Source organism: Demequina sp., assembly GCF_016278775.1.
GTDB lineage: Bacteria > Actinomycetota > Actinomycetes > Actinomycetales > Demequinaceae > Demequina.
In genome coordinates, this window is the sequence record NZ_JADQBF010000099.1 from 1 (window position 1) to 42,698 (window position 42,698).

41 protein-coding genes and 2 pseudogenes are annotated in these 42,698 nt (G+C 66.7%); 31 read left to right on the forward strand and 12 right to left on the reverse strand.

Annotation, left to right across the window (positions count from 1 at the left end):
• Positions 1–549 (forward strand): substrate-binding domain-containing protein (locus QZZ33_RS11050; RefSeq protein ID WP_291380072.1); only part of this gene is annotated, 549 nt, incomplete at its 5' end.
• Here QZZ33_RS11050 and QZZ33_RS11055 read toward each other — a convergent pair.
• The 5 genes from QZZ33_RS11055 to QZZ33_RS11075 form a co-directional block, all read right to left on the reverse strand.
• Positions 546–1,271: an anti-sigma factor gene (locus tag QZZ33_RS11055; protein WP_291380073.1), complete on the reverse strand. Its 726-nt coding sequence runs from the start codon at positions 1,269–1,271 to the stop codon at positions 546–548. The two genes, QZZ33_RS11050 and QZZ33_RS11055, sit on opposite strands and share 4 nt — an antisense overlap.
• On the reverse strand, positions 1,268–1,909 hold the full coding sequence (locus tag QZZ33_RS11060; protein WP_291380074.1) for a sigma-70 family RNA polymerase sigma factor: 642 nt from the start codon (positions 1,907–1,909) through the stop codon (positions 1,268–1,270). The genes QZZ33_RS11055 and QZZ33_RS11060 overlap by 4 nt, the downstream gene beginning before the upstream one ends.
• Positions 1,910–1,936: 27 nt before the next feature.
• Entirely contained in the window at positions 1,937–2,095 is a 159-nt protein-coding gene (locus QZZ33_RS11065; RefSeq protein ID WP_291380075.1) for a hypothetical protein, read from the reverse strand.
• A gap of 75 nt (positions 2,096–2,170) precedes the next feature.
• The gene (locus QZZ33_RS11070; RefSeq protein ID WP_291380076.1) at positions 2,171–3,865 is read right to left on the reverse strand and encodes a cytochrome c biogenesis protein DipZ; all 1,695 of its coding nucleotides are present in this window, start codon (positions 3,863–3,865) and stop codon (positions 2,171–2,173) included.
• A 39-nt stretch (positions 3,866–3,904) separates the two neighbouring features.
• A complete protein-coding gene (locus tag QZZ33_RS11075) occupies positions 3,905–4,570 on the reverse strand; it encodes a dienelactone hydrolase family protein (protein WP_291380077.1) in 666 nt (221 codons plus the stop codon).
• Here QZZ33_RS11075 and QZZ33_RS11080 point away from each other — a divergent pair.
• A complete protein-coding gene (locus tag QZZ33_RS11080; RefSeq protein ID WP_291380078.1) occupies positions 4,569–5,048 on the forward strand; it encodes an isoprenylcysteine carboxylmethyltransferase family protein in 480 nt (159 codons plus the stop codon). The genes QZZ33_RS11075 and QZZ33_RS11080 overlap by 2 nt on opposite strands.
• 113 nt (positions 5,049–5,161) lie before the next feature.
• Positions 5,162–5,716: a helix-turn-helix domain-containing protein gene (locus QZZ33_RS11085; protein WP_291380079.1), complete on the forward strand. Its 555-nt coding sequence runs from the start codon at positions 5,162–5,164 to the stop codon at positions 5,714–5,716.
• Between the two features lie 64 nt (positions 5,717–5,780).
• Here QZZ33_RS11085 and QZZ33_RS11090 read toward each other — a convergent pair whose 3' ends face one another.
• Together QZZ33_RS11090 and QZZ33_RS11095 are read right to left on the reverse strand one after the other, a co-directional pair.
• Entirely contained in the window at positions 5,781–7,340 is a 1,560-nt protein-coding gene (locus QZZ33_RS11090) for an MFS transporter (RefSeq protein ID WP_291380080.1), read from the reverse strand.
• 115 nt (positions 7,341–7,455) lie between these two features.
• The gene (locus QZZ33_RS11095; RefSeq protein WP_291380081.1) at positions 7,456–8,037 is read right to left on the reverse strand and encodes a CDP-alcohol phosphatidyltransferase family protein; all 582 of its coding nucleotides are present in this window, start codon (positions 8,035–8,037) and stop codon (positions 7,456–7,458) included.
• A gap of 99 nt (positions 8,038–8,136) precedes the next feature.
• Between QZZ33_RS11095 and QZZ33_RS11100 the strand changes: the two genes are divergently transcribed.
• On the forward strand, positions 8,137–8,655 hold the full coding sequence (locus QZZ33_RS11100) for a hypothetical protein (RefSeq protein WP_291380082.1): 519 nt from the start codon (positions 8,137–8,139) through the stop codon (positions 8,653–8,655).
• Between the two features lie 9 nt (positions 8,656–8,664).
• On the opposite strand, the gene QZZ33_RS11105 is transcribed toward QZZ33_RS11100, so the two are convergent.
• Together QZZ33_RS11105 and QZZ33_RS11110 are read right to left on the reverse strand one after the other, a co-directional pair.
• Positions 8,665–9,882, reverse strand: a complete 1,218-nt coding sequence (locus tag QZZ33_RS11105) for a PQQ-dependent sugar dehydrogenase (RefSeq protein ID WP_291380083.1) — start codon at positions 9,880–9,882, stop codon at positions 8,665–8,667.
• Positions 9,883–9,948: 66 nt separating this feature from the next.
• Entirely contained in the window at positions 9,949–10,335 is a 387-nt protein-coding gene (locus QZZ33_RS11110; protein WP_291380084.1) for a VOC family protein, read from the reverse strand.
• A 325-nt stretch (positions 10,336–10,660) separates the two neighbouring features.
• Here QZZ33_RS11110 and ileS point away from each other — a divergent pair, with 325 nt between their 5' ends.
• On the forward strand, positions 10,661–13,831 hold the full coding sequence (gene ileS, locus QZZ33_RS11115; protein WP_291380085.1) for an isoleucine--tRNA ligase: 3,171 nt from the start codon (positions 10,661–10,663) through the stop codon (positions 13,829–13,831).
• 26 nt (positions 13,832–13,857) lie between these two features.
• On the opposite strand, the gene QZZ33_RS11120 is transcribed toward ileS, so the two are convergent.
• A complete protein-coding gene (locus QZZ33_RS11120; RefSeq protein ID WP_291380111.1) occupies positions 13,858–16,875 on the reverse strand; it encodes a DEAD/DEAH box helicase family protein in 3,018 nt (1,005 codons plus the stop codon).
• Between the two features lie 56 nt (positions 16,876–16,931).
• A complete protein-coding gene (locus QZZ33_RS11125) occupies positions 16,932–18,128 on the reverse strand; it encodes a hypothetical protein (RefSeq protein WP_291380086.1) in 1,197 nt (398 codons plus the stop codon).
• Positions 18,129–18,210: 82 nt separating this feature from the next.
• Between QZZ33_RS11125 and QZZ33_RS11130 the strand changes: the two genes are divergently transcribed.
• Genes QZZ33_RS11130 through QZZ33_RS11140 form a run of 3 tightly spaced genes read left to right on the forward strand, consistent with a single transcriptional unit; the run spans position 18,211 to position 20,485 of the window.
• Complete coding sequence (locus QZZ33_RS11130) at positions 18,211–19,605, forward strand: folylpolyglutamate synthase/dihydrofolate synthase family protein (RefSeq protein ID WP_291380087.1); 1,395 nt, start codon at positions 18,211–18,213, stop codon at positions 19,603–19,605.
• A complete protein-coding gene (locus tag QZZ33_RS11135; protein ID WP_291380088.1) occupies positions 19,602–20,009 on the forward strand; it encodes a DUF4233 domain-containing protein in 408 nt (135 codons plus the stop codon). The genes QZZ33_RS11130 and QZZ33_RS11135 overlap by 4 nt, the downstream gene beginning before the upstream one ends.
• Complete coding sequence (locus QZZ33_RS11140) at positions 20,006–20,485, forward strand: hypothetical protein (RefSeq protein ID WP_291380089.1); 480 nt, start codon at positions 20,006–20,008, stop codon at positions 20,483–20,485. The genes QZZ33_RS11135 and QZZ33_RS11140 overlap by 4 nt, the downstream gene beginning before the upstream one ends.
• A gap of 19 nt (positions 20,486–20,504) precedes the next feature.
• Here the strand turns inward: QZZ33_RS11140 and QZZ33_RS11145 are convergent, their stop codons facing one another.
• Positions 20,505–21,011 (reverse strand): adenine phosphoribosyltransferase, encoded by a 507-nt coding sequence (locus QZZ33_RS11145; RefSeq protein WP_291380090.1) that lies wholly within the window; start codon positions 21,009–21,011, stop codon positions 20,505–20,507.
• A gap of 43 nt (positions 21,012–21,054) precedes the next feature.
• Between QZZ33_RS11145 and ndk the strand changes: the two genes are divergently transcribed.
• The 23 genes and pseudogenes from ndk to QZZ33_RS11260 form a co-directional block, all read left to right on the forward strand.
• Positions 21,055–21,474, forward strand: coding sequence for a nucleoside-diphosphate kinase (ndk, locus tag QZZ33_RS11150; protein WP_291380091.1), 420 nt, complete (start codon positions 21,055–21,057; stop codon positions 21,472–21,474).
• A gap of 68 nt (positions 21,475–21,542) precedes the next feature.
• The gene (smc, locus tag QZZ33_RS11155; protein ID WP_291380092.1) at positions 21,543–25,082 is read left to right on the forward strand and encodes a chromosome segregation protein SMC; all 3,540 of its coding nucleotides are present in this window, start codon (positions 21,543–21,545) and stop codon (positions 25,080–25,082) included.
• A gap of 126 nt (positions 25,083–25,208) precedes the next feature.
• Positions 25,209–25,493, forward strand: coding sequence for a hypothetical protein (locus QZZ33_RS11160; protein WP_291380093.1), 285 nt, complete (start codon positions 25,209–25,211; stop codon positions 25,491–25,493).
• A 33-nt stretch (positions 25,494–25,526) separates the two neighbouring features.
• Positions 25,527–26,660 (forward strand): signal recognition particle-docking protein FtsY, encoded by a 1,134-nt coding sequence (gene ftsY / locus QZZ33_RS11165; RefSeq protein ID WP_291380094.1) that lies wholly within the window; start codon positions 25,527–25,529, stop codon positions 26,658–26,660.
• Positions 26,661–26,805: 145 nt separating this feature from the next.
• On the forward strand, positions 26,806–28,050 hold the full coding sequence (locus QZZ33_RS11170; protein WP_291380112.1) for an ammonium transporter: 1,245 nt from the start codon (positions 26,806–26,808) through the stop codon (positions 28,048–28,050).
• Between the two features lie 119 nt (positions 28,051–28,169).
• A complete protein-coding gene (locus QZZ33_RS11175; RefSeq protein ID WP_291380095.1) occupies positions 28,170–28,811 on the forward strand; it encodes a DUF2510 domain-containing protein in 642 nt (213 codons plus the stop codon).
• A 164-nt stretch (positions 28,812–28,975) separates the two neighbouring features.
• Positions 28,976–30,253: an ammonium transporter gene (locus QZZ33_RS11180; protein ID WP_291380096.1), complete on the forward strand. Its 1,278-nt coding sequence runs from the start codon at positions 28,976–28,978 to the stop codon at positions 30,251–30,253.
• Complete coding sequence (locus QZZ33_RS11185; protein WP_291380097.1) at positions 30,250–30,588, forward strand: P-II family nitrogen regulator; 339 nt, start codon at positions 30,250–30,252, stop codon at positions 30,586–30,588. Before QZZ33_RS11180 ends, QZZ33_RS11185 begins: the two co-directional genes overlap by 4 nt.
• Positions 30,589–30,603: 15 nt before the next feature.
• Entirely contained in the window at positions 30,604–32,379 is a 1,776-nt protein-coding gene (locus QZZ33_RS11190; protein ID WP_291380098.1) for an HD domain-containing protein, read from the forward strand.
• A 29-nt stretch (positions 32,380–32,408) separates the two neighbouring features.
• Entirely contained in the window at positions 32,409–34,010 is a 1,602-nt protein-coding gene (gene ffh, locus QZZ33_RS11195) for a signal recognition particle protein (RefSeq protein WP_291380099.1), read from the forward strand.
• Complete coding sequence (locus QZZ33_RS11200; RefSeq protein WP_291380100.1) at positions 34,007–35,092, forward strand: amidohydrolase family protein; 1,086 nt, start codon at positions 34,007–34,009, stop codon at positions 35,090–35,092. Before ffh ends, QZZ33_RS11200 begins: the two co-directional genes overlap by 4 nt.
• Positions 35,093–35,240: 148 nt before the next feature.
• Positions 35,241–36,614 (forward strand): ferredoxin reductase family protein, encoded by a 1,374-nt coding sequence (locus QZZ33_RS11205; protein WP_291380101.1) that lies wholly within the window; start codon positions 35,241–35,243, stop codon positions 36,612–36,614.
• Positions 36,611–37,027: a hypothetical protein gene (locus QZZ33_RS11210; RefSeq protein ID WP_291380102.1), complete on the forward strand. Its 417-nt coding sequence runs from the start codon at positions 36,611–36,613 to the stop codon at positions 37,025–37,027. Before QZZ33_RS11205 ends, QZZ33_RS11210 begins: the two co-directional genes overlap by 4 nt.
• Positions 37,028–37,029: 2 nt before the next feature.
• Positions 37,030–37,176 carry a hypothetical protein gene (locus QZZ33_RS11215; RefSeq protein ID WP_291380103.1) on the forward strand — a complete coding sequence of 49 codons (147 nt, stop codon included), beginning with the start codon at positions 37,030–37,032 and terminating at the stop codon, positions 37,174–37,176.
• Positions 37,173–37,964, forward strand: a complete 792-nt coding sequence (locus QZZ33_RS11220; RefSeq protein ID WP_291380104.1) for an FAD:protein FMN transferase — start codon at positions 37,173–37,175, stop codon at positions 37,962–37,964. The genes QZZ33_RS11215 and QZZ33_RS11220 overlap by 4 nt, the downstream gene beginning before the upstream one ends.
• A 59-nt stretch (positions 37,965–38,023) precedes the next feature.
• Positions 38,024–38,644, forward strand: a complete 621-nt coding sequence (locus QZZ33_RS11225) for a hypothetical protein (protein WP_291380105.1) — start codon at positions 38,024–38,026, stop codon at positions 38,642–38,644.
• A gap of 155 nt (positions 38,645–38,799) precedes the next feature.
• Positions 38,800–39,243, forward strand: a pseudogene (gene rpsP / locus QZZ33_RS11230) (30S ribosomal protein S16); the annotation flags it as partial.
• A 165-nt stretch (positions 39,244–39,408) separates the two neighbouring features.
• Positions 39,409–39,639 (forward strand): KH domain-containing protein, encoded by a 231-nt coding sequence (locus QZZ33_RS11235; RefSeq protein WP_291380106.1) that lies wholly within the window; start codon positions 39,409–39,411, stop codon positions 39,637–39,639.
• A 302-nt stretch (positions 39,640–39,941) separates the two neighbouring features.
• The gene (gene rimM, locus QZZ33_RS11240; protein ID WP_291380107.1) at positions 39,942–40,472 is read left to right on the forward strand and encodes a ribosome maturation factor RimM; all 531 of its coding nucleotides are present in this window, start codon (positions 39,942–39,944) and stop codon (positions 40,470–40,472) included.
• Positions 40,472–41,197 carry a tRNA (guanosine(37)-N1)-methyltransferase TrmD gene (trmD, locus tag QZZ33_RS11245; protein WP_291380108.1) on the forward strand — a complete coding sequence of 242 codons (726 nt, stop codon included), beginning with the start codon at positions 40,472–40,474 and terminating at the stop codon, positions 41,195–41,197. Before rimM ends, trmD begins: the two co-directional genes overlap by 1 nt.
• Before the next feature lie 128 nt (positions 41,198–41,325).
• Complete coding sequence (rplS, locus tag QZZ33_RS11250; protein ID WP_291380109.1) at positions 41,326–41,673, forward strand: 50S ribosomal protein L19; 348 nt, start codon at positions 41,326–41,328, stop codon at positions 41,671–41,673.
• A gap of 59 nt (positions 41,674–41,732) precedes the next feature.
• Positions 41,733–42,374 (forward strand): signal peptidase I, encoded by a 642-nt coding sequence (gene lepB / locus QZZ33_RS11255; protein ID WP_291380110.1) that lies wholly within the window; start codon positions 41,733–41,735, stop codon positions 42,372–42,374.
• A gap of 22 nt (positions 42,375–42,396) precedes the next feature.
• Positions 42,397–42,698 (forward strand): annotated as a pseudogene (locus QZZ33_RS11260) (ribonuclease HII); the annotation flags it as partial.

Sequence of the window (42,698 nt, forward strand, 5' to 3'; positions counted from 1 at the left end):
CACCAACGCATCGCCACCGTGACCCTCCCTCCCTCCCTCGACCACTCGCAGTCCGACTTTCTGGATGGCGCGGCAGCCAAGGACCTCATGGCGGGCCTGCCCGCAAGCGTTCCGCAACGGGTGCCTCGCGCGAGGCTCGAGGCGTTCGCAAGCGTGGGCCTGACGCCCTCGCAGATTGCGGTGTGTCCGATCGTCACGCGAGAGCACGCCTACGAGGCGGGAAAGAAGCTGCTGTCACTCCCGCCAGCCGAACGCCCGACGGCGATCGTCTGTCAAGCAGACGTGTACGCGTGGGGCGTGTGGGACGCCGCGAGGGATCTGGGAATGCGCGTTCCGCAAGACGTCTCGATCACGGGCTTCGACGGGTTGACGGAGGGGGTGTTTGCCGCGCTGGACCTCACGAGCGTGGTCCAGGACGGCACCGAGAAGGGTCGCCTGATCGCGCGGTGGGTGACCCTCGCCTGCGAGGGCCCAGACGCGCCGCCGCCGTTTGACCTGCCGCTCAGCGTCCGCTGGGGCACTTCCGCTGGCCCCGCGCCGCAGTCCTAGAGGCTGACAGCAGCGACCATCTCGCCCGTGGGTACGGCCGAGCCGCCCCGCGGTTCCTCCGTGATCTCGAACTCAGTGACGTCCTTGAAGTCCGTGTGCATCATGGCCATGAACTTGCCATCGGCGTCCGGCATGAAGGTGGGGCCAGCCATCATCTGGCCGTCGTCAAGCACGAGCCACAGCTGATACTCCATGCCTTCTGCGGGCGCGGGCGCATCGAGCCCCATGAGCGCCACGCCGCCCATCCGCTCGCTCATCACCAGATGGGAGGAGCCCAGGCTGAGTTCCATGGTGTGTGCGTCGGGCGCCGATGACACCATCATGACCTCGCGCTCGAGTGCCGACGCGTCGGGAGCGTCGTCTGCGGTGGCGAGGACGGCGCCGATGCCCGTCACAGCAATCACCGCTGCGGCTGCAGCGCCGACGAGCGGCCAGCGGCGTCGCTTGCGCGGTCCGTGAGAGCCGGCGTCGCCAACGACGGTGGGTGGCAGCTGTGCCGTCTGGGCGGCCCTACCCATCACCGCGGCGCGTAGCGTCGCCGGGGGAGCGACCGCCTCTGCGTCGACCAAGGTGGCTACGGCGTCGGACATGCGCGCACACTCCTCGCGGCATTCGGTGCATCCGCGCAGGTGATTCTCGAACAACTGACGGTCAACCTCGTCGACAGCGCCAACGACGTAGGGGCCGAGCAGCGAATGCGGATCGTCAATGGTGTCGTTCATCGCTCCTCCTCCCAGGCGTCGCGAAGCTTGATGAGTCCGTCCCTGATGCGGGCCTTGGCCGTGCCCAGAGGAATGCCGAGCGAGGCGGCCACCTCGCGATGGGTGAAGCCTTTCGCAAATGCGAGGTCAAGGGCCTCTCGCTGCCGTTCCGTCAGGAGAGCAAGCCCTTCGCGGACGCGCCGTACCTCCCACTCCCGATGCGCCATGTCGACCACCGTGTCGGGTTCGTCGTGGCTGCCTGTGATCGTGGAGCCGTGGGCCCGAAGTCGGTCAGTGTGTGCCTGCTCGGATCGCACCCTGTCGATCGCGCGACGGTGCGCCATCGTGAGAATCCAGGTGCGCCCGCTGCCTGCCTCTGGGCGATACCTGGCTGCGCGCCGCCACACCTCGACCAACACGTCTTGGGCGACCTCCTCCGCGATAGCGCGGTCGCGGACTACCCGCAGCGCGACACCAAAGACGGAAGCCGCTGTCGCGGTATACAACTCGTCGAAGGCCGACTCGTCGCCCCGGCCGACGCGCACCAACAGTTGGCCGATGACGGCTGAACGGCTGAGCGCGCCCTCGGCGGGGGCCGTCGGCGACGCGGCGGGTGCCGCCGCGTCGCCGACCACCCTCAGGTGCCGTTGCGAGTTCACAGGGTCTCCTTGAGCGGAAGGCGGGGTCTACCCTTCGTCTTCCATCATGGCGTCTTCCGACATCATCGCGTCTTCCGACATGGCTGGCTCTTCAGACGAGTCGTCGTTGGGATCTCCGCAGCCAGCCAACAGGGCCGCCGTGAGCGCGATGGTGGCTGGGGCCGCGAGCATTCGTGATGTCTTCATGATTCCTCCAGGTGTGGGGGTGATGGGGTGTGTCCCCACGGGGGTGATTCGAGGCGACTGCTGTGCTGGATGGGATCAGCCAAAGGTGAAGGCGTAGGCCTCGACCCCTTCGGAGAACTCAAGCGTCATGACATCCTCCACTGGTACTCCCTCGTACAGGTCATACAGGTCGGACGTGCCGTCCACGCGCACGGTGCGGGTGACGTCTGGTTCGGATGAAAGGGTGACCGTGACCTCGCCGATGCCAGCGAGCACCAGGTGGACGTCCGCCGCGTAGAAGCGCAGGTTGAGGCGCGCGTCGGGGCCGGCGATGGCCCTCTCGCCTTCGATGGTCCAGGTGCCGTCGTAGGAGAAATGGTGGAGCTCTGGCGTGGGGGTACCGTCGTACGTCGCTCGCTCATCCGTGGCGACCCCATCGTTCTGGGCGTACGCCAGTCGCTGCCATCCCAGGTACAACTCGGGGGTTCGACCCTGAGTGTGATTGCCCGGATCCGCCTCGACGAGGTCCTGCGCCGGGGTGTCGAGCAACTCTTGAATGAGGCGCTCGGTGTCCTCGTAGCCACCCTCGCCGTAGTGCACCTGGCGCACCGTTCCCGTCTGGTCGATCAGGTAGTGGGCTGGCCAGAACCGCTGGTCCCAGGCCCGCCATGTCTCGAAGTTGTTGTCGATGGCGATCGGGTACTCGATGCCGTAGCGATCAGCGGCGTCGTCGACATTGGAGACCACCTTCTCGAAGGTGAACTCTGGGGAGTGCACGCCAATGATCGTCAGCCCGTCGTCGCGGTACCGCTCGTCCCAGGCGGTGAGATACGGGAAGGTGCGCTGGCAGTTGATGCACGAGTAGGTCCAGAAGTCGAGCAACACCACCTCACCCTCGAGGTCCTTGAGGCTGAGCGCCTCTCCTCCCTCCGTGTTGAGCCATTCCTCGATCCCTACGAACTCGCGGGCTGGGCCGCAATTGGCCAGACGGTCGGAGGTCTGCTCCTCGCAGTCGTCGAACGACAGCTGGCCGGCCGGGGCCGCGGGCTGGTCCTCCCTGCCCGTGAGGGTGTCCAATTCGCCGCGCACACCGTTGTTGTTCTCGATCCGCTCTTGGATCTCGGCGAGCGTGCCAGGCACGATGCGCTGCAGTGGCTCAGCGATGTTGGTGGCGATGACCACCGAAGTAAGGATGAGAACCACACCCGATGCGACGCGGATCGCCTGCAGGCGCTCGCGCACGGCTCTGATGCGTGAGCCGATGCTCTGGCCGGCCACGCCGAATGCGAGCAGCGGGATGGCGATGCCAACGGAGAAGGCCACGGTCAGCGCCACGAGTCCCCAGCTGAGCCCGTTGGTCGCGGCCAATACGGTGATCGAGGCCAGTATCGGCCCGGCGCAGGGAACGAAGACGAGGCCTAGAGCCAGGCCCATGACAAAGCCGTTGCCGTCCCTGTTCAGTTGAGGAAGCCTGGTGCCCTGGAACGGGCGCTCCAGGATGTGGCCCACCGCCGGCACGGCCAATCCCACGCCGACGATCGCGAGCGTCACGATCCCGGCCCACCTGAGGACGTCGGCAGGAAGCCCGAGGCTTGACAACAGGATGCCGCCGAGCAAGGTGAACACAGCGAAACTCGTGACGAGCCCTCCGACCACCACCAACGGTCGCCGACGGGATCGCGCCCCCTCTTGAATGGATGACGTCAGGATGGCGGGCAGCACGGGGAGCACGCACGGGCTGATGGCGGTGATGAGGCCGGACACGATGCCGACGACGGTCAGGGTGAGCATGACTGGTGTTCGGGGCGGTCGACCCCATGGATGGGGTTGCTACGGCTGGCGATGCGGAACGGCGTCGAGCCACTCCATCACGCGTTCCTCGAACAGGTCTGCCGCATCCGCGTCGTAGTCGGCGCTCGAGGGGTCAACAAACATGTGCCGCTTGCCGGCGTAGCGGTGCACGTGCGCCTCTGGCGCGTGCAGCAGCAAGGGCGCCAATTCGGAGGCGGGGACCCAGTCGTCGGGATCGGCGACATGGATGCTGAGTCTCACGTTGTGCCGCCATTCGCCCCCGATCTCTTCCGGCGGCATGGCCCCGCCCACCAAGACGCAGTGGCGGATGCGGCGCCACTCTTGGGCGAGCAACTGGGCAGGAAAGGTTCCGAGCGCGAACCCCATGACCGTGTCGGCGGAGGGATGGTGAAGGGCGGCTCGGCGGGCAATGTCTTCTATCGCATCGTGGCCGATACGGCCCGCGTGCGCGACGCCGTCGTCGAGGTGAGGGAAGACTTTGCCACCGAACATGTCGGGAGCGTGCACCGTATGACCGGCCGCGCGCAGGCGGTCGACGAGGAGGCACAGCCCCTCGGTCAGGCCCTGCGCGTGATGAAATAGCAAGATCTCGGCCACAACTCCAGTGTGCGCCTCGAAACTGTCGAGCGCGACCGTTGCCGTGGAGTGTTCACGCGTGTCGAGCGCTCGGTAGCCTGACCTCATGGCTGACTCAGCGCGGCGCTTCACGTCCAGGGCATGGGGATGGTTTCTGGTCGCCACCCAGGGGGTGTTGTTCCTCGCAGTGGCCCTCTGGCCGTCGTCGTGGGGACCACAGGTGCCCGCTGCGCGTGAGGTCGGCGCTGCATTGATCCTGCTGAGCGCCGTCGGTGCCGCGGCCTCCGCTCTCCACTTGGGTCGCGCGCTCACCCCGCTGCCTCACCCCAACGGCACAGGTATGACGGCCCGCGGGGTGTACCGCTGGGTACGGCACCCGATGTACACCTCGGTGCTGGTCGGATGCGCGGGGGTGGCGACTGCGCGAGGAAGCCTCGCCGTGTGGGTCGTGACCGGGATCCTGGCGGCCTTCTTCGACGCGAAGACGCGGCTTGAAGAGGGACTCCTCGTCAGCACATACGACGGTTACTCCTCCTACGCCGCGCGCACCGGCAAGTTCATTCCCGGCGTGGGACGGCGTCGCTAACGCGCGCCACTGGTGAGGGCGCGAACCGAAAACGCGCCGTTATCAGATGTGAGTATGAACGATAATCCACAATCGGCACCAGGGGTAGGTGTCACTTCCCTACAATACGAATTGTGGGGAGCCTCCAAGCGCAAGTGCTACTGCATCCGGTCAGGATGCGGGTTGTCCTTGCCATGGGCTCCGAAGATCTCACCACCAAGCAACTCTCCAAGAGCTTGCCAGACGTGGCACAGGCCTCGCTGTACAGGGCCATCGCCCGCCTTGTTGATGCCGGGATCATCGCCGTCGTGGAGCGTCGCCAACGCGGCGGTGCCATGGAGCGCGTGTATCGCGTGGTCGACGCACCCGACTCGGAGCACTCCACGGCCACCGCGCATGGCTTTGTCGCCGCCGCAGACACGCTCGCGCGATCGCTGTCGGTGGACGCGGCGCAATGGGCCGCCTGCCCCGACTGGGAACCCCATCAGGCTCACCTGCGACGCGAGGTCCTGCACCTGAACCGCGAGCAACTCGCAGAGTTCACCGCGCGCCTCGAGACGAGTTTCGACCGGGCGAGCGCCCAAGAGACGCACGACGAGGCGGTCACCATGGTCGTGACGTTCGCGACAATTCCTGCGCCGTCCGATGCGACCAGGGACCGCGGCGAGGACGAGCCCACGAGCTGGTGAATCGCGTCGGTGTCGCGGCCGCGGGACGGATCGTCGTGGCCCAGCGCGCCTTACGGACTGGCGCTCAGTGGCGGAGGCGTCCTTTGCGATGACGAAGCGCACTGCGAGCCTTCGCCGCACCCTGTGTGAAAGCGACGGCGCGGCCGCGCGGTCTGAGCGCCGTCGGCCTGGTGCGCCGCGCCCACGCCTGGCGTCGTTCCCGCAACGCGAAACGCGCCTGAACGGCCACGCGCAGTCGCCGTGGAACCCTGAGTCGCCGCAGCGTGTCGGCGTCCACGGTGGTGGTGATGGCCCCCGCAATCATGGTGATGGCAAGCGAGGCCACTGGCAACGCCCTTGTGCCCCACGTGGCCACGATGGTGGCGCCGACGACAGGCCCTCCCGCCACCCCGAAGTTCACCGCGGCGGTGTACATGCTCGCTCCTAGATCAGTGCGCCACGGCGTGTGCCGCATGGCCCAGTTCAGGAGTGCCGCAAGCAACGCCGCCCAACCGGCCGCCTGCAGCACTTGTGCCGCGATCGCCGACCATGGGGTCGCGAGCGCGAGGAGGCCCCAGGCCCCGACAAGCATCGCCAGACCCACCCTGACCGCATGGACGACATTGCGCGCAAGCAGCGGCGTCACGGCGAGCGTGGTCGCGACGGCAACAACGCCTCCCAAGGCAAAGAGCAGGGGAATGTACGCCGAGCTGATGCCCGCCTCGCGGGTGAAGAAGGGGACGATATAGGTCCAGCTGACGCTCATGCCAACAGTGGCGGTAAACGCCACGGCCAGGACCTTGACAAACATCCGACGAGACGGAATGTCGCCGCGCGTGTGAGGCGTGTGGTGGCCTCCCACGCGGCGCGTTTCGCGAGGCAGTGCCAGGCTCAGAGCGACGGTGAGCAGCACCCCGAGTATTGCCAGACCCCAGTACGGAGCCTGCCAACTGAACGTCGTGCCCGTGAGCGTCACAAGCGGCGTGCCTACGACTCCCGCCGCGGCAGAGCCCACCATGACGCGCGTCACGGTGCGAGCGCGCAGATGGGGCGCGAACAGACTGGCGGCGGCGGGAGCCACCACCGCCCAAAACAGCGCGTGCGCTGCGGCGGAGATGATGCGGCCGCCAGCCAACTGGATCAGGCTTTGCGAAGACGCGGCAACGATGACCCCCACGGTCCACACGCCCAGCGTGACGGAGAGCGTGACTCTCTTGCTGACCTTGGAGGCCAGCAACGTCAAGGGAGTAGCGGCCATCACCACAGTCAGCGCGAAGACTGTCACCAGCAGGCCGATCGACGCAATGGGTACAGCAAGCCCCGAAGCGATCGACTGACTCAACGCCACGATTGACGCTTCGTTGGCGCCCATTGCGAAGGCGCCGGTCGCAAGGGTTGCCAGCGCCACCTTGGCGTGGCGTGGCGACAACGCGATCGCCTCGATAGACCGAGTGCCAGCGTCGGCGTCGTCCACCACGACCGCGCTGGCGCTCGCGATGATCGGCATCGACGCCGTGGTGACGTCTTCCTGTGGCTCAATGTCATCGTTCATGGAGACGCCGAATGTGTCCGAGTCGGTCACCAGGGGCAACTCTCTCGTGGGGTCGGGATCGTCGTGGACGATCGGCCCAAGGGTGTCGGACAAGCGCGTACTTCCAAGCGTGGTGCAAGTGACAGATGTGGCGGTGGGGCCCGCTCGCGCGGACAGGCGCACTCGGGTGTTCCTAGCGCAGGGCCTCGATCATAAGGCCCTTGTTGGCTCAACGAATGGCACGCGCAATTGTTGCCCTGAGCAGGCCCCTGTTGTCCGGGTGGTAGGAGGGTGAGGTGCTCACGATCGTCAACTCCTCCGTGGCGGCGAGTTGGGCGATCACGATGACCGCCAGCAGCACTGGCAAGGACAACTGGCCCTGTGTGAGCCCGATGGCGGCAACGACCGCAAGGGCCGCGCCCGATGCCCGGTTGAGGTCGGTATGCATGACGGACCATCGGCGAAAACGACGCCTCGTGACCGCCAGGTTCGCCGCACGGGTGGCCGCGACGATCCCGGCACCTGCAGCCAGGGCGGGTACGAGCGGAAGCTCCACGGTGGTGAGGACCACAAACGCGGCGGCCGCGAAGAAGACAGTGTCGGCCACGGAGTCGAGGCGGGCGCCGCGTTCGCTCGCGGTGCCACTGCGCCGGGCCCACCACCCGTCGGCGACATCCGTCGCGCAGCCCGCCGTGAAGAGGGCGAGCGCGACACCGCGATGGGGCGCCATAGCGACGAGCGCGAAGGCGAGCGGAATGCGCGCCACGGTGAGGGCATCTGGCCCCGTGAGGCGGCTTCGCATTCCTTGCATGGCCGCGAGCCTAGGCACGCGCGGCCGAATCCGCTAGAGGGCGGGGCTCCGACCCGCGCGGGTGCTGTGACGCATCCCAAGAAATGATTGACTCTCCTCATGAAGATCGTGTCTGATCCGGAAGTGGTGGAGCGTCCGCAGGTGCCGTACGTGGCGTTCAAGGATCGTGTTCCCTTCAGGGGACTCGCCACGCACACGGCTGCGATGCGCACGGAGCTCCAACGGTGGCTGCAAGGTCACCCCGTCGACGTCGGCGGCCCGGCGTTCCTGCGCCTGCACGTGATCGACCTGTCCGACCGGGCCACCGTGTCTGCGGCGGTCCCCGTGGTGAGCGAGGAGGCGGCACTCGCGGCGGTAGAGGCGGCGGGGGAGCCGCGCATCGTTGCCGACACGGTGCCAGCCGGGCGTTACGCGACTCTCACCTACATGAACCACGGGATCAAGGCCAACAGGGTGTTGACGCAATGGTGTGCCGCCCAGGGGCTCGAGATCGAGCGGCTCAGGGACGACACCGGCAACACCTTCACGGCCCGACTCGAGACGTACCTGACGGACCCCGCTCAGGAGCGCCGCGTCTCCCACCGTCAGGTGAGGCTCGACTTCAAGCTCGCCGACTGACCCCAAACTCTATGGCGAGATCGTCACGCGAAGTAGGCGATCATCGCCGTCGCGAACGTCCCCCCGTCCGTCGGTGTTGCCGGTGAGGAGGTACAACTCGCCGTCTGCGCCGACCGCGACGTTGCGGATGCGCCCCAGCCCGTCGAGCAGGACGTGCGGGGTCGCGACACCCTCCCCAGTGAGCGGAACCCGCCACACGCGTTCGCCGCGCAACGCCCCCACATAGAGGCCCTCGACGGTCACGGCCATCCCAGAGGGTGACGCGTCGTCTGTCGCCCACTCGACCACTGGGTACGTCAGGCCGTCGACCGTCTCGCCCAGTTCCGTGCCTTCTGGCGCGCCGTCGCGCGCCTCGACTATGGGCCACCCGTAGTTGCGACCGGGTTCGATGAGGTTGATCTCGTCAGTAGAGTTCTGGCCGAACTCGGAGGCGTACATGCGCCCGTCCGCAACCCAACCCATTCCCTGAACGTTGCGGTGTCCGTACGTCCACACGAGGGTACCGAAGGGATTCCCCGGTGCGGCCAGCCCGTCCCCTGCGCCACCGTCGGCGACGATGCGCAGAATCTTGCCGGCGAGAGAGCCCTTGTCCTGTGCGAGGTCCGCGTTGCCCGCGTCGCCCGTCGAGACGTACAGGTAGCCGTCCGGGCCGAAGGCGAGCCTCCCTCCATCGTGATTGCGCGCCTTCGGGATGCCGTCGAGGATGACGGTGGGTGCGCTCAAAGAGTTGCCGTTGAGCGACATGCGTAGCACCGCATTGCCGTCCGGCCGAGTCTGGTAGGCATACAGCACGGAGGGATCGTCTGGGTGTAGCGCGAGGCCCAGCAGACCCGCCTCGCCTTGGGGGTCGTTCGCCGACGCGAGGTCTTGGGCGCCAGCTCCCGTGAGGGCGGAGGTGGCGCCGTCCTGTCCGATGCGCAGAATGCGGCCGGCGTCGCGCTCGCTCACCAGCGCGTCCCCGTCAGGTGTGAAGGCGATCGCCCAGGGCACGTCGAGCCCGGTGGCGACATCGCGCTGACTGGTCACAGTGACCTCTGCGACCCCGCCGATCACCTGAGGCGCGTCACTTGGTGGAGTTGGCACCGCCCCGTTTGCGGAGATGGGGGGCTGATCGGAAGCGTGTGGCGAGGAATCGTCGGGCGTGGTGGAGGTGCACGCCGACGTCAGCGCGAGGGCGGCCGCGCACGCAAGAGCGGGTCGCAATCGTTGAGCGGTGCTTCTCACCATGCCGATCACGCTAGATCGAACCCGCCCCGGTGACAACTGCGGCGGTCATGGTCCACCTTCGACGACTCAGACGTCAGAGGCGAGGAGGCTCAGCCAGTTGCCCGCCGGGTCCTTGAACCACGCGACATCTGGCATGGTGCCGGACGGGTCCCGCGCCACGCCGTCGTCTGCGGTGAAGGGCAGCCGCTCGAGCGGGACGCCCGCCTCGGCGAGACGCCGCGCGGTGGCACTCACATCCGCGACGGGGAACATCAGGACTGTGTGCGAAGCGGGGGTGTGATCCTCCTTCTCGTAGACCATGAACGTGGCACCGTGCGGAAAGGTGAGCTGGAGGAGCGGTGCGCCCGCATCGATGATTGACGTCTCAATGCCGAGCATGTCGCCGTAGAAAGCGGCCGCGCGTTCTACGGAGTCTGTCGAGAACGAGCCAATGGCCTTGCTGGATCCGAGCATGATGATCTCCTTTCGCCCCTAGTGTCGCTCGCGAGCGCTCTGAGCGCCCGGTAAGATGCGTGACAACAGCGTCGACCCGGCGATCACCGGTGAGCTTGCGGAAGAACGGGCGTCAGCCTCAGTAGAACCGCACGGGCAGCCCGTCACAGCGGCGTCCTTGTGAAAGCAGGGGCATGAGTGGTCGGCCGTCCCGCGAGGGGAGGCAGGCAAGCGAGGTGGTACCGCGCAAGGTTCCTTGAGGACATTGTCCCTCGGGTCGGAGCGTCCTCGCATGAGTTGACCTGATGCCCGTACCGCCAATGCCTGCTTCACCAAAGGAATCACCGTGAGCGACGCCCGCTACCCCCTGCATCGTCCCGCTGGAGAGGTCTCTTCTTCTCCCAGCTTCCCCTCCCTCGAGGAGGACGTGCTCGCGTACTGGAAGGCCGACGGCACGTTTCAGGCGTCAATTGACAATCGCGACGACGCTGAGGAATTTGTCTTCTACGACGGCCCGCCCTTCGCGAACGGTCTGCCGCACTACGGGCACCTGCTGACTGGCTACGCCAAGGACGTGGTGCCTCGCTTCGAGACGATGCGGGGCAAGAAGGTGGAACGCCGGTTTGGCTGGGACACGCACGGCCTTCCTGCAGAGCTCGAGGCCGAGCGCATCTTGGGCATCACCGACAAGTCCCAGATCGACGAGATGGGGATCGCCGCGTTCAACAAGGCGTGCCGCGACTCGGTGCTGAAGTACACCGACGAGTGGGAGGCGTACGTCACGCGCCAGGCCCGCTGGGTGGACTTCGACAACGACTACAAGACGCTCGACGTCACCTTCATGGAGTCAGTGATCTGGGGCTTCAAGCAGCTCTACGACAAGGGGCTCGCCTACGAGGGCTACCGAGTGTTGCCGTATTGCTGGCGCGATGAGACGCCCCTGAGCAACCACGAGTTGCGGATGGACGACGACGTGTACGCGGACCGCCAGGACCCCGCGCTGACGGTGCTGCTTCCATTGGTCGACGCGCCAGGCAGCCTCGCGGGCGCCTCCGTGCTCGTATGGACGACGACGCCGTGGACGCTGCCGTCCAACCTTGCTGCGGCGGTGGGTCCGGACATCGAGTATTCGGTGGTGGTTCCGGTGGAAGGCCCGTTCATCGGACAACGGATGGTGCTCGCGACCGGCCGCGTGGGCGCGTACGCGCGCGAATTGGGGGACGACGTCAGGGTGGTGGCGACGGTCAAGGGTTCCGACCTCGCCGGGCTGCGGTACGAGCCGCCCTTCGACTACTTTGCTGGGCGGGAGAACGCGCACCGCATCCTTGAGGCCGACTTCGTGTCGACGGAGGACGGCACCGGCATCGTTCACCTTGCACCCGCCTTTGGTGAGGACGACATGGCGGTGTGTGCCCAGGCGGACATCGAGCCAGTCATCCCTATCGACTCCAAGGGGCGCTTCACCAGTGAGGTGCCTGACTATGAAGACCAGCAGGTGTTCGACGCCAACCCGAACATCATCCGCGACCTCAAGGCCGCAGGAACGGTGCTGCGCCACGAGACCTACAACCACAGCTACCCACACTGCTGGAGGTGCCGCAACCCGCTCATCTACCGCGCCATCGGCTCCTGGTTTGTGCGAGTCACCGAGTTCCGCGACCGGATGGTCGAGCTCAACCAGCAGATCACCTGGGTACCCGAGCACATCAAGGACGGCCAGTTCGGCAAGTGGCTCGAGGGTGCGCGCGACTGGTCCATCAGTCGCAACAGGTACTGGGGCACGCCCATCCCCGTCTGGGTGAGCGACGACCCTGAGCACCCCCGGGTGGACGTGTACGGCTCGCTTGAGGAGCTCCAACGCGACTTTGGCAGGCTGCCGCTGAACGAGGCAGGGGAGCCGGACCTTCACAGGCCGTACATCGACGATCTCACCAGGCCCAACCCCGACGACCCCTCCGGCGCGTCGACCATGCGCCGCATCTCCGACGTGCTGGACGTGTGGTTCGACTCCGGGTCGATGCCCTTCGCGCAGGTGCACTACCCGTTCGAGAACGAGGAGTGGTTCGAGTCTCACTACCCAGGCGACTTCATCGTGGAGTACATCGGGCAGACCCGCGGCTGGTTCTACACGCTGCACGTGCTCGCCACCGCGATCTTCGACCGGCCCAGCTTCTCCACGTGCGTCAGTCACGGCATCGTGCTGGGAAGCGATGGCCGCAAGATGTCCAAGTCGCTGCGCAACTACCCGGACGTCAACGACGTGTTCCACCGCGACGGTTCAGACGCGATGCGCTGGTTCCTCATGTCTTCGCCGATCCTGCGCGGCGGCAACCTCATGGTCACGGAGGAGGGCATCCGCGAGGGCGTCCGCGAGGTGATGCTGCCGCTGTGGTCCACGTACTACTTCTTCACGCTGTACGCGGGCGCGGCAAACGGCGGCGCTGGCGTGCTCGGCAAGGCCATTGACGACGCCAGGGTCGCCTCGCTGCCGGTCATGGATCGCTACGCGCTGGCCAAGACGGCCGAACTGGTGGAGACCGTGACGGCGCAGATGGAGGAGTTCGACGTCCCCGGCGCGTCCGACGCCCTAGCGCAATACATGGACCTGCTGACCAACTGGTACGTCCGGACCCAGCGCGACCGGTTCTGGGATGAGGACGCGGACGCGTTCGACACCCTCTACACCGTGCTGGAAACGGTCACCCGACTCGCCGCGCCGCTGCTCCCGCTCACCACTGAGGAGGTGTGGCGAGGGCTCACGTGCGGGCGCTCCGTGCACCTCACCGACTACCCCGTCGCCCCCACGGCGTGGGCGGACTCGACGCTTGGCGGCGCGATGGACCAGGTGCGCGAGGTCGTATCGGTGGCGCACGCGGTGCGCAAGAAGGCTCAGATTCGGGTGCGCCAGCCGCTTGGGGCCCTAGAGGTCGCGGTGCCGGAGCCTGAGACCCTGCGCCCCTACGTGGCGCTGATCGCGTCAGAACTCAACGTCAAGACGGTGGTGAGCGTGACCGTTGAGGCCTTCGAGAGGGCCAACCCTGTCGAGGTTCGCCTCACCGTCAACGCACGCGCGGCGGGACCGCGCATCGGCAAGGCCGTCCAGGATGCCATCAAGGGTTCCAAGACGGGCGACTGGTCAGAAGTGGATGGCGTGGTCACGTCAGGCGGCATCGCCCTGGAGGAGGGGGAGTACGAACTCGCCACCGTCATCGGCGGCGGGGGAGACGACGCCGTGGTCGCGGCCGTGTTGCCGTCTGGCGGCTTCGTGGCGCTCGACACCGCGCTCACCCCTGAGTTGGAGGCAGAGGGCTACGCGCGTGACCTCATCAGGTCGATCCAGGACACGCGCAAGGCGGAGGGCCTTAACGTTGGCGACCGGATCGCGCTGACGTTGACGGTGCCAGCCGAGCGAGTGGCGGCTGTCGAGACTCACCGCGAGCTCATCGCTGGCGAAGTGCTGGCGACGTCGCTCGAGGTGACCGCCGGGGACGAGTCGGTCACCGTAGCGAAGGCCTAGGGGAGGCGCAGTCTGGCGCGCGGGCGTCATCGCCAGATGTCGTACACCGTCGCCGCAGACTCGGGGGCCTGCCGTTGCCTGATGTCCAGGAGCGCCTCGAAGCCTGCAGGCGTCTTCGTGTAGATCAGTTCGCCAGCACCCACGTTGCGGTTCCAGTGATGCGCGTACACGACCGCGCGCTCCTTGCGCGCCCCGAAAACCTCAGGCAAGGCATGGAAGGTGACCCCGGCGTCGGCGCCCGCAATGCGACGCAGCACCGTCCAGGCCGGACGCAACCACACCGCGGGCAGTTTGGACACGTCGCGGCCAATGACGTAGCGCTGGCGGTCGATGGGGGCGAGGGCCTCGGCCATGCACCGCGCGAACAGGGTCGCGTCGTCGAACGACGCCCGCGCCAGCCTCACCTCGAAGCTGAGCGACGGCGTCTCCACCACCATGACGTCTTCCGGTTGGGTCTGCACGCTCACGAGCCTCAGCTCGATGAGCGCCAGCGTGATGGTCCTGCCGATGTCCTTGAGCACCAAGTCGGGATGGTCGCCGCGCATGAGCGTTCGGTAGATCTTGACGCCGCGTACCACCGCATACGCGGTCCACCCGACAACGCCAGCGGCGATCACGGCAGTGACGATTCGCGCGTCCTGGACTCGGAGCAGTTGCGGCGAGAACACGGCGGTCGCGATGAGCGCGGCCATGCCCACCAGCGAGCCCCTGAACTCCGCCAGCAACTTGCGCAGGGTCGCGGACACGCTGTGGACCGAGCGCATCGGCAGGCTGGGCCTCGTGAGGGTGGTGGCCACGCTCGCGTCGTTGTCGTAGGGGTCGCCGATGCGCCACATGGTGCGGCTTTCTGGTCGCCGGGCGATTTGCGCGAAACTCGCGGCGGTGATGTCCCGGATCGCCTGACGAGCACGGTGTGCGTTGGTGAGGACGCGCGCCATCCCATCGTTGGGCGAGAGCCGCGCGAGCGCGTTGTCCAATCGGGGATCGACGTGGACGAGTCCCCTGGTGATCCTGCCAACGTGCTCAGGCGCCACCCCATAGTCGGGAGTGATCCCCCATACGGAGCGGTGGCGCCTGGCAAGGCGACGGACGTCCGCAAACGACGATTGTGGCGGGTTCTTCGTGGGCGGCAGGCACACGACGTCCCAGTTGTGGGCCACCTTGTCCGGCCATGTGGGATCGAGGCGGATCGCCCGCCCACGGAGCTGTTGAGTGGAAGTGGAGGTCGCCGCAGTGGTGAGATCGATCATGACGGCAAGGGACAGGGCGTCCCATCCCTCCGCGAAGAGCCCCCTGGTGCCCACCAAGACCTTGATGACTCCTTGTTCAAACGCGGCCGTCACCATGCGCACGTAGGTTCCGCTCGACCACCCCCTGCCGTCCGCCTGAACCTCGAGGGCCGTTGCCAAGGGGTGCCGCACTGTCCGGCATCGCGCCTCGAGAACTTGGCCCTCAAGCCAGGTGTTGAACCAGTCGATGAGCGGTTGACCGTGGTCTGCGTCCATCCATAGCGTCGTGCCCGTCACCAAGACGGGGTCAAGGTCGTGACTGCGAGGGTCTTGAGTGAGTTCGGTGAACACGCGCCGAGCGCTACCGCGTTGGGGTCCCTTCGCGTCGCCAGCGAACATCGATCCCGTCTTCTCGAAATCCGTGACCACCACCGCGCGGAAGCGATCGCCGAGCGCCGACGCCTCGGCATCGAGGATCGCCGCGGCCTGACGCGTCTTGGCGAGCGAGTACGACATCACCGATTCTGCGATGGGTCGACGCTGCCGCAGTCCCGCTTCCGTGAGGCCCAAGCCGAAAGGGGCGAGCGATTGCTTGAGCTCGGTGAGGCGCTTGTGATCGCTGCGGTCCGCACTGATCTTGAGGTAGTCGAGCGCGTAGCGCTCGAGGACGGCGAGCGAATCCTCGAAAGTGGGCTCTTGGCGCGCGCTGTACGGGATAGGGAGGCCGGCGGGGAGGCTTGCGGGGAGTCCCGCTTGGTGGGCGTGCCGCAGGGCGCTTACTGCGAGCGGCGTGTCCTCCCGCAGAAGCGAGTTCCACCGCGACGGCGCATCCGGCCCCTTTGCCATGCGCCCCTCGACAAGCCACGATCTGAAGGAGGGCAGCGAGCCGATGTCAGTCACAACGTCGGCAAACTGAGACCTCGCCGTTTCGAGAAATTCTGCCTCATCGTCAGTGGGATCGACGAAGGCAACGAGGTCTCTGTACGGCGCGAGGTCGCCCTCCTTGACCACGGCAGGAGTCGGCACTTCGTACGTGACGTCTCCGAGGAGTCCGTGGTAGTTCTCGTACTCCGTGCCGTCCTCAAGGCTGGGGAGGGTCGCGGTCAGTCCGATGATGCGTGGTGTGTCGATGCGCGAGATGAGATAGGCGAGCACGATCGCCCAGTAGTCGAGCAGGTGGTGGCACTCATCGAGCACCACGGTGCGCACCCCGGAGTTCACCAGAGCGTCGACCAGGGCTCTCGCGTTGGGGTGCAGCAGCGCACCGATGTCCGAGTCCGGTTCCGTCAAGGCCCTTCGGCGCACGATGCCGATGCGGCGCCTGATCTCCTTGGCGTAGGCACTCGGGTTGTTCGCTCGCATCGTGTCGAGCCGTTCCCGCACCGCCCCGACGGGAGCGCCGTCATGGGCGCTCAGTTCGAACTCCCACTGGGCCCTGGCGGCGTCACGGAGGGAGTCAGATGCCGTGTCGACCGTCGAGATGATCTGGTAGGTCAGCGCGGAAATCGACGCGCTCGCGTCGGGCGTGGTGGTGACGAGTTCGGCGTGCTCGGCGTCGTCGGCGCAGAACATCCTGGCCTTGTCCGCCCACTGACGCTGGATCGTGGTGGTGGGGGCGAAGATCACCGCCCGCTCGCCGAGGCGATGAATCATCTCGAGGCCAAGAATGGTCTTGCCAGAGCCGGGCGGAGAGACGATGTGGAAGACCTCGCGCGCCTCGGGAGCGTCGAGGCGGTGCCCAATGCGATCGAGGATCAGGCTCTGGTAGGTGCGGAACGGGTGGGCGAACCGCATGTGCGCTACGTCCCCTGGCATCCCCACGCGACGACTCTAGGGGATCGCGCTCACTCACCGGTGAGCAAGTGCTTCCGCTATTCGACGACGGACCCGGTGATCGACATCGACGCACCCAAGAAGAAGATGTCGCGGTAGGGCGCCGTGTAGAAATCCTCGCCCGTGTTGTCGACGAGCTGCGAGTTGCGGATGGTGAGGGTGCCGGTGCGGTTGTTGGAGACGTAGAAGATCCCTGGACCGCCCTCGTCGGCGTAGTTCCCAGAGATGACCGTGCCGTCGATGAGGTAGTGGAAGGCATTGCCGTCGCCGTAGATGCCGCCGCCGTTGCCGCCAAGGCCGGACGACGCGCCAGTGCCCGTCGCTTGATTGTCGAGCAGCAACGAGTTGAGCACCTGGATCGACGCGTGAAGCCCTGAGATGGCGCCGCCGTTGGCGCAAGCGTTGCCCTCGAATGTGGAGTTCACGATGTAGTGGGTGCTCGCACTCAGCGTGAGCCGCACCGCGCCGCCTCCGGCATCGGAGTGCTGCGCAATGCATCGGTTGTCGGTGAAGGCCACATTGACCGCCTTGAACTGCCCGCCCCTCATCGCGATGGCGCCCCCGCCTCCTCCGCCGCCGACGCCGTCGAACCCGGCAGGGCCGTTCGTGGCGTTTCCTTCGGTCAGGGTGATGTTTTGGAAGACGATCAGCGGCGTGGTCTCGTTGTTGCAGTTCGAGCTGAGCCAGCCGAACTCCTCCTCGCACGCGTTTGCGTAGAAGATTCCGCGTTCGTCGTTTCCGCTGAGCGTGATCTGGCCCCCACCGTCGAGCACCATCTTCTGGACCGGCACGCCGCCTTGCCACGGGTGCGCGCAGTTGTGGGTATTGCACGTGTAGAGCGTGCGATCCAGCGTGATCGTCACTGGCGAGGGGCCGCAATCGAACACGACGACCCCGCCGCCTCGTACGGCGGACGCGAGCGCCGCTGGGGTACAGGACGCTGGCGTTCCGTTGCCCACGACGTGGTCCGGATCGGAGACGTCCTCTTCCCCAGCCGCCGCGGGGATGGTGGCCGTCCCGTCCGGGTTGCCCGTTCGCGTGTACACGATCGACGACGCGAGAGCGATGGGCGCGTCAAAGGGGTAGGCGGCCCCAGCGTCGGCCAGCACCATCGCCTGATCCGCATCGGGCGAGATGGTGGCATCGTTTTCCACCACCGCGGTGGCGCACGCGACCGTCGTCACCGCCGCGGCGCATGCAAGCGCCACGAATCGGACATTCCGGTATCGGCGCACGGGCCCACTGTATCCGTCAGTCCACAGGCTTGCTCGGTGAGGAAGTCCGCGTCGAGTCCCGCCGCGTGGGAGAGTAGTGCCCATGAGCGAAGCCGACCTCGGCCGCCTCAGCCTTGAGCAGGCCGAGCGCGAGATCTACGCCCACATCCTGTCCCGCAATCCGGAACACGACTTCGAGCCCAAGCTCGATCGCGTCCTCGAAGCGTGCACGCTGCTGGGCGATCCCCAGCGCGCCTACAAGGTGATTCACCTGACCGGCACCAACGGCAAGACGTCGACGGCCAGGATGGCGGAGTCGCTGGTGCGCGCCCACGGGCTGCGCACAGGGCTCTTCACGTCGCCGCACCTTACGTCCGTGCGCGAGCGCATCGCCATCGACGGCGAGCCGATCAGCCAAGAGGCGTTCGTGCGCTTGTGGTCAGAGGTGGCCCCCTTCATCAGGATCGTGGACGCGCGCTCTGCGGACGCAGGCGGGCCGCGCATGAGCTTCTTCGAGGTGCTCACGGTGCTCGCCTTCGCCGCCTTCGCCGACGCCCCAGTGGACGTCGCCGTGATCGAGGTGGGCATGGGAGGGGTCTGGGACGCCACCAACGTTGCCGACGCCGACGTTGCGGTGATCGGGCCGATCGCGCTCGACCATGAGCGGTGGTTGGGCTCCTCGCTGGCCCAGATTGCCGCGGAGAAGGCCGGCATCGTGAAGCCCGACTGCGCGGCGATCGTCGCGGAGCAGGCGGACGTGGTGACGGAGACCATCGCTCCCGCGCTGGAGCAGGCTCGCGTCGTGATCCGCGAGGGCGAGGATCTTGAGGTGGTGGACCGCGCCGCCGCCGTCGGCGGGCAATTGCTGACCCTGCGCACGCCTTCCGCGACGTACGAGGGCGTGTACGTGCCGCTGCTCGGGGCGCACCAGGCGCGCAACGCCAGCATGGCGCTCACTGCGGTCGAGGCGCTGTTGGCTGATGGCGGAGACTTGCGGTCGCTCGCAGGCGACACGGTGGAGGCAGGGTTCGCGGCCGTCACCTCTCCTGGCAGGCTCGAGATTGTGCGCACCTCGCCCACGATCGTGGTGGACGCCGCCCACAACCCGCACGGCATCGGCGCGCTGGCCGAGGCGATGGAGGAGTCCTTCGCCTTCTCTACGCTGGTAGGTGTGGTAGCAGTGCTTGACGACAAGGACGCGGACGGCATTCTCGCGGGACTCGAATCGCTCCTGGACAGCGTGGTGGTGACGCGGTCGAGTTCTCCGCGAGCGATCGATCCGGAGCAGCTTGCGCGCGTGGCCGTGGCCCACTTTGGCGAGGACCGCGTGGTGACGGCCGCCGACGTTCCGAGCGCGCTCGACGCCGCCGTGCAGCGTGCTGAGCGCGACGACGATATGGGCGGCGGGGTGCTCGTCGTCGGCTCGATCACGGTGGTCGCAGACGCCAGAACGCTGCTGGGCGTCGACAAGCCGCAGCGCCACGGGGCACGGTCATGACTCGGGAAGAGATGGCTCGCGAGCAGCGACCGGCGCTCGTGGTCTTCACGCAGAGCACGCTGCTGCTCGAGTCGCTCGCGACGTTCTTCGCCACCCTCGTGACGTGGGGACTGAGCCGCGCCGACGTCGTGGATGTGTCGGGCGGGGCTGTGTGGGTGGCCGGATCCGCGCTCGCTGCCGCGTTCGCCTTCGCCTCTGGTCGCGCCAACACGAGGTGGGGCCGAATCCTGGGCTGGATTCTTCATGCCCCGCTCATCGCTGGTGGGCTGTGGGTGGGAGCGATCGCCTTTGTGGGCATCATGTTCTTAGGTGTCTACGCGCTCGGGGTCAGACTCGGCGCGCGGATCGACAGGGAACGGGCGGAGCACGCTGGCCACGGCGCCACGCAGGAAGGAACCTCGTGAACGGCCTTCTCACTCGCATGGGCCTGGCTTTCGCCGTCGCCGCCGTGGGCCTCGGCATGCTGTTCTACTCTTTCGAGCGGCTGTCTCTCGTCGAACTGGCTCGCACCCTCGATCAGGGCGAAGGTGGGGCTCCAGGTACGGTTCAGGCGTCGCTCTTCTTCGGCCTGGTGTTGTTCAATTTTGCCGCGCTCTTCGCCTTGGTGCGATGGGCCAACTACTTGCGCGAGTTCCCCAGGACTCCGCAAGCGCCCGTGTGGTTCTTGGTGGCGCTGCTGGTGATTGGGGGCGGCGCAATGGTGTGGGCCTTGGCCACGCACACTGGCTGGCTGCGCACGCTCGACGAGGTGCCACTGACCGTCTCGTGGGGCTACATCATGTTCCAAGTAGTGGCCGCCATGCTGGTGCTGATGGCGCTCGTGCTGTTGGGAGCTCGATGGTCGCCCGGCTACAAGCGCCAGTCGAACTACACGTCGTAGAAGCGGGCCCGTCGCCAGGTCAGACGGTGAGTGCCGCGTGCACCTCGTAGGCCGCCAGCACCTCGCGACCGCGCAAGGCGGCGATCTCCATGAGGAACGCGAAGGCAACAGAAGCGGCACCCGCCCGGGTCAGCAGATCCGCCACCGCTCCAGCGGTGCCTCCCGTCGCCAGGACGTCGTCAATGACGAGCACGCGCTTGCCCTCTATCCCGTCGGGGCTGAGGCAAAGCTCTGAAGCGCCGTACTCAATTGTCGCGTCTGCCTCCAGCAACTCGCCTGGTAGTTTGCCCTTCTTGCGCACCATCGTCAGCCCCACGCCCAGATCTTGCGCGATCACTGGAGCAAAGATGAACCCCCGCGCGTCGACTCCCGCGATGAGGTCAATGCCCTCGCCTACGGGAGGTGTCAGGGCGTCGCATGCCGCACGGAACCGCTGCGGGCTCGCCAGGATGGGCGCGATGTCGTAGAAGAGAACGCCTTCCACTGGAAAGTCGGGATAGGTGGCGAAGTCATCGAGCGTGATCATGTGGCCATCCTGGCAGAGCCTCGAACCCGTTAGGCTCGCTTGCATGACAGAACGCACCCTGATTCTTGTGAAGCCCGACGGCGTCAAGCGCGGACTGGCAGGAGAGATCCTGCGCCGTATCGAGGCAAAGGGCTACACCCTCGTTGCCATCGATCTACGGACGGCCACCGCGGAGTTGCTGGCCAAGCACTACGAGGAGCACGTGGGCAAGCCGTTCTACGAGCCGCTCGTGGAGTTCATGACGTCCGGCCCCTCACTCGCGATCGTGGCCGAGGGGGAGCGCGTCATCGAAGGCTTCCGCTCGCTCGCTGGCACCACGGACCCCACCGCGGCGCCGCCAGGAACCATTCGCGGTGACCTGGGCCGCCAGTGGTCCACCGCGGTGCTGCAGAACCTCGTTCACGGCTCGGACAGTCCCGAGAGCGCTGACCGTGAGATCGGCATCTGGTTTCCCGCGCTGTAGGGACGACGCCTGGACGCCTGGCTGTGGCGGTCGTCCGTAGTGCGTTCACCGTTCACTAGGCTGAGCCCGTGCATCTGAAGACGCTGACGCTACGAGGATTCAAGTCCTTCGCGTCGGCGACCACCCTGGAGTTCGAGACCGGCATCACGTGTGTGGTGGGTCCCAACGGCTCAGGAAAGTCCAATGTGGTGGACGCGCTCGCCTGGGTGATGGGCGAGCAGGGCGCCAAGACGTTGCGCGGCGGCAACATGGCTGACGTCATCTTTGCGGGCACGTCCGGCCGCCCACCCTTGGGCCGCGCCGAGGTGTCGCTGACCATTGACAACGCTGACGGCGCGTTGCCCATCGAATACTCAGAGGTGACGATTACGCGCACCCTGTTCCGCTCCGGCGGCTCCGAGTACGCGATCAATGGATCGCCGTGCAGGCTGCTCGACATTCAGGACCTGCTGTCAGATACCGGCCTTGGCCGCGAGATGCACGTGATAGTGGGCCAGGGCCAACTCGACGCCGTGTTGCGCGCCACGCCAGAGGAGCGCAGGCACTTCATCGAAGAGGCCGCCGGCATCCTCAAGCATCGGCGCCGCAAGGACAAGGCGCTGCGCAAGCTGGACGCGATGCAGGCAAACCTGACCCGCGTTCAAGACCTCACGGCCGAGATTCGCCGCCAGTTGGGGCCGCTCGGCAGGCAGGCAGAGGTGGCGCGCCAGGCGCAATCCATTCAGTCGCAGGTGCGCGACGCCGCTGCGCGGTTGCTCGCCGACGACATCGCGACGCTCGCCTCCGCTATTGCCGAGGAACGTGCCGACGAGTCGGCACTGTTGGAGCGGAGGGCCCAGGTCGAGAAGGCGCTCGCGGAATCGCGTCACTCCCTCACGGAACTGGAGCGCGCGTCGGCAGAAGCCACGCCTGCACTCACCCGCGCAAACGACACCTTCTACCGCCTGTCGTCGATCAGGGAGCGGCTTCGCAACCTGGGGGCGCTCGCCGAGGAGCGGGTCCGGATGCTCGGCTCGTCCGTCGACTCGATGCCGCCCACTGACTTGGTGGACCTGGCCGAGCAACTGGAACGCGCGCATGCCGCGAGGCAGGAGCTTGATGCAGAGGTGCGCGACGCGGCCGAGGCACTCGAGCAGGCGGAGAGCGCTCGCGGCGAGGCGGAGCGCGCCGCCGAAGCATCGGAAAGGCACCTTGCCAACCTGTTGCGATCGGTGGCCGATCGCCGCGAGGGCGTCGCACGACTCGCTGGCGACGTCGCTGCTAGACGGTCGCGCATTGAGGCCATGGAGGCGGAGATCGGCCGCCTGCGCGAGGCTCAGGCGCAAGCCGACAAGCGTGCGCACGAGGCGAATACCGAGTTCCAGCGACTCGAAACCACGGTGGCCGATGTCGAACGCGGCGAGGAGGACCTCGACTCGGCCCACGAGGCCGCCGTCGAGGCGTGGGACGCGGCCAAGGAGCGGCTGGAAGAAGTACGGCAGCGGCTACGCGAGGCGGAGCGTCAACGGGACACCTGGTCGGCGAAGGTCGAGGCGCTCTCACTGTCGCTCGAGCGCAAGGACGGCGTGGGCGAGTTGCTTGCCGCTGGCGTGCGTTCTGTGCGCGGCACCGTCGCGTCGCTGATCGAAGTCAACGACGGGGCTGAAGACGCGATCGCGGCGGCCTTGGGGCCGCTCGCAGAGGCAGCGGCCGTCGATTCGGTAGGCGACGCCGTCGACGCGATCCGTTGGCTGCGCGACGAGGATGCCGGCCGCGCCCGCTTTGTAGTGGCCGACCAGGGCGCGAAGGTTGCCAATCCTTCGATCGACTTGCCGGCTGGCGCACGCTGGGCCTCGGAACTCATTGCGGGTTCGGATGGATTCGCGGCAACAGTCCGGTCCTTCATGTCTTCAGTCGTGGTCGTCGACGATCTCGCGGCCGCGCGTTCACTGGTCGCGGCGCACGCTGACGTTGTCGCCGTCACCAGGAGGGGCGACCTGCTCGGCGCGAGGAACGCGTCTGGCGGGGCGGGCGATGCCCCCAGCATCATGCACTTGCAGGCCGCGTACGACGACGCGTGCGAAGGGCGGGATCAGGCGGTCCGCCTCATCGAGTCGGCGTTGTTCGAGCAGCGTGCGGCCGAAGAGGCCGAGGCGCAGGCGCACGAGGACCACGACGCCACGCTGGCAAGGCTGAATGAGTCGGACGCGCGCATGTCAGCTGTCGCGGAACAACTCGGCCACCTGTCCGCCTCCGCACGCTCAGCACGAGCAGATGCCGAGAGGCTCGCCAGCCAAGTGGAGCAGGCCAGCGCGCGCATCGCGAGCGACGAAGAGGACTTGGCCGGGCTGGTGCAACGGTTGGGCGCCGCGCAGGCGGAGCCGGAGCAGACGGAGGCGGACACGGCGGACGCGCAGCGCCAACGCGACGCCGATGCCGCGGCCTCCCAGCAGGCGCGCGCCAAAGAAACAGAGGCGCGACTCGCGCTACGCACTGCAGAGGAGCGTGCGCGAGCCCTGGCCGCCAGAGCAGAGAGCCTCGAGCGCACCGTGACCGCGGAGCGAGACGCCCGCGCGAGGGCTGAGGAGGCCGCTCAGCGCCGTGAACGTCAGGCCATGGCGGCTCGCGAGGTCATTGCAGGCGTCCAAGCCACGATGCCGCACATCGACACAGCGGTGGCGAAGGCGGACGACGCCCGCGCCCAGGTGGAGGCCACGCGCGCCGAACGCACGTCCTCGCTATCCGAGCTGCGCGTTCATGTCGATCAACTCGCCGGCGAGTACGCGAGGCTCACGGACGAGTCGCATCGTGACGAGGTGGCGCGTGCGCAGCAGCAGGTGCGGCTGGAGCAGTTGCAGATGCGCGCCGTCGATGAACTGGGCCTTGACCCTGAACAGTTGGTCGCCGAGTTTGGCCCCCAACACGACGTTCCCGTGGTCTCCGAGGCGGGCGAAGAGGACCACGAGCCCTTCGTGCGGGAGGTCGTGGAGAAGCGGCTCCGCACCGCTCAGCGCGCGATGGGTCAACTGGGCCGCGTGAACCCGCTCGCGCTTGAGGAGTTTGCGGCGCTGGAGGAGCGTCACAAGTTCCTTCAGGATCAATTGGCGGATATCAAGTCGTCTCGCGAAGACCTCCTGGACATCGTGACCGAGATCGATCAGCGCGTCGAGAAGATCTTCACGGAGGCGTTCGTGGACACGGCCGCGCAGTTCGAGCGCATCTTCCCGAGGCTGTTCCCTGGCGGCGAGGGCAAGCTCGTGCTCACTGACCCCAAGAACATGCTGGAGACAGGCATCGATGTCGAGGCTAGGCCCGCAGGCAAGAAGGTCAAGCGGTTGTCGCTCCTGTCGGGTGGCGAGCGCTCGCTGACGGCGGTGGCACTGCTGGTGTCGATCTTCAAGGCGCGGCCCAGCCCCTTCTATGTCATGGACGAGGTAGAGGCCGCCCTGGACGACACCAACCTTGGGCGCCTGTTGGAGATCTTGCGAGAGCTTCGCGACGATTCCCAGCTGATTGTCATCACCCATCAGAAGCGCACGATGGAAGTCGCGGACGCGCTGTACGGCATCACCATGCGCGGAGACGGAGTCACCACCGTGGTGAGCCAGCGCATGGGGGACCACGCGTAGCGGTCGGCGGGAACGCGCGCGACCGCCCTGCGTTGAAGTCAATGGACGCGCGCATCGGTCGCGCTTGCCAGATCCTCTCAACGGCGAGAGTATTATGTCCTTAATGTCCGTTATGAAGGGTCACTCGTGTTTAGCTACATGATCGACGTCATTGCCTGGGCGGTCGCGTTCTCGTTCCTGGCCATCATCTTCGCGTTCGCCGCGGAGGGTCGTGGTGCGCACCTCATGCGCGTCTTGCTGGGCCTCGCCCCGCGCAAGGAGGGGCTCGAAGCCTTCGAGTCGGTGCCGCGTGACGACGGCGACTGGCGCCTCATTGGCGCCCTCGAGGAGCCTCAGCGCCGTTCCAGGCCGGCTTCCATTCCGCCGACGGTGGAACGGGATCCCTCGCGACGCACCGGCGCGCCAGCGTAGGCTTCGCCGCCCGATCTTTGGGACACTGACACCGTGGATGTCTCCTGGATTCCTGGAAACGCCGACGGCATCGTCGTGGGCCTTGCTGGCCTACTCGCCCTCACGGGAGCCTGGTGGGGATGGCGCTCGCGCCGTCACAGCCCCCCGCAGGACCGGGCTCGTGGTGGTGCCAGCACCACGACCCCGCCGACCGACACATCCGCGCCGGCAAACGCTGCTCCAGACACCGTCCGTGGTGCCCCGCCTGCCGAAGTTCCGGAGGACCCCTCCGCGAGGTTCGCGCGCCGGACTTCGCGGGTAGGTGGAGCCTTCGGCTCCCGCCTCGCGTCGTTCTTTGGCCGCAGTGACTACGACGATTCGGCCTGGGATGAACTCGAAGAGGCACTTCTCACCGCCGATGTCGGCTCGACGATGACGGAGAAGATCCTGCTGGCCGTGCGCGCTCGCGTCCAAGGGGGAGAGTCCACACCTCACGACGCCGTGCGCGAAGCACTGATCGAGGCCATGGATCCCGATGCAGACAGGCGTCTCAATGTCGGATCTGCCGGGGCAGGCGACCTTGCGCCAGTCCTGATGGTCGGTGTCAACGGGGTGGGCAAGACCACCACCGTAGGCAAGCTCGCACGGGTGCTGGTGGCGGAAGGCTACTCGGTGCTACTCGGTGCAGCGGACACGTTCCGCGCTGCCGCAGCCGACCAACTTGAGACGTGGGGAACCCGTGTGGGCGTCGTGACGGTGCGCGCCGACAAGGAAGGCGCCGACCCCGCATCGGTCGCATTTGAAGCCGCGCACGCGGCGCAAGAGCAGGGCGTGGACGTGGTGCTGGTCGACACTGCCGGCCGACTGCAGAACAAGGCCGGCCTCATGGACCAGCTCGGCAAGGTCGCGCGCGTGGTCGAGAAGGTGGCGCCCGTGCGCGAGACGCTGCTCGTCCTCGATGCGACCACCGGCCAAAACGGCTTGGTGCAGGCCCGCGTGTTCGCGGAGGCCGTGCCCTTGACGGGGGTGGTGCTTACCAAGATGGACGGCACGGCCAAGGGTGGCATCGTGCTCGCCGTCCAGAACTCGCTCGGAGTGCCGGTCAAGTTTGTCGGCCTCGGCGAAGGCGTAGACGATCTAGCACCGTTTGATGTCGAAGCGTTTGTTGACGGACTCCTCGAGGGCTGACAAAAGTTTCCACCCCCTACACACGCTGGACTCAGCGCCGTAACGCGCGCGCGCCACGCTAGGCGCAGCCGACACCTGCGTCGGCGCTGAGGAAGCTCTTGATGGGGAGGACACCGTGGTGATTGATGCGGGCAACACGGCTTGGATGATCATGGCGACGGCGCTCGTGCTGCTCATGACGCCTGGCCTTGCGCTGTTCTATGGAGGCATGGTGAGCGCCAAGTCGGTGCTCAACATGATGATGCTCAACTTCGGGGCGATCGGCGTGGTGGCCGTCGCGTGGAGCCTGTGGGGGTACAGCCTCACGTTCGGCCCCACGTGGGCAGGAGGGATCTTCGGGGACCCCTCCACCTACTTCGGGCTCAACGGCGTGTCAGATGCCGAGAGCCTGGGGGCGGCAACCGGCGTGCCGTTCTTGGTGATGGTCGCCTTCCAAGCCACCTTCGCGATCATCACGGTGGCGCTGGTCTCTGGCGCGGTCGCCGATCGCACCAGGTTTGGCCCCTGGCTGGTGTTCGTCGTCCTCTGGCTCACCTTCGTGTACGCGGCCGTCGCGCACGCGGTCTGGGGCGGGGGCTTCGCGTCCGCTGACGGAGCGATCGCAGACGCGCTATCGACCCCGATCGACTTTGCAGGGGGAACCGTAGTGCACATCAACGCGGGGGCCGCGGCATTGGCACTCGCACTCGTTCTTGGCCCGCGCCTCGGCTTCGGCCGGGTTGCGTTCAAGCCTCACAACATGCCGTTCGTGCTCATGGGCTCTGCCTTGCTGTGGTTCGGGTGGTTTGGGTTCAACGCTGGCTCCGAGTTCGCTGCAGACGCCACCGCAGGCCGCGCGTTCCTCAACACGCTCATCGCGCCAGCGGCGGCGATGCTCGCGTGGTGCCTCGTGGAACGCATCCGCGACGGAAAGCCCACGTCGCTGGGAGCGGCCTCCGGCATCGTCGGCGGCCTCGTGGCGATCACCCCAGCCGCGGCCGCGGTGGACACGTTTGGCGCGCTCGCCACCGGGGTTGTCGCCGGGACGCTGTGCGCGCTTGCCGTGACCCTGAAGTACCGCTGGCGCTACGACGACTCCCTGGACGTCGTGGGCGTCCACCTCGTCGGCGGCATGGTCGGCACGCTCATGATCGGATTCTTCGCCCATCTTGACGAGGGCACCACTTGGGCACCAGACGGGGCGCTGAACGGGCTGCTCTACGGGGGAGACCTCACGCAATTGGTCTCCCAAGCCGTCGTGGCGTTCCTTGCCCTCGCGGTGTCCTTCACAGGGACCGCCATCATCGCGCAACTCCTCAAGGTGACGATCGGCTTCCGCGTCAGTTCAGAGGTGGAGAGGAACAGCATCGACATCGCCGAGCATGGGGAGGCGGCGTACGAGGAGGCCTGACCTCGGCCCCTGGCCACGCCTCACCCGCACGGGATTCTGCCTGCGACATTGCCGACCCGGTTGTTGACACCGCCCCCGCCTAGTGCCACGGTCTCAGTACAACAATGGGGAGGCGTGAGATGACGACACCGGCAGGCTGGTACGACGACGGCAGCGGGAGGCAACGCTACTGGGACGGAGCCCAGTGGACCGAGCACTTTGCGCCGGCGGCGCCCGTTCCTTCGGCCCCGTTATCGGGGCCAGCCGTACCCAGCGCGACCACGGCGGGGTACGGGGCCGAACACTATGGCGCGCTTGGCTCGCAAGCCCCAGCAACGTCGGCGCCGCGCAAGAAGTCGCGAGTCGGCCTCTACATCGGGCTGGGAGTCGGCGCACTGCTCCTCGTTGGAGTCGGCGTGGTGCTTGCCTTCGTGCTACTGGTCAACAACTTGACCAGTGGACCGCGGGAGGCGTTCGACTCGCTCGCCGAGGCGTGGCAATCGAAGGACTGCCCAGCCGAGTACAGCGTGTCCATGGGCAGCACCGAGACGACGCTTGACGACTTCTGCAGTAACGCGGACTACTCGTGGGTCGATGATTACCAAGATTGGGACATCTCGGTGACCGGCGTGGAGCGAGTGAACAACACCGGCACGGTGACCACTCGTGAGCGATACACCGATGCAGACACGGGCGCTCGTGAGACTGAAACGTGGGAGTACGGCTTCGAAGAGGTCGACGGGGAGTGGTTGTACACAGGAGCTGAACAGATCCTCGACTAGCGGCTTCTGCGCCGCAACGGGCCAGTTCACCTCGTGCGCAACATGACTTTTACCTGGCTCGCCATTTCGTAACGGTGCGGAAACGTTCGCGCCGTTCAGGGGAAACCATTGTGCGGAAGGGTGACTCCTGACTAGCCGAGTGGCTAGCGAAAAGGAGAAGCAGAATGGATAGCGGCAACATTGCCTGGCTCCTGATTTCCGCTTCGCTCGTGCTCCTGATGACGCCCGCACTGGCGTTCTTCTACGGTGGCATGTCGCGGAGCAAGTCAGTGCTGAACATGATGATGATGAGCTTCGGCGCGATCGGTGTGGGGACGCTCGCGTGGGTGCTGGTCGGCTACTCGATCTCGGCCGGACCGTCACAGAGCAACTTCCTGGGCGACCCGACCTCCAACTTCGGTCTCATTGACGTTCTCGAGGGCGCAGATGCGAACTCGATCATCTCGGCTGGCTTCGGCGCCACCTTCGCGATCATCACGGTCGCGCTGATTTCCGGCTCCGTCGCGGATCGCATGAAGTTCAGCGCGTGGCTGCTCTTCGCCTTCGTGTGGGTCATCCTTGTCTACGCACCCGTGTCGCACTGGGTGTGGGGCACCGGTACAGAGGCGCAGGACCCGGGTGGCGAGAACGGCTTCAGCGCCCTCCTCGGTCCGGCCGGTCCGTGGTTCGAGAATGTGCCTGGGCCATACGACTTCGCTGGCGGCACCGTGGTGCACATCAACGCCGGTGTGGCAGGCCTCGTGCTCGCGCTGATCCTCGGGATCCGCAAGGGCTTCGGCAAGGAGGCCATGCGCCCCCACAACCTGCCGTTCGTCATGCTCGGCGCAGCGCTCCTGTGGTTCGGCTGGTTCGGCTTCAACGCCGGTTCGGCATTCGCCGCGGATAACTACGCCGCGCTCGCATGGGTCAACACGACCGTGGCCACGTCGATCGCCATGCTGGGTTGGTTGCTCACGGAGAAGCTCCGTGATGGCAAGCCCACCTCGCTCGGCGCAGCTTCCGGTGTGGTTGCCGGTCTGGTGGCGATTACCCCTTCGTGTGCTTCCGTCGACACGTGGGGCGCCATGATCATCGGTCTGTTTGCCGGTGTGCTCTCGGCCTTGGCAGTGGGCCTCAAGTACAAGTTCGGCTACGACGACTCGCTCGATGTCGTGGGCGTTCACCTCGTCTCCGGCCTCTGGGGCACGTTGGCCATCGGCCTCGTGGCGTCTGGGACCATCAACGGCGACGCTGGCCTGATCTACGGCGGCGGGCTGCAGTTGCTCGGTGTCCAGGCCCTGGCTGCTCTCGTGGTGATCGTCTACTCGGCGATCGCGACGGCCATCATCGCCTACGCGATTAAGTACACAATGGGTCTGCGCGTGAGCGAAGATGTAGAAGTGGCGGGAATTGACTTCGCCGAGCACGGTGAAAGCGCATACGAGGAGGCGAACCAACGATGAAACTGGTCACTGCAATCATTCAGCCGCACCGCGTTGACGAGGTCCGCGCCGCTGTCGAGGCGGTCGGAGTCAAGGGTGTGACCGTGTCGGAGGCTGCCGGCTACGGCCGCCAGAAGGGCCACACCGAGGTCTACCGTGGCGCCGAGTACACCGTTGACCTGGTTCCCAAGACTCGTCTTGAGATCCTCGTGGACGACGCCGACGCCGCTGCCGTGACGGACGCCATCGTGTCCGCCGCGCAGACCGGCAAGATCGGTGACGGCAAGGTCTGGGTTGTTCCGGTGGACGACGTCGCTCGAGTTCGCACTGGCGAGCACGGCGCCGACGCCCTGTAAAGCACCCATCTCACGATGGGCCGTTCGGGAACAGTCCGCGACGGCTCGCACGCTGAGGTCCCGCACCCCCACGGGGTGCGGGACCTCAAGCGTGAGCGGCAAGAGCTCGCGATCCGTCTGGCCGACCAGCCGGGGCGCCAGCGTAGGCAGGCGCTTGCCGACCTGGTCTTCGCACGACTCACAGAACACTTTGTCGCTGCTGCTGACGGAGCGGAAGGGCTGACGCTCGCCGCAGTGGGCAGCGTCGGCCGGGCAGAGGCCGGTCCCCATTCGGACCTTGACTTGGTGCTGCTCCACGATGGCACCTCTGCTGGCAAGGCTGCGGCGGGCGACGTGGCGCAGCGCCTCTGGTATCCCATTTGGGACGCAGGGCTCCAGTTGGATCACTCCACCCGGTCGCTCACCGAGTGCCGTCAGGTGGCGTCCAAGGACCTGGCGGCCGCAGCTGGCTTGCTCGACTTGCGTCCGATCGCAGGGGACGAGTCGCTCGCGCAACGGGCGCGTTCAGCGATCCTCGCCGACTGGCGCTCGGCAGCACGCAAACGCCTCCCAGAACTTCTCGCAGCGTCACGCGCGAGGGCCGAGCGCTGTGGCGAACTCGCGTATCTCATCGAGCCCAATATCAAGGAGTCGCGCGGCGGTTTGCGCGACTACGCGAGCCTCACGGCGCTCGCGGCAACCTGGCTCACCGACCGCCCGCACGGTGCCGTCGACGACGCCGCACAACACCTCCTCGATGTGCGCGACGCGGTTCACACGGTGTCCGGCAGGGCCTCCACCATCGTTGGTAGGCACGTGGCGCAGGACGTTGCCGACGCTCTTGGCATGGGGGATACGGACGAGTTGTTGGCTTCCGTAGCGGACGCGGGTCGCACGATCGCCTTCGCGGTTGACACCACGGAGCGGGGAGCCCGCCGTGCGTTGGAGAAGTCCGGCGTGGGTTCGCGTGCCTTCTTAGCGAAGCGACGCGGCACCGCCCCGCGCCACGTTCACGTCTCGCAAGGGCTCATCGATGTGGATGGGGATTTGGCGCTCGCACCCGGCTATTCGGCAGAGGACGATGCGGTGCTCCCATTGCGGGCCGCCGCAGCGGCCGCGTCAACCGGGCTGTCGTTCACTCCAAGCCTTCTCGAGTCGCTCATGCGCTGTCCAGAATTGGCCAACCCGTGGCCGAGCGAGGCTCTCGACCGCTTCGCGGAGTTGCTCCGCAACTCACACCACCTGTTGAGTGTGTGGGAGGCGCTCGACGTGGCGGGACAGGTGGTGAGGTGGTTGCCGGAGTGGGCGCCAGTGAGGAACCGTCCGCAACGCAACCCCTTTCACCTGTACACGGTGGATCGACACCAGATCGAGGCGGTGGTACTCGCTGGCAAACTGCGCAAGCACCTGGCCGACCCCGACCTGCTTCTCTATGCGGCCCTGTTTCACGACATCGGCAAGCAGGCGGGCGTGGCGGATCACTCGGAGTACGGGGCAGAACTCGTCCCCGGCATCGTGTCGCGACTGGGCCTGCCCGAGGCCCAAGGAAGAGACCTGCAGACCCTGGTGCGCGAGCACCTCACGCTCGCTGACTTCGCCACCACCCGCGACGCTGAGGACCCAGCGGTGGCGGCGGAACTCATCGAGCGACTTGGCGGTCGCGCCGACCTGTTCGAGGTGCTGCGGGCGCTCACGGAGGCGGATGCCAAGGCGGCCAGTCCCAAGGCGTGGACTGCGTGGCGCGAGCAACTCATTGACGTCCTGACGACTCGGGTGCGCGCCACCTTGGCCGCTGGGCCGCGGGTAGGCTAGTCGACACCGCCCACGCCGAAGGGAGAGCCGTGTTCGCCAGCCTGTCCGACCGACTGACAGCCACCTTCCGCAACCTCCGTGGCAAGGGAAGGCTCACAGAAGCAGACATCGACGGCACCGTCCGCGAAATCAGGCGCGCCCTGCTTGACGCAGACGTCGCCCTGGCGGCGGTGACCGCGTTCACCGACCGGATCCGCGCTCGCGCAGTGGGCGTCGAGGTCTCCGGCGCCCTCAACCCGGGCCAGCAGGTCGTCAAGATTGTCCACGAGGAGCTCATCGAGATCCTCGGCGGGAGCGCGCGGCCGCTGCGCATCGCAAAGACCGGGCCGACCGTCATCATGCTGGCGGGGCTGCAGGGCGCGGGCAAGACCACCTTCGCTGGCAAGCTGGCTCATCATCTGAAGTCTCAGGGGCACACGCCGCTGTTGGTGGCCGCCGACCTTCAGCGCCCCAACGCGGTCACCCAACTCGAGGTGGTGGGCGGGCGTGCAGGCGTGCCCGTGTTTGCACCCGAGCGGGGAGTGACGCGCGAGGACGAGAAGGTGCGCGGAAACCCAGTGAAGGTGGCTGGCAACGCCATCAAGGAGGCGAATAGGCGCCAGCACTCCGTCGTGATCGTCGACACCGCCGGTCGCCTCGGCGTCGACCAAGAGCTGATGAAGCAGGCTGGCGACATCCGCAAGGCGATCGACCCTGACGAAGTCCTCTTTGTCATCGACTCCATGATCGGCCAAGACGCGGTGGCGACCGCCCAGGCGTTCCAGGCGGGCGTCGCCATGACGGGCGTGGTGCTCACCAAGCTTGATGGCGATGCGCGCGGAGGCGCTGCTCTGTCGGTGCGCGAGGTCACAGGCGTCCCCATCCTGTACGCGTCTACTGGCGAAAAGCTCGACGAGTTCGAGGTCTTCCATCCAGAGCGCATGGCTGGACGCATCCTCGACATGGGCGATGTCCTGTCGCTCATCGAGAAGGCGGAGGCCACGTTCGATCAGGCCGAGGCGCAGCGCATGGCCGACAAGATGTCGAAGGGCGAGGACTTCACGCTCACCGACTTCTTGAGCCAGATGCAGCAGCTGAAGAACATGGGCTCGATGAAGAAGATGCTGACCATGCTTCCCGGCATGGGGCAGATGCGCGACCAGATCGACAACCTCGACGATCGCGAACTCGCACGCACCGAGGCCATCATCCAGTCGATGACGCCGCTCGAGCGCGACAACCCCAAGGTGCTCAACGGTTCGCGTCGATCCCGCATCGCGGCGGGGTCCGGCACGTCCGTTGCGCAGATCAACTCGCTCGTGAAGCGCTTTGATGACGCGCAACGGATGATGAAGGCGATGGCGGGCGGCGGCGGGATGCCGGGGATGCCGGGGATGGGCGGCATGCCAGCCATGGGGCCAGGCGGGTTGCCGGGAGGCAAGAAGTCCAAGGGCAAGCAGGCGCCGCAACGCAAGGTGAAGGGTAAGTCTGGAAACCCCGCCAAGCGGGCCGCCCAGGAGCGCGCGGCGCGCGAGCAAGGTACGGGCTCGCCTGCGTCGGGAAGCGCGTTTGGCCTGGGGCAACCCGCGCAAGAGGAACCGGCGTTCGATCCGTCGCAGCTTCCTAGCCTGGACAAGTACCTGCGCGGATGATGGCGTACGAGCTGACGGGCCCCATCCTCGCCGACGAGGAGCCGACCGTTGGCAAGGCCTGGGTGGTGGGTGGACGCGTCACCTATGAACGGCCCCGGCACACGGACATCACGCGCATCGACGGCTGGGTCATCCCAGGGCTCGTGGACATGCACTGCCACCTCTCCGTGGGCCCCTCCGGACCCGTGGACGGTGACCTAGTGGTGAAGCAGGCGTTCACGGAGCGTGACGCTGGCGTGTTGATGGTGAGAGACACTGGCTCGGCGTCGTCGCTCGACGTGCTCGACGGCCGGAGCGATGTTCCGAAGGTGTACCGCTCTGGCCGGTTCATCGCCCGCCCCAAGCGGTATCTGAAGGGCTACGCCGTCGAGATCGAGCCGGACGAGCTACCCGCAGAGGCGGCCCGCCAGGCCAGGGCATCGGGGTCCTGGGTCAAGATCATCGCCGACTGGATTGACCGCGACCTCGGCGCACAGGCGGACCTGGCCCCCTTGTGGTCCGCACAGCAGCTCGCCGATGCCGTGAAGGCCGCTCAGGCCGAGGGCGGCAGGGTGACAGCCCACACGTTTGCGACGGAGTCGCTCGACGCCTTGCTTGACGCACGGCTTGACTGCATCGAGCACGGCACTGGCATGACGGACAGTCATATGGAGCGCGCCGCAGCGTCGGGAACGCCAGTGGTGCCCACGCTGCTCCAGATTGCCAACTTTGCGTCGTTTGCGGCACAGGCAAGCGAGCGCTTCCCCGTGTTCGCGGAACGCATGCAGCGCATGTACGAGCGCAGGCATGAGCACGTCACCAGGATGTGGGAGGCGGGTGTCACTCTTCTCACCGGCACCGATGCTGGCACCTCCATCGCCCACGGCGACCTCGCGAGAGAGGCATCCGAGATGGCGCGGTGCATGCCAGCGGCCGACGTGGTGGCCGGCGCCACCTGGAAGGCCCGGCGTTTCTTGGGTGGCCCCGTGCTGGACGAGGGCGACCCCGCGGACCTGGTGGTGCTGTCGGGCGATCCGCGTGAGCTGATCGGCGTACTCATGGCGCCCACTCTCGTCATGCTCGACGGACTCCCCGTCGTCTGACTTCCGTCCGAACACCACGAGAGCACGGTCACCACCATCCGATTCTCTGGCGGTGGCTCATGGAGGGAATGCGCGGGCGACATCGTGCGTTGCGTTCGTCAACCGGACGCTTCTTTGCGGGCGCCGCTGGCACGAGGGAGGAACGCGCATGACGCCAAGCGCCGCGCTCAATACACGTCAGGTCGCCGCCCGCTCCTGGTGGGCTGACCTGGTTCAGGGCGCGACGTACGTGGTCGCCGCCACCGGCGTCGCCTTCTTTCTCGCCGACGGAGGGCTTCACACTTTCGCGACGATCGACTACGTGTACTCGGCCGGTCGTGCGCTGGGCATCGTCGCGGCCGTCTTCATGCTCTTCCAGGTGCTCCTCATCTCGCGCGCGCCGTTCATCGAACGAGGCATCGGTCATGACCGCGCGGCCGCTCTGCACACCCGGACCGGCAAGGTCGCGATCATCCTGATGGCCGCCCACGCGGGAATCATCAGCGTGATGAGCGCCTACTACGCAGACATCACTGTGATCGCGCAGTCCACGAGGTTCTTCACCAGCCAGTGGTACCTCGCCATGGCGCAAATCGCCCTGGGTGTGTTCGTGGTCATCTTTGTCACGTCGCTGCTCATGGTGCGTTCGCGGTGGCGCTACGAGAACTGGCACGCCGTTCACCTGCTGACCTACGTGGGTGTGGCGCTCGCCATCCCTCACCAGTTTCTTGAGGGCTCCACCTTCCGCGATGGCGGGGCCGCCTGGTGGTACTGGCTGACCCTGTACGTCATCGCGTGGGGCTCGCTGTTGACCTTCAGGGTCGTGGTGCCGCTCGTGAGGTTCGCAAGGCACGATGTCAGGGTGGCTACGGTGTCGACGCTCAGCGATGGCTCCGCCTCCATCGAGATGAGCGGCAGGCACCTGGATGGTCTGGGCGCCAAGCCTGGGCAGTTCATGTTGTGGCGCTTTCTTGACCGTGAGCGCTGGCGCGACCCTCACCCCTTCTCGCTGTCGCGGGCCGCGAGCCCCACCTCGCTGCGCATCACCGTGAAGCCCAGTGGCGACGGTTCGTCTGCAATCGCGGCAGTCGCGCCAGGTACGCGTGTGATGGTGGAGGGGCCGTTCGGTGTCTTCAGCCGGGTGTCGCGCACCCGCCGCGGCGTCGTGCTCATTGCTGCTGGCATCGGGATCACGCCCATCCGCGCCATGCTCGAGGAACTCGACCCTGCCCACGGGCCGGTCGACGTGATCGTGCGAGCCCGCAGCGCGGCGGAGGCGCCACTCCTGGACGAGGTCGAGGCGATCGCCGCAGCCAAGGGCGTCCCCGTGCACGTCGTACTTGGCGGTCGCGGTGACGGCTGGTCATCAACGGAGAGCCCCGCGACGCTCGAAGACCTAGTGCCCGATGTCGCCGAACGCGACGTCTACATCTGTGGTCCCGGCCCATGGGCCGCGACAGTCGAGAAGGAGGCCCGCGCCGCTGGTGTGGGTCGAGATAGTGTCCACCGGGAGGCATTTGCGTGGAGCGGAGACAAGACATGACGGCGATGAAGACACTGGTGTGGGCGGGCGCGTCGGCGTCGCTGTTGGCTGCCTGCTCTACGGGCGCAGCGGCCGACAGCACCTCGGACGCCGCCACCTCCGACCCGGTGGCCGCACCGGCGGATGTGACGTACGAGGACGGCGTCTACGTGGGGCCCCGCATCGAGAACATCAAGGGCGGCTACCAAGCGCAAGTCACGATCGAGAACGGCGTCATCACGGCGGTCGATCCCGTCGAGGCCGGTACGAGCGACCCGGAGTCTCTGAAGGTCAACGCCTTTGCCGTGCCGACGATCGTGGAGCGGGTGCTCGAGGCGCAAAGCGCCGACGTCGAGTTCGTGTCCGGATCGTCGTTCACCTCGCCAGCCTTCATCGAGTCCATCGCGGGCGCGCTGGACGACGCGACGGTGTAGTGATGCGCGCGTCTCGAGTGGTGGTGGTGGCGACGGCCTGTGCGGCCATCCTTGCCGTGGGCTATGTGCTCGCGCCAGAGCCGACTCCTGCCCTCGAACTCGTGACGCCAGCCTCGACGCCCGCGGACGACCAGGAAGCCTCTCCGTGACGGCGGTGCCTCCCTTCTCGTCAACCGTCACCGCCATGGGTATGCCGTTCGTGATTCAACTGCAGATGCCCGCGTCCGAGACAGTGGCGGCCGCCGCTGTCGAGCGCTTCCACGACCAACTCAAGTGGGCAGACGAGGTCTTCTCTCTCTTCATCGAAGACTCGTACCTGTCGCGCCTCAACCGCGGCGAGATCACCGTTGACGACTGCCCGCAAGAGATGTTCGAGATCCTCAACGCGTGCGAGTGGTACAGGGCCAAGACGCTGGGTGGTTTCGACGCGCGCCGCCCCGACCACCTCGACCCAAGCGGCATCGTCAAGGGCTGGGCGGTGGAACGCGGCGCTGCAGCGCTCGATGACATCGGCGCGGCCGCCTGGATGATCGGCGCGAGCGGGGACGTCCTCGTATCGGGGGAGGGGCGCGAATGGCGCATCGGCATCTCCGATCCTCGAGTGAGCGGCGACCCGGCAGGGAGGAATGTGGTCGACGTGGTGATGCTCGGCGGCAAACTCAGGGCGCTCGCGACGTCTGGCAGTGCCCAGAAGGGCCTGCACATTTGGGATCCCGCGACAGGGGAGGGCGCCGAGCACTATGTCCAGGTATCGGTGATGGCCGACAACATGGTCGACGCAGATGCCTGGGCCACCGCGATTGCAGCAGGAGGCGAGAGGGTCCTTTCCGCCGCGCTCGATGCGGGCATGCAGGCGATGGCGATCACCACCGAACGCGCGGACGGCACCTACGGGGCCTACGCGTCTGAGGGTTGGCCGTCGATACTGCCCGCTTAGAGTCGGTGCGGCGGTGCTAGCGTGGTGAGCAGACGCTCAGACGCCGGGAGATGAGCCGCATGGGAGTTCGACACCTGCTCTTCGCATCGCTGGTCATGCCGCTGGTGGCATGCGGCGCCTCGCCGGACGCCGCTGAGGGGTCTTCGACCGCCACCCCGACGGCCGTGACACTCCTCCCAGATGTGCCAGCGGACCCTACGCCCACGTCCACATCCACGGCAGGAACTGCGGCGGCGACGCCCGCATCGGATGAGTGGGGTTTTGGAGACGAATGGGACTACACCGGCGCGGACGGGGCCCAAGGCTCGGGGTGTGCACCGGGGTCGGCGACCTTGCCTGACGGTGTCTGGTTTGGACTCGCTGATTCTTGGAGCACGTCAAACATCAGCGTTGATCTGGCCTGCTGGTATTCGGGCGCGACGGCCGAGTCCGTTGCCGCCGCCCGCGGGGACGAAGTGAACAACGACTACTACCTCGTCAATGACGTCTCGACGTTGAGGTCAGTGCCCGTTGATGGAAACGTGCCCGCCAAGAAGGCGGGATGGGACGATGGCGTCTTCACCCTGTCTGAAGTGATGGCTGACCCGGGCGGATCGCTGCCGACGAACCATCCATACCCGGTGTGGGTCTACGTCAACGGTGGGGTCGTCACCGCGGTTGCGGTGCAGTACATCCCCTAGCGGGTTGGTGGTCAGGTCGCTTGTCTGGCAGAATTGGCCGCTGGCGCTCGCGGCCCTCTACCCGCGCGTGACTATTCGTCTTGTTAGGCGTCCCGGTTCATTTCCCGGACCGATGCCGCCCGACTCACACCGAATGCATAGGAGCAATACCAGAAATGGCAGCCAAGATCCGCCTGAAGCGCTTCGGCAAGAAGCGCGCCCCTTACTACCGCGTCGTCGTCATCGACTCGCGCGCCAAGCGCGACGGCCGTGCGATCGAAGAGATCGGCAAGTACCACCCCACCGAGGAGCCCTCGGTCATCGTGATCGACTCCGAGCGCGTCCAGTACTGGCTTTCGGTGGGCGCACAGCCCTCCGACCAGGTGCGGGCGCTCCTGAAGCTCACCGGAGACTGGGGCAAGTTCAAGGGCGACAAGGACGCGAAGTCCACCGTCAAGATTGCCGAGGGCAAGGCCAACGCGGAGGACGCCATCAAGGCGCACGCCGACCAGGCCGAGAAGCTCAAGGCTGAGAAGTCAGCCGCCAAGGAGAAGGCCGCCAAGGAGGCCGAAGAGGCCGCCAAAGCCGCCGAGGCCGCAGCCAAGGCGGAGGCAGAGGCGAAGCCGGAAGCCGACGCCAAGCCTGACGCCGACGTCGTCGCAGACGAGTCGTCCGAGACTCCCACCGACGAAGGCAACGACGTTGACGTGGAGATCGCAGAGGGCAACCCCAGCGACGCAGACGACAAGGTCGAGGGCACCCTCGACGAGGGGGCGAAGTAACGCATGGTCCTCGAGGCCCTGGAGTTCCTGGTGCGTTCGATCGTCCGCAACCCGGAAGACGTGCGTGTCACCGAGCGTTCTGGGCGTCGCGGAGTGACCCTCAATGTGGTGGTCCACCCGGACGACCTCCCTCGGGTCATCGGCCGTCACGGCCGCACGGCGAATTCGTTGCGCACCGTCATCGACGCCGTGGCGCGTGATGACGTCCGCGTCAACATCGTCGACGTCGCCTAGCCCTTTTCACGTACGCGAGGCCCGGCCCCCTGAGGGGACCGGGCCTTTCGCGTTGCCGAACCTTGGGTCGCAATCGCGAGTCGCCCCTATCCCGGCTGTCGCTTGCCTCGGTTGGTCACTTCTGACCGTGGAGGACGGCAACACGCGTCATTCGGACTGCCTCCATGGCGTGTCGGGATCGTTCGCGGTCACAAATCTCCACACCGCGGCGTGGCGAGGCGCAGACGCAGGTGGGGCGGCAGATGGGCGCACGCGACTCCTCGGCGTCCTCACGGCGCTGGCGGCGGCCTAGTCTTGACTCCATGAAGGTGACTGTTGCGCGCATCGGCCGTGCCCACGGACTCAAGGGCGAGGTGACGGTCGAACTGAGGACGGACATCCCGGAGCAGCGGCTCAAGCCAGGAGCGACGTTGGAGACGGAGCCCGCGGTCGCGGGACCGCTCACCATTGTGTCTACCCGCACTCAGTCGGACCGCTGGTACGTGCGCATCGAAGACATCGAGACTCGCGAGGCGGCAGACTCCCTGCGCGGAGTCGAACTCGTGGTCGAGGCGGACGAGGACGAGGAGGACGGCGCCTGGTACGTCCACGAGCTCGTGGGGCTGCGGGCAGAGCGCCCAGACGGCACGCTGGTGGGCGAGGTGGTTGACCTCATGGACATGCCCGCCCAGGATCTGCTGATCGTCCGCGAGCCTTCCGGACACCGAGCCATGATCCCGTTCGTCGAGGAGTTTGTTCCCGAGGTGGACGTCGAGGGTGGCCGCGTCATCGTGACCCCGCCGTATGGGCTGCTTGCAGGCGAGGAGCAGGTGGACACGGGAGAGACGCACTAGTGCGTATCGACGTCGTCAGCATCTTCCCCGAGTTCTTCTCCGTGCTCGATGTGTCCCTGCTGGGCAAGGCCCGCCAGTCGGAGCTGGTGAACGTCCACGTGCACGACCTGCGCGAGTGGGCGGCGGTCAAGACAGACGGCACGCCCGATGCGCATCGCACCGTGGACGACGCCCCGTTTGGAGGGGGAGCGGGCATGGTGATGAAGGCCGACGTGTGGGGGCGAGCGCTCGACGACGTGCTCCAGCGAGGCGGCGTCTTGGTCATCCCCAGCCCTGCGGGCATCCCGTTCACCCAGGCGCTCGCTGCCGACCTTGCTGAGGCCGAGCAGATTGCGTTTGCTTGCGGACGCTACGAGGGCATCGACGCCAGGGTGGCGGAGCACTACGAGGCTAAGGGCTTCCGCGTGCTGGAGGTGTCGCTTGGTGACTACGTGCTCAACGGGGGAGAGGTCGCCGCTGCCGCCATGATCGAGGCCATCACGAGGCTGATCCCTGGCTTCATGGGCAACGCGCAGAGCATCGTCGAAGAGAGCCACGCCGACGGTCTGCTGGAGTACCCGTCGTACACCCGGCCAGCGTCGTGGCGGGGCCTCGACGTGCCCGAAGTCTTGCTCAGCGGCCACCACGGCAATATCGAGCGGTGGCGTCGCGAGCAGCAGGTGCGGCTCACGCGGCAGCGCCGCCCCGACCTGATGGCAGACCACGACGGCGATGTGGCACAATAGCCTGTTGGTGCGCGCGGAGCTGAGACCTGCCACAGGGGGTTCAGCCCTTCCCGCGGCGCAACGTCCTTTATCGAGTGCCGCAAGGCAAGAGATCGTGGATGACCTGTGGCAGCTGCGAGGAGTGACACATGCACAAGCTCGACGGCGTCAACGCCAGCCAGCTTCGGGATGACATTCCGGCATTCCGCGCCGGAGACACGCTCAAGGTTCACGTGAAGGTCGTCGAGGGCACCCGCTCTCGCATCCAGGTGTTCCAGGGCATCGTGATCGCCCGTCAGGGTTCTGGCGTGGGCGAGACCTTCACGGTCCGCAAGGTTTCCTTTGGCGTGGGAGTGGAGCGCATGTTCCCCCTGCACGCCCCGACCATCGACAAGATCGAGGTCGACCGCCGCGGCGACGTGCGCCGCGCCAAGCTCTACTACCTGCGCGGTCTGCGCGGTAAGGCGGCTCGCATCCGCGAGAAGCGCGAGAACTAGCCATTACTCCTTCACACGTCGCACCGGCGGAGAGGCCTGAGCCCTCCGCCGGTCGCCGTGTGACGGCGTGGTTGCGCGAAATCGGCATCGTGCTGGGCAGCGCACTCGTGCTGTCGCTGTTGCTGAAGACCTTCGTCTTTCAGTCCTTCTGGATTCCGTCGGGTTCGATGGAGAACACCCTCGAGGTGAAGGACCGCATTCTGGTCTCCCTGTGGCGCCCAGGCCCCATGGATCTCCGCCGCGGCGACATCGTCGTGTTCAGGGATCCAGGCGGGTGGCTTGGCCCGTCTTCCGAACCGGAACCCACCGGCCTTGCCAAGGGCTGGGACGAGTTCGCCACCTTTGTGGGCCTACTGCCCCAAGATGCGGGCGAACACCTGGTCAAGCGGGTGATCGGCCTGCCGGGCGACACCATCGCTTGCGATACCGCGGCCGATGCCGTGATGATCAACGGTGTCGAGTTGATCGAGAACTACGTCAAGCCTGGTACCACGACGTGCACCCACGCGTGGGAGGTCACCGTCCCTGAGGACCGCATCTGGGTGTTGGGAGACAACCGCTCCAACTCGGCCGACTCGCGCGCCCACCTGGGCGATCCCGGTGGCGGCATGGTCCCCATCGACAACGTGGTGGGCACCGCGTTCGTGACGGCCTGGCCGCTTGATCACTGGAAGACACTCGGTAATCCCTACTCGGAGTAGGTTGCCCGTCTAGGGTCGAGTCATGGCCGTCACCCTGCACCACGAGACCAGCTTGTGGGACGCAGGCGCGCGCCTGGTTGCTGGCATCGACGAGGTGGGCAGAGGAGCTTTGGCCGGCCCGGTCAGCGTTGGCGTGGCTGTGCTGGAACGATGTGCCATCTGGCCAGTGGGACTCGCGGACTCCAAGGAGTTGAGCAGGAACGCGCGAGAGGCGCTGGCCGCCGTGATCCCTGACTTTGCGGTGGGGCGTGCGGTCGGCCACGCGAGCCCCGCCGAGATCGACGAGCACGGCATCGTCGCGGCGCTTCGCCTGGCCGGAACCCG

Excerpts from the sequence above, each read along its gene's own strand:
- QZZ33_RS11055 (WP_291380073.1), bottom strand. The coding sequence starts at position 1,271 with ATGAACGACACCATTGACGATCCGCATTCGCTGCTCGGCCCCTACGTC.
- QZZ33_RS11065 (WP_291380075.1), bottom strand. The coding sequence starts at position 2,095 with ATGAAGACATCACGAATGCTCGCGGCCCCAGCCACCATCGCGCTCACG.
- QZZ33_RS11070 (WP_291380076.1), bottom strand. The coding sequence starts at position 3,865 with ATGCTCACCCTGACCGTCGTCGGCATCGTGTCCGGCCTCATCACCGCC.
- QZZ33_RS11080 (WP_291380078.1), top strand. The coding sequence starts at position 4,569 with ATGGCTGACTCAGCGCGGCGCTTCACGTCCAGGGCATGGGGATGGTTT.
- QZZ33_RS11075 (WP_291380077.1), bottom strand. The coding sequence starts at position 4,570 with ATGAGGTCAGGCTACCGAGCGCTCGACACGCGTGAACACTCCACGGCA.
- QZZ33_RS11095 (WP_291380081.1), bottom strand. The coding sequence starts at position 8,037 with ATGCAAGGAATGCGAAGCCGCCTCACGGGGCCAGATGCCCTCACCGTG.
- QZZ33_RS11100 (WP_291380082.1), top strand. The coding sequence starts at position 8,137 with ATGAAGATCGTGTCTGATCCGGAAGTGGTGGAGCGTCCGCAGGTGCCG.
- QZZ33_RS11105 (WP_291380083.1), bottom strand. The coding sequence starts at position 9,882 with ATGGTGAGAAGCACCGCTCAACGATTGCGACCCGCTCTTGCGTGCGCG.
- QZZ33_RS11110 (WP_291380084.1), bottom strand. The coding sequence starts at position 10,335 with ATGCTCGGATCCAGCAAGGCCATTGGCTCGTTCTCGACAGACTCCGTA.
- QZZ33_RS11120 (WP_291380111.1), bottom strand. The coding sequence starts at position 16,875 with ATGCCAGGGGACGTAGCGCACATGCGGTTCGCCCACCCGTTCCGCACC.
- QZZ33_RS11130 (WP_291380087.1), top strand. The coding sequence starts at position 18,211 with ATGAGCGAAGCCGACCTCGGCCGCCTCAGCCTTGAGCAGGCCGAGCGC.
- QZZ33_RS11135 (WP_291380088.1), top strand. The coding sequence starts at position 19,602 with ATGACTCGGGAAGAGATGGCTCGCGAGCAGCGACCGGCGCTCGTGGTC.
- QZZ33_RS11145 (WP_291380090.1), bottom strand. The coding sequence starts at position 21,011 with ATGATCACGCTCGATGACTTCGCCACCTATCCCGACTTTCCAGTGGAA.
- ndk (WP_291380091.1), top strand. The coding sequence starts at position 21,055 with ATGACAGAACGCACCCTGATTCTTGTGAAGCCCGACGGCGTCAAGCGC.
- QZZ33_RS11170 (WP_291380112.1), top strand. The coding sequence starts at position 26,806 with ATGATCATGGCGACGGCGCTCGTGCTGCTCATGACGCCTGGCCTTGCG.
- QZZ33_RS11175 (WP_291380095.1), top strand. The coding sequence starts at position 28,170 with ATGACGACACCGGCAGGCTGGTACGACGACGGCAGCGGGAGGCAACGC.
- QZZ33_RS11180 (WP_291380096.1), top strand. The coding sequence starts at position 28,976 with ATGGATAGCGGCAACATTGCCTGGCTCCTGATTTCCGCTTCGCTCGTG.
- QZZ33_RS11185 (WP_291380097.1), top strand. The coding sequence starts at position 30,250 with ATGAAACTGGTCACTGCAATCATTCAGCCGCACCGCGTTGACGAGGTC.
- QZZ33_RS11190 (WP_291380098.1), top strand. The coding sequence starts at position 30,604 with ATGGGCCGTTCGGGAACAGTCCGCGACGGCTCGCACGCTGAGGTCCCG.
- QZZ33_RS11200 (WP_291380100.1), top strand. The coding sequence starts at position 34,007 with ATGATGGCGTACGAGCTGACGGGCCCCATCCTCGCCGACGAGGAGCCG.
- QZZ33_RS11205 (WP_291380101.1), top strand. The coding sequence starts at position 35,241 with ATGACGCCAAGCGCCGCGCTCAATACACGTCAGGTCGCCGCCCGCTCC.
- QZZ33_RS11210 (WP_291380102.1), top strand. The coding sequence starts at position 36,611 with ATGACGGCGATGAAGACACTGGTGTGGGCGGGCGCGTCGGCGTCGCTG.
- QZZ33_RS11215 (WP_291380103.1), top strand. The coding sequence starts at position 37,030 with ATGCGCGCGTCTCGAGTGGTGGTGGTGGCGACGGCCTGTGCGGCCATC.
- QZZ33_RS11225 (WP_291380105.1), top strand. The coding sequence starts at position 38,024 with ATGGGAGTTCGACACCTGCTCTTCGCATCGCTGGTCATGCCGCTGGTG.
- QZZ33_RS11235 (WP_291380106.1), top strand. The coding sequence starts at position 39,409 with ATGGTCCTCGAGGCCCTGGAGTTCCTGGTGCGTTCGATCGTCCGCAAC.
- rimM (WP_291380107.1), top strand. The coding sequence starts at position 39,942 with ATGAAGGTGACTGTTGCGCGCATCGGCCGTGCCCACGGACTCAAGGGC.
- rplS (WP_291380109.1), top strand. The coding sequence starts at position 41,326 with ATGCACAAGCTCGACGGCGTCAACGCCAGCCAGCTTCGGGATGACATT.